This window comes from Streptomyces sp. NPDC036764, assembly GCF_055609385.1.
On sequence record NZ_JBVJPT010000010.1, the window covers coordinates 254,456 to 312,126 of the forward strand.

The 57,671-nt window shown below is 73.1% G+C and carries 30 protein-coding genes (2 of these 30 running past the window's edge); 19 read left to right on the top strand and 11 right to left on the bottom strand.

Annotated features, from left to right (window positions below):
* The 3 genes from ACZ69Q_RS31145 to ACZ69Q_RS31155 all read right to left on the bottom strand — a co-directional run.
* Positions 1-503, bottom strand: partial view of a thioester reductase domain-containing protein gene (locus ACZ69Q_RS31145; protein ID WP_471048082.1) — the 5' end (the start) only. 1,855 nt of this gene lie to the left of the window's left edge; the window shows 503 of its 2,358 coding nt (coding positions 1-503); it begins with the start codon at positions 501-503; the stop codon falls past the left edge of the window.
* Positions 504-564: 61 nt separating this feature from the next.
* A complete protein-coding gene (locus ACZ69Q_RS31150; protein ID WP_471048085.1) occupies positions 565-14,211 on the bottom strand; it encodes an SDR family NAD(P)-dependent oxidoreductase in 13,647 nt (4,548 codons plus the stop codon).
* A 138-nt stretch (positions 14,212-14,349) separates the two neighbouring features.
* On the bottom strand, positions 14,350-16,104 hold the full coding sequence (locus ACZ69Q_RS31155; protein ID WP_471048087.1) for a fatty acyl-AMP ligase: 1,755 nt from the start codon (positions 16,102-16,104) through the stop codon (positions 14,350-14,352).
* Positions 16,105-16,616: 512 nt separating this feature from the next.
* On the opposite strand from ACZ69Q_RS31155, the gene ACZ69Q_RS31160 reads away from it, so the two are divergent.
* From ACZ69Q_RS31160 to ACZ69Q_RS31185, 6 genes are read left to right on the top strand one after another with little or no spacing between them, the layout of a single operon-like run.
* Entirely contained in the window at positions 16,617-18,410 is a 1,794-nt protein-coding gene (locus ACZ69Q_RS31160; RefSeq protein ID WP_471048090.1) for an ATP-binding protein, read from the top strand.
* Complete coding sequence (locus ACZ69Q_RS31165; protein WP_471048093.1) at positions 18,407-18,829, top strand: roadblock/LC7 domain-containing protein; 423 nt, start codon at positions 18,407-18,409, stop codon at positions 18,827-18,829. The genes ACZ69Q_RS31160 and ACZ69Q_RS31165 overlap by 4 nt, the downstream gene beginning before the upstream one ends.
* Entirely contained in the window at positions 18,826-19,188 is a 363-nt protein-coding gene (locus ACZ69Q_RS31170; RefSeq protein WP_393506226.1) for a DUF742 domain-containing protein, read from the top strand. The genes ACZ69Q_RS31165 and ACZ69Q_RS31170 overlap by 4 nt, the downstream gene beginning before the upstream one ends.
* A complete protein-coding gene (locus tag ACZ69Q_RS31175) occupies positions 19,160-19,798 on the top strand; it encodes a GTP-binding protein (RefSeq protein ID WP_471048097.1) in 639 nt (212 codons plus the stop codon). Before ACZ69Q_RS31170 ends, ACZ69Q_RS31175 begins: the two co-directional genes overlap by 29 nt.
* A 5-nt stretch (positions 19,799-19,803) precedes the next feature.
* Positions 19,804-21,042, top strand: a complete 1,239-nt coding sequence (locus ACZ69Q_RS31180) for a cytochrome P450 family protein (protein WP_471048100.1) — start codon at positions 19,804-19,806, stop codon at positions 21,040-21,042.
* Entirely contained in the window at positions 21,039-22,271 is a 1,233-nt protein-coding gene (locus ACZ69Q_RS31185) for a cytochrome P450 family protein (protein ID WP_471048102.1), read from the top strand. The genes ACZ69Q_RS31180 and ACZ69Q_RS31185 overlap by 4 nt, the downstream gene beginning before the upstream one ends.
* 144 nt (positions 22,272-22,415) lie before the next feature.
* On the opposite strand, the gene ACZ69Q_RS31190 is transcribed toward ACZ69Q_RS31185, so the two are convergent.
* Positions 22,416-23,948, bottom strand: coding sequence for a helix-turn-helix domain-containing protein (locus ACZ69Q_RS31190; protein WP_471048105.1), 1,533 nt, complete (start codon positions 23,946-23,948; stop codon positions 22,416-22,418).
* Between the two features lie 218 nt (positions 23,949-24,166).
* Between ACZ69Q_RS31190 and ACZ69Q_RS31195 the strand changes: the two genes are divergently transcribed.
* From ACZ69Q_RS31195 to ACZ69Q_RS31210, 4 genes are all read left to right on the top strand, one after another.
* On the top strand, positions 24,167-24,787 hold the full coding sequence (locus tag ACZ69Q_RS31195) for an L-threonylcarbamoyladenylate synthase (protein ID WP_471048108.1): 621 nt from the start codon (positions 24,167-24,169) through the stop codon (positions 24,785-24,787).
* 122 nt (positions 24,788-24,909) lie between these two features.
* Positions 24,910-25,665: a dienelactone hydrolase family protein gene (locus ACZ69Q_RS31200; protein WP_471048111.1), complete on the top strand. Its 756-nt coding sequence runs from the start codon at positions 24,910-24,912 to the stop codon at positions 25,663-25,665.
* Positions 25,666-25,766: 101 nt separating this feature from the next.
* The gene (locus ACZ69Q_RS31205) at positions 25,767-26,330 is read left to right on the top strand and encodes a carboxymuconolactone decarboxylase family protein (protein WP_471048113.1); all 564 of its coding nucleotides are present in this window, start codon (positions 25,767-25,769) and stop codon (positions 26,328-26,330) included.
* Positions 26,327-27,187 carry an RNA polymerase sigma-70 factor gene (locus ACZ69Q_RS31210; protein WP_471048116.1) on the top strand — a complete coding sequence of 287 codons (861 nt, stop codon included), beginning with the start codon at positions 26,327-26,329 and terminating at the stop codon, positions 27,185-27,187. Before ACZ69Q_RS31205 ends, ACZ69Q_RS31210 begins: the two co-directional genes overlap by 4 nt.
* A 91-nt stretch (positions 27,188-27,278) precedes the next feature.
* On the opposite strand, the gene ACZ69Q_RS31215 is transcribed toward ACZ69Q_RS31210, so the two are convergent.
* Entirely contained in the window at positions 27,279-28,166 is an 888-nt protein-coding gene (locus ACZ69Q_RS31215; protein ID WP_471048118.1) for an SDR family NAD(P)-dependent oxidoreductase, read from the bottom strand.
* Between the two features lie 71 nt (positions 28,167-28,237).
* Here ACZ69Q_RS31215 and ACZ69Q_RS31220 point away from each other — a divergent pair, with 71 nt between their 5' ends.
* The 3 genes from ACZ69Q_RS31220 to ACZ69Q_RS31230 all read left to right on the top strand — a co-directional run bounded on the left by ACZ69Q_RS31220 (position 28,238) and on the right by ACZ69Q_RS31230 (position 31,293).
* Positions 28,238-29,170: a LysR family transcriptional regulator gene (locus ACZ69Q_RS31220; protein ID WP_471048121.1), complete on the top strand. Its 933-nt coding sequence runs from the start codon at positions 28,238-28,240 to the stop codon at positions 29,168-29,170.
* A gap of 99 nt (positions 29,171-29,269) precedes the next feature.
* Positions 29,270-30,070, top strand: coding sequence for a DUF899 domain-containing protein (locus ACZ69Q_RS31225; protein ID WP_471048124.1), 801 nt, complete (start codon positions 29,270-29,272; stop codon positions 30,068-30,070).
* A 2-nt stretch (positions 30,071-30,072) separates the two neighbouring features.
* Positions 30,073-31,293 carry an MFS transporter gene (locus tag ACZ69Q_RS31230; protein ID WP_471048127.1) on the top strand — a complete coding sequence of 407 codons (1,221 nt, stop codon included), beginning with the start codon at positions 30,073-30,075 and terminating at the stop codon, positions 31,291-31,293.
* An 11-nt stretch (positions 31,294-31,304) separates the two neighbouring features.
* Here the strand turns inward: ACZ69Q_RS31230 and ACZ69Q_RS31235 are convergent, their stop codons facing one another.
* Positions 31,305-32,306, bottom strand: a complete 1,002-nt coding sequence (locus ACZ69Q_RS31235; protein ID WP_471048129.1) for an alpha/beta fold hydrolase — start codon at positions 32,304-32,306, stop codon at positions 31,305-31,307.
* Between the two features lie 130 nt (positions 32,307-32,436).
* A complete protein-coding gene (locus tag ACZ69Q_RS31240) occupies positions 32,437-33,348 on the bottom strand; it encodes an arginase family protein (protein WP_471048131.1) in 912 nt (303 codons plus the stop codon).
* Between the two features lie 237 nt (positions 33,349-33,585).
* Between ACZ69Q_RS31240 and ACZ69Q_RS31245 the strand changes: the two genes are divergently transcribed.
* The 3 genes from ACZ69Q_RS31245 to ACZ69Q_RS31255 all read left to right on the top strand — a co-directional run bounded on the left by ACZ69Q_RS31245 (position 33,586) and on the right by ACZ69Q_RS31255 (position 37,192).
* Complete coding sequence (locus ACZ69Q_RS31245; protein WP_471048133.1) at positions 33,586-34,455, top strand: MHYT domain-containing protein; 870 nt, start codon at positions 33,586-33,588, stop codon at positions 34,453-34,455.
* Between the two features lie 102 nt (positions 34,456-34,557).
* Positions 34,558-36,060, top strand: coding sequence for a metallophosphoesterase family protein (locus tag ACZ69Q_RS31250; protein ID WP_471048135.1), 1,503 nt, complete (start codon positions 34,558-34,560; stop codon positions 36,058-36,060).
* 88 nt (positions 36,061-36,148) lie between these two features.
* Positions 36,149-37,192, top strand: coding sequence for an LLM class flavin-dependent oxidoreductase (locus tag ACZ69Q_RS31255; protein ID WP_471048138.1), 1,044 nt, complete (start codon positions 36,149-36,151; stop codon positions 37,190-37,192).
* Here the strand turns inward: ACZ69Q_RS31255 and ACZ69Q_RS31260 are convergent.
* Positions 37,134-49,280, bottom strand: a complete 12,147-nt coding sequence (locus ACZ69Q_RS31260; RefSeq protein WP_471048141.1) for an amino acid adenylation domain-containing protein — start codon at positions 49,278-49,280, stop codon at positions 37,134-37,136. The genes ACZ69Q_RS31255 and ACZ69Q_RS31260 overlap by 59 nt on opposite strands.
* A 277-nt stretch (positions 49,281-49,557) precedes the next feature.
* Between ACZ69Q_RS31260 and ACZ69Q_RS31265 the strand changes: the two genes are divergently transcribed.
* Positions 49,558-51,834 (top strand): polyprenyl synthetase family protein, encoded by a 2,277-nt coding sequence (locus ACZ69Q_RS31265; RefSeq protein WP_471048142.1) that lies wholly within the window; start codon positions 49,558-49,560, stop codon positions 51,832-51,834.
* Here the strand turns inward: ACZ69Q_RS31265 and ACZ69Q_RS31270 are convergent.
* Positions 51,831-54,128: an AfsR/SARP family transcriptional regulator gene (locus ACZ69Q_RS31270; protein WP_471048145.1), complete on the bottom strand. Its 2,298-nt coding sequence runs from the start codon at positions 54,126-54,128 to the stop codon at positions 51,831-51,833. The genes ACZ69Q_RS31265 and ACZ69Q_RS31270 overlap by 4 nt on opposite strands.
* Before the next feature lie 174 nt (positions 54,129-54,302).
* Here ACZ69Q_RS31270 and ACZ69Q_RS31275 point away from each other — a divergent pair, with 174 nt between their 5' ends.
* Together ACZ69Q_RS31275 and ACZ69Q_RS31280 are read left to right on the top strand one after the other, a co-directional pair.
* On the top strand, positions 54,303-54,596 hold the full coding sequence (locus ACZ69Q_RS31275; RefSeq protein ID WP_471048146.1) for a hypothetical protein: 294 nt from the start codon (positions 54,303-54,305) through the stop codon (positions 54,594-54,596).
* 132 nt (positions 54,597-54,728) lie between these two features.
* A complete protein-coding gene (locus ACZ69Q_RS31280; RefSeq protein ID WP_471048149.1) occupies positions 54,729-55,607 on the top strand; it encodes an alpha/beta fold hydrolase in 879 nt (292 codons plus the stop codon).
* Between the two features lie 60 nt (positions 55,608-55,667).
* Here ACZ69Q_RS31280 and ACZ69Q_RS31285 read toward each other — a convergent pair whose 3' ends face one another.
* Positions 55,668-56,642, bottom strand: coding sequence for a TauD/TfdA dioxygenase family protein (locus ACZ69Q_RS31285; RefSeq protein WP_471048152.1), 975 nt, complete (start codon positions 56,640-56,642; stop codon positions 55,668-55,670).
* A 128-nt stretch (positions 56,643-56,770) separates the two neighbouring features.
* Positions 56,771-57,671, bottom strand: the 3' portion of a protein-coding gene (locus ACZ69Q_RS31290; protein ID WP_471048155.1) for a glycoside hydrolase family 32 protein. The gene runs 650 nt beyond the window's last position; only the last 901 of its 1,551 coding nucleotides appear in the window; the start codon falls outside the window, past its right edge — the gene reads right to left on this strand; its stop codon occupies positions 56,771-56,773.

Sequence of the window (57,671 nt, forward strand, 5' to 3'; positions counted from 1 at the left end):
TGCGCGGGTCGAACCACGGCCGGCGGCGCGGCGCGAACAGGCGCTTCCGGTACGGCGGTTGCGGTTGCCGTAGCGGACAGCCCGTGCTTGGCGAGGGCGATCGGCCTGGCATCGGCGAACACCTCGTCCAGATCGACCGTCACGCCGAGCTCGTCCTCCAGCGCGGAGACCAGCTCCACCGCGCTCACGGAGGTGCCGCCGGCGTCGAAGAAGTCGGCGTCGGGCGCCAGTTGTCCGGCGGGCACGTGACGGCCCGCGACGGCGGCTATCGCGGCGGCGAGTTCGTCGAGGTCACGCGGCTGGGACGGGGGCGGCGCGCTCGGGGCGGCGGCCCGGTGGGGCGTGGGTGGAGCTGTGTCCTGCGACGGTACCGACGCCTCAGCAGTACCCGTGACCCTCGCCAACAGGTCCGACACCGTCAGGCCGACGCCGCCCCGTTCGATCGCCTCCGCGATCGCCCGCTGGTCGGCGGTCGCCGACGCGTTCTCGTTCACCTCACGCATGAGAGCCCTTCACCGTTTCGCCTTGCCCTTTCCTCGCCGCTGTCCGCAGGTACCCGGAGCGTCATTGCCGACGCCAGGAGCGGAACGTCCTCAGGTGCTCCGGCGTGACCACCGTCTCCAGGTGGTCGTCGTCCTGATCGCCGCCGCCCAGTGCCGACAGCACTCGGCGGGCCGGGGTGTTGCGCGGCGTTCGTTCCGCTGTCAGCCGGATCTTGGTGCAGTGCAGCTCCTCGGCCCGGTCGGCGAGCCATTGCAGCAGGCGTTCCTCGACGCCCCGGCCGAGTGCGCGGCAGCTCATCAGCCAGGCCAGGACGTCGAGCAGGTCACCCTCGCGGCGCACGGCGAGGAGCCCGATCTGCCCGTAGTCGCCGAACCGGTCGCGGGCCGACGCCGTCCAGACCTCGCCGTGTTCGCGCCAGCGGGCCACGTCGCCGCCGTCGGCGGAGCGGGCACGCAGGGTGAACTGGTTGGTGCGGCGCACGAGTTGCTCGGCGCGCTGCACGTCGGTGTCGGACAGGGCCCGGACGTCGACCTGCAGTTCCAGCTCTGCCAGGAACTCCTCGAAACCGGCCTGCTCCCGGACGGCGTCCCGCTCCCGTTCCTGTGCGTAGAACCGCGCCCGCAGCGCGTCCTCGGCCGTCGCCGCTGCGGGGACCAGCGGCCACAACCGGTCGAGGAACTCGGGCAGTTCGCCGGTGGGCGGGCAGGTCACCGACAGCACCTGCGGCAGCGCGGCGCGCATCTTGGCGATCTCGGCCGGGTTGTCGTCGAGGAACAGGAAGCTGTCCAGGCCGAGGTTGAGTGTCCGTGCCGCCTCGGCAAGGCGGGTCGGCTTCGGTCCCCAGGCCGCCGAGAGCACGCTGAAGTGCTCCGCCTTGAGGGTGCTGTCCGGGCGGTCCAGTACGGCGCGGACGGTGTCCTCGTCGTTGTTGCTGACCAGCACCAGCAGTGCGCCCGCCGCGCGCCATTGGAGCAGCCGGCGTGCCAGCAGCGTTCGCGGGCCGGTCAGGTCCACGGCCTCGGGGCCGGTCTCGCCGGCCACACCGCCCCACAGGGTCTCGTCGCCGTCGACGGCGATCACCTTCGGCGCGGGGCGTCGTACGGCCCGGACGACCTCGGCGAGGCGCAGGGCGACGGCGGCCTGGAACTGGGGGGTGAACGGGAGGTGGGCCAGGTGTTCGGTGCGCTCGTCGAACGGTTCCTCGACGCGGTGGCGTCGGGTGAAGTCGTCGGGGCCGAGGACGGCGATGCCCGGCACGTCGCTCAGTTCGGCGGCGACCTCCCGTTCCCACCGGCTGAGCCGCTCCTCGGTCCGAGCCGCCGGCAGGACGCCGACGATCAGCGGCTTGCGGGTCTGCTCGGCGACCGCGCGCAGGGCGGCCGGGTAGGCGGTGCGCAGTTCGGCCAGCAACCGGTCGTCGAGCGGACCGAAGCGTTGCAGGTCTGTCGCCCGCAGCAGAACGACACCCGCACTCGTGGCCGGGTCGGCGAACACACCGGACGGGTCGCGCAGGGCGGGCAGGACGTGGTGGTACGGGGCCTCCACCACGCTCGTGACACTTCCGTCGCCCGCCGATGCGTCGATCGCCGTCTCGCACATCAGGGGCAGGTTGCCGAGGGCGAAGGTGGCGGCGAGGGCGAGCGAGGAGCTCTCAGCGGCGGGAGGCGTCGCGCGTACCGGGCCCGACGGGTCCTCGGCCGTCTCCGCGAGCAGACGCAGCAGTTCCTCGCCAAGCTCGATGGCCGTAGGTCCGTCCAGGATGTCGAGGTTGTGGTCGAGGCGGATCCGGCCCGCGTCCGGGGTCATGGTGATCATCAGGTCGAGATCGGAGTAGCCCGTCCCGGCCGGCAGCACCTCGAGCGCGGTGAGCCCGCGGGCCGCGCGGACGTAGTTGAAGTACACCTCCACCAGCGGCGCGTTCGGCCGGAACAGGCCCCCTCGGGCCAGCACCGGCAGCACGTCGGAGAACATCGCACCCTTGGTCAGCACCCTCTCCAGACGCCCGTCGGTGCGGCGCAGCACCTCCTCGACGCGCTCCTCGGCGTTCGCCTCGGCGGGGAAGGGCACGGGCACGCCGTAGAAGCCCAGCGCGTCGTAGGCGTCGGCGTGGATGCGGGTGTCCACGGGCACGGCGAGGACGAAGCGTTCACGCTCGCGCCTTCTGGCCAGCAGGACGGTCAGGGCGCCCAGGCAGAACGCGGCGGGCGTCACGGCCAGGCGGCTCGCGGCGGCCGATATCCGCTCCATGAGCCCGTCGGGGATCGGCACGGTGACGCTGCCGGCGCGGTAGGAGCGGCTCTGCGGGCGCGGTCCGCTCAGGGTCAGGTCGAGGCGTGCGCTGTCCTTGAACGCCGCGCGCCAATCCGCCGCGTCGATGCTCGCGTCGGCCTGCTCGTCGGTCCGCTGGGCCTCGATCAGCAGGCGGACGTCGCGGTTGGTGACGGTGTCGCCGAGCGTGTCACCCGACAGTTCGGCGTCGATCTCGCCGGCCACCAGCAGCAGCGACTGGAGATCGCTGACGGCGTGGTGGGCGCCGTAGACCAGGATCTGCCCGCGTTCGCCGCCGTCCAGCAGCTCGAATCGCCACAGGGGCGGGGCGGCGAGGTCGAACGCCGGCTCCAGGAGCTCGCGCAGCCGGTCGGCGGCGTCGAGGGCGGTGCCGTCCGCGACGACCGTCCATCGCAGCGGCGGCTCGGTCAGGGCGCGGTCCACCCGTATCTGCCGTCCGCCCTCGGCGGCGGGGACGATGGCGGTGCGCAGGGCCGCGTGCCGTGCTGTCAGGCGGGTGAGGATGCCGGTGAGCGTCTCGCGGGTGGCCGGCGTGGTCAGGCGTACCGCCAGACCGACCGCGTGGGCCGCGTCGGGCATGCCGGGCTGGGCGCTGCGCAGCAGTCGTACGACATCGCGCGTGGCGGGGTACGTCTCGGTCTCCGGGACCTCGGTGTCGCGCTCCGTGTCGTCCACCGCCGCCGCCTCCCGCTCGGGCAGTGCCGTGCCCAGTGTCTGGGCGAGTCCGCGGATGTCCGCGGCCGAGAAGACGGTGGCGGCGGGGAGTTCGACGCCGAGTTCGCGGGCGAAGGCGTTGCGCAGACGCACCAGCATGAGGGAGTCGAGGCCGAGTTCCTTCAGGGCGGTGGTCGCCGACACCTGGACCGAGCCGCCGGAGACCTCGCCGACCCTGGCGCGCACGTACGCCTCCAGGCGTGCGGTGCGCTCGGTGTCGGTCGTCGCCGCGAACACCTTCTGGACCAGGTCGTCCGAGCCGGGCGTGCCGGTCGGGACGGTGACCAGATCGGCCAGGATCGGGCGGGTGCGGGCGGCGTCGGGATCGAGCGCCAGCATCTCCCGGTCCAGGGCCAGCGGCGCGAGCTGGCGGCGGCCCGTGGTGAGCACCCGCTCGAACAGCTCGCCGCCGTCCTGCGCGGAGAACGCGACCAGGCCGGAGCGCGCGGTCTCCGCCTCGCGAGTGCCGGACTCGGACACCATGCCGACGCCCGACCAGGCACCCCAGTCCAGGCTCAGCGCCCGCCGGTCCGTGCGGGACAGGTGGTGGGCCCAGGCGTCGAGGAAGGCGTTGGCGGCCGAGTACGGGCTCTGTCCGGCCGAGCCGAGCAGCCCGGCCGCCGACGCGAACAGGACGAAATCCGCCGCGTCCGGGGTCAGTTCGGTGAGCAGGGCGGTGCCCAGGACCTTGGGAGCGAGGACGCGCAGGACGCGCTCGTCGGTCAGGTTGGCGATGGTGGCGTCGTCCAGGACACCGGCCGCGTGCACGACCCCGGCGATGGGCCCGAGTTCATGGCGTACGGCGTCCAGGGCCGCCGTCAGAGCGGCGCGGTCGGCGACGTCCGCGCGGGCCATGTGCACGGTCACGCCCCGCTCTTCGAGCTGCCGGATCCAGGCCGGCGCGTCGGCGCCGGGCGCACCGCGGCTCATCAGGGCCAGCCGCCTGGCGCCCCGGCGGACCAGCCGCTCGGCGACGACCCTCCCGAGACCGCCCAGACCACCGGTGATCAGGTACACGCCGTCCGGGGAGGTCGTGCCGTGTCCGGCGTCGTCGGCGCGGGTGCGGGTCAGCCGGGGTACCAGGCGCTCGGCCCCGCGCAGCGCCACGAGCCGTTCGTCGTCCGCGTGCCGGAGCTCGGTCCACAGGGCGTCGGCGCCCTCGGTCGACGGGAGGTCGACGAGGGTGGTCCTCAGCTCCGGGTATTCCTGCGCCACCGTGAGGCCGAAGCCCCAGCCGAGCGCCTGCTGAGGGTGCGTCACCTGCGTGCTGTCACCGGCCGCCTGGCTGCCGCGCACGACGACGAAGAGGCGGGGTGCCGCGCCCTGCGTGCGGTCGGCGAGCGTGCGCACCAGGTGCAGGGTGCTCAGGCAGCAGAGGCGGGCCGCTTCCTCGGCCGTGCGGTCGTCCTCGACGGCGGGCGCGTCCAGAGCCGTCATCTGCACGACTCGCGCGGGCGGTTCGCTCGCGAAGGACTCGTCGAGCAGGCGGGCCAGGTGCCCCGGGTCGGCCGGGTCGAGGACGTAGCGCCCGGGGCCCTCGACGGCGAAGGACTCGCCGCGGCGGGCGATCACGTACGGCACCGAGGTGCCCAGCCGCTCGACCAGGTCGGCCGCCGCGCCGGACTCGTCGGCGAGAATCAGCCAACTCCCCTGCGTGGGCGGCTCGTTGGCGAGGGGACGGGACTGCCAGCGGGTCTCGAAGAGCGCCCCGTCCAGCGGGGAGAGCGCGGCCAGCCGGAACTCCTGCGCCTCCAGGATCAGTTGATCGTTGTCGTCGTACAGGCGAAGGTCCACTGTCGCGCCGTCGCCCGACACGGATCGCAGCTCGCACGCCACCCACACGGGGGTGGTGCGCAGCCCGCTGTGGCGGAGGCGGCCGACTCCGGCGGGCACGAACGCCCTTCCCTGGGGCGCGTCGCCGGGCAGCGCGGCCGTGTGGAAGGCGGCGTCGAGGACGGCCGGGTGGAGCAGATGACCGGCGGCGGGCCTCTCGGCGAGCCGGGCGAGGCCGGCGGACCGGGTGCGGTGGCCCGACTCCAGGCCGCGGAAGGCGGGGCCGTACTCGATGCCGAGGGATGCGAGCGCGCCGTAGACGGACGGCAGGTCGACCTGCTCGGTGCAGCGTTCCCGCAGCGCGGACAGCGGCTCGGCCGGCTCGGCGGTGGCGGCGGGGCTGATCGCGATGCGTCCGGTGACGTGACGTTCCCAGGTCTTGGACCGTTCGCCGGCGACCGGTGCCGAGGCGATGGTGAAGTCCCGTACGCCGTCGACGGCGGGGCGCAGGACCAGTTGGAGCCGCGTCGGCCGGGTCTCGTCCAGGCGCAGCGGCTGGAGGAACCGGACGTCGGCGAGCCGTACGTCGTCGCCGTCCTGTACCGCGGACGCGGCCTCCAGCGCCATGCCGAGGAAGGCCGCGCCGGGCAGCCACACCTCGCCGGTCACGCGGTGGTCGGTCAGATAGGCGAAGCGGCTGTCGCGCAGGTCCACCTCGCTCTGGAAGAGGTGGCGGTCGGCTTCGTCGCTGGCCTCGACGTGCGTGCCCAACAGCGGGGAGGCACCGGTCGCCGTGGCCGGGGCGGGGGCGAGCCAGTGCCGTTCGCGGGCGAAGGCGTAGGTCGGCAGGTCGACGCGGCGTCCCGCCGGGAACAGCGTCGGCCAGTCGGGGGTGTGGCCGGCCGTGTACAACTCGCCCAGCCTGCCGAGCAGTACGTCCCTGCCGCCACGCTGGCGGCGCAGCGACCCGACGCTCACCGCGTCGATCCCGGCTTCGGCCGCCACCGCCTCGATGGACGAGCCCAGCGAGGGGTGCGGGCTGAGCTCGACGAAGTAGCGGTAGCCGTCGTCCAGCATGCGGCGGACGGTGTCCGCGAAGCGCACTGGTTCACTGAGGTTGGCGTACCAGTACGCGGGGTCCAGACGGTCGCCCGGCACCGGTTCGGCCAGCACCGTCGAGTACAGCGGGGTCGGGGTCGGCGTGCCGTGGACGGCGGAGAGGTGGTCGAGGAGTTCGTCGCGCAGGGGGGCCATCAGCGGGGTGTGCGAGGCGAACGGCGTCGACAGCGAGCGGGCTTCGATGCCCTGCTCGTCGAGGCTGCGGCGCAGCTCGGCCAGGGCGTCGGAGTCGCCCGAAACCGCTGTGGAGTGCGGGCTGTTGACGGCGGCGACGAACAGTCGGCCGGCGTACGGGGAGAGGAGTTCCGCCACCCGGGGGTGCGGCAGGTCCAGGGACAGCATGCCGCCCTTGCCCGCGACGGGTACGACCGCCTGGGCACGGCCGGTCACCACGGCGACGGCGTCGTCCAGGGTGAGCGCGCCGGCGGTGTACGCGGCGGCGATCTCGCCCAGGCTGTGCCCGGTCACGGCGTCCGGGGTGACGCCGAGGGAGCGCCACGCGGCGGTCAGCGCCGCGTTAACGGCGAACAGGGTCGGCTGCAGGTACTCGGTGCGCTCCAGCGGGGAGAACTCCTCCGGCGCCCGCAGCGCGTTGAGCACCGACCAGCCGACCTGCCGCTGTACGGTTTCGTCGATCCGCGTCAGCTCCTCGTCGAACGCCTCCGACTCCCCCATCAGGTCGAGCCCCATGCCGGGCCACTGGCCACCGTGTCCGGCGTAGACGAAGGCGACCTTGCCCGTCTGCTCCTCCCTTAGCGTCGGCAGCGGGATCCGTCCGGCCGCCAACTCACCCAGCACGGACCGCAGTTCGTCCCGGTCCTCGGCCACGACCGCCGCCCGCCGTTCGAGGTGACTGCGGTGGCGGGCCAGCGTGTAGGCGACGTCCGGTGCTTCGGCGGCAGGGTCGCCGGCGAGGGCGTGCGCCAGTGCGGCGGCCTGCCCGCGCAGGCCGGTCTCGCTGCGGCCGGACAGGACGAACAGGTGCTTTCCGGAAGGCAGTTCAGTGCCCGGCGATCCGGCCGCGGGTTCGGCTTCCTCCACGATCACATGCGCGTTGGTGCCGCTGATCCCGAACGCGCTCACGCCCGCACGCCGGATCCGCTCCGCCGACGCGGGCCAGGCGATCTGCTCCCGCAGCAGATGCAGTCCGCTGTCCGCCCAGTCGACGTGCCGGCTGGGCGTCTCGGCGTGCAGGGTGCGCGGCAGGGCCTGGTGGCGCAGGGACTGCACGACCTTGATGAGACCGACCACGCCCGAGGCGGCCTGGGTGTGACCCACGTTGGACTTCAGTGAGCCGAGGTACAGCGGGCGTCCCTCGGTGCGCGAGCCGCCGAAGACCTCGGTGAGGGCGTTCGCCTCGATCGGGTCGCCCAGGGTCGTGCCCGTGCCGTGCGCCTCGACGAAGTCGATGTCGTCGGGCCGCAGCCCCGACTGCTCCAGGGCGCGTCGGATCACCTGCTCCTGCGCGGGCCCGTTCGGCGCGGACAGGCCCTGGCTGCGGCCGTCCTGGTTGACGGCGGTGCCGCGCACCACGGCCAGGATCCGGTCGCCGTCGCGCCGCGCGTCGCTCAGTCGCTTCAGTACGACCATCCCGGCGCCCTCGGCCCAGATGGCCCCGTCGGCGGCGTCGGAGAAGGAACGGCAGCGCCCGGTCGGGGACAGGCCCCGCAACCGGCTGAACTCGACGAAGGTCTGCGGCGTGACCATCAGCGTGACACCGCCGGCGAGCGCCAGATCACACTCGCCCGCGCGCAGCGCCTGCGCCGCCAGATGGACGGCGACCAGCGACGACGAGCAAGCGGTGTCCACCGTGAGCGCGGGCCCGTTCAGGCCGAGCGTGTAGGCGAGCCGGCCCGAGGCCACGCTGAGGGCGGACCCGGTGCCGACGTACCCGTCGAGCTGGTCGAGCCGGGAGCCGGACAGGTAGTCACTGCCGAACATTCCGACGTACACGCCGGTGCTGCTGCCCGCCAGGTCGGCCGGCACGATGCCGGCGCGCTCCAGGGACTCCCAGGCCGTCTCCAGCAGCAGGCGCTGCTGCGGGTCCATGGCCGCGGCTTCCTTCGGGGTGATGCCGAAGAAGCCGGCGTCGAAGGACTCGATGTCGTCCAGGAAGCCGCCCTCGCGGGCGTAGGACTTGCCGAGTGCGTCCGGGTCCGGGTCGTACAGCGATTCGACGTCCCACCGCGCCGCGGGGAAGGGCCCGACCGCGTCCCGGCCCTCCGCGACCAGTCGCCACAGGCCCTCCGGGTCGTGGACGCCGCCGGGCAGACGGCAGGCCATGGCGACGAGGGCCACCGGCTCGTCCGAGGACGTCGTGGTCGTCGGCGCGGCCTTGCGGCTCGTACGCCCCGCTGTCGCCAGGGCGTTGCCCAGCAGGTGTTCGGCCAGGCGGGCCGGCGTGGGGTGGTCGAAGAGCAGCGTGGCGGGGAGCTTGGTGCCGATGCGGGTGCTGATGCGGTTGCGCAGGTCGACGGCCGTGACCGAGTCCATGCCGAGGTCGCGCAGCGGCTGGTCGGGGCGGACGGACTCCGCGGAGCGCAGACCGAGCGCGTGGGCCGCCTCCTCGCGGACCAGCGCGAGGACGCGCGTGGCACGTTCGGGTTCCGGCAGCCCGGCCAGCCGGTCGGCCAGGGTGCGGCTGCCGGGCCGGGCGGGGTGGGCCGCGGGGAGCAGGGAGCGCCACAGTGCGCCGGAGGGCGCGGCGGCCCGCAGCCGGGGCAGGTCCAGCGCCCAGGCGACCAGGTGGGCGGCGTCGCGGCGCAGGCACAGCGCGGTCAGGTCCCGGCCCTGGTCGGGGGTGAGCGCCCGGTGTCCGAGGCGGGCCATCCGCGCCAGGTCGGCATGTTCGGCGGCGAGCCCCTCTCCCGCCCAGGCGCCGAAGGAGACCGAGACCGCGGGCAGGCCGAGGGCGCGGCGGCGGTGGGCCAACTGGTCCAGGAAGAGGTTGGCGGCGGCGTAGTTGGCCTGGCCCGCGTTGCCGACGACGCCCGCCGCGGAGGAGACCAGCAGGAAGAGGTCGAGCGGGCGGTCGGCGGTGAGCCGGTGCAGGTGGGCGGCGCCGTCGACCTTGGGGCGCAGCACCCGTGCGAGGCGCTCGGGATGCAGCTCGGCGACCACGCCGTCGTCGAGGATCCCCGCGCAGTGCACGACACCGCGCAGCGGTGCCTCGTCGCCGATGCGGTCCAGTAGGTCGGCCAGGGCCGCCGCGTCGGCCACGTCGCACGCGGTGACCTCGATCTCGGCGCCGAATGCCGCGAGTTCGGCGGTGGCTTCGGCCGCTCGGGGGTCGTCGCCGCCTTGACGGGACGTCAGCAGGAGGCGAGGGACACCGTGCTCGGCGAGCATACGGGCGATGTGACGGCCGACCGCGCCGAGGCCGCCGGTGATGAGGACGGTTCCGTCGGTGGGGATGCGTGCGGGGCTCTCGGGAGGCACGGGACGGGCGCGTACCAGGCGGGGGGCGAGCAACTGCCCCTCGCGCAGCGCGAGTTCCGGCTCGTCATGTGCCGCGGCGGAGAGGAGCGGGGGTTCGTCACCGTCGAGGTCGAGCAGGGTCAGCCCGAGCTCCGGGTGCTCCGTACGGGCGCTGCGGGCCAGTCCCCACAGCACCGACTGAGCAAACCCGGGGACGCTGTCGCCATCGGCGGCTGCGACCGCTCCGCGGGTCACCCAGAGGGTGCGCGCGGGGGCCTCGTCCGGTGGGAGGGCGATCAGCGCCTGCAGTTCGGCGAGGGCCTGCGCCGCCAACTCGTGTGCTTCGGCGGCGGGTTCGGAGCCCACGGAAGGCCAGAATCGTACGACTGTGTCGGCTCCGATGTCGCCGACTTGGACACCCGACGCGCGCAGGCCGGCCGCGGCCGCCGCCGCGTCCTCCCCCTCGCCGGCGACGGCCCACACCTCGCCGGGCGGTATACCGGCAGGCTCATCCGCGACGGCCGTCCACGCCACCTCGTACAGATGGCGCCCGTTCTCCGACCCGCTGTTCAGGTCGGCCGGGTCGACGGCCCGCAGGCGTACGCCCTCCAGGCGGCCGGCCAGGAAGCCGTCGGCGTCCCAAAGAGTGACGTCCAGGGTGAGGTCCGTGGCGTCGTTTCCGGAGCTGTCCGTCCGGCGTATGGAGGCCGTCAGGTCCGTCGCGCCACCGGGCGGCAGGACACAGCGGGCCACGGCGACCGGCAGCAACACGCGCCGGTCGGACCCGTCGAAGGCGGCGGCCGCCTGGAGGGCGGCGTCGAGGAGCGCCGGGTGCACCGGGTAGGGGTCGGCGGCGTCACGGGCGACGGACGGCAGCGCGAGGCGGGCCAGCAGGGTTCCGGCGGCGGTCGCGGTGGCCTGTCGTACGCCCTGGAAGGCGGGCCCGTAGCCGAGGCCGAGCTCGCTGAGACGCTCGTAGGTGTCGTCGTGCCACGCCGGTTCGGCCGTTTCGGGCCAGGTCGGCGGCTGGTCGTCCGGCGTGTCGGCCGGGTCGGCCGCGGAGGCGGTGGCGTGCAGGGTCCAGTCCGTGGCGTCCTGGCCGCGTGGACGGCTGTGGACCGTGATCTCCGGTGCGGTCCCGGCGGTGACCACCTCGACGGACACCTCGACCGTGCCGGTGGCGGGCAGTGTGAGGGGGGCCAGGAGGAGCAGGCCGGTGATGTCGGCGGCGATGTCGGGGCGGGCCACGGCGAGCGCGGCGCGGCACAGCTCCATCAGGGTGGTGCCGGAGACGACGGTCCGGCCGAAGACGGTGTGGTCGGGCAGCCAGTCGGCGGTGGCCGGGGACCACTCGTTGCGGAAGGTCCAGCGGGTCTCGTCCGCCGACTGGAGCTGGATACCGAGCAACGGATGCGCGGCGCGGTCGAAGAGGCCGGGTGCGGCGGCGGAGGCCGCGGGCTCGATCCAGTGACGCTGCTCGTCCCAGGCGTAGGTCGGCAGGTCGGCCCAGGTGGCGGGCGGGACCGTGCGGCGCCAGTCGATCCGCCGCCCGTGGACGTGGAGTTCGGCGGCGGCGCGGTCCAGGCAGGCGGGGCCGTCCTCGTCCCGGCGCAGCGATCCGACCGCGATCAGATCCTCGTCGACGGTGCGCAGGGCGGTGAGCAGCGACGGGTGCGGGGCGAGTTCGACGAAGCAGCGGTAGCCGTCGGCGACCATGCGCTCGACGGTCGGCGCGAACCGTACGGGTTCGCGCAGGTTGGTGTACCAGTAGTCGGCTTCGAGTTCCTCGGTGACCGGTTCGCCCGTGACGGTGGAGTACCAGGCGACCGACGTGGGGTAGGTGGTGACGCCCTCGAGTTCGTCCAGGATCGTGGTGCGGACGGTCTCGACCTGGGTGCTGTGGGAGGCGTAGTCGACGTCGAGGCGGCGGACGAAGACCTGCTGTCGGTCGAGGTCGGTGAGCAGGGCTTCCACCGCGTCGACGGCACCGGCGATCACGGTCGAGCGGCCGCTGTTGACGGCTGCCACGCTGATCCTGCCGTCGTGGGCGGCGAGTTGTGCCTCGACGTCGGTGTGCGGCAGGGCGACGACGGCCATGGTGCCGGTGCCGGACAGCTCCGTCAGGGCCTGGCTGCGCAGGGCGACCACCGCGGCGGCGTCGTTGAGGCTGAGCGCCCCGGCGACGCACGCGGCGGCGACCTCGCCCTGACTGTGCCCGACGACGGCGTCCGGGCGGATGCCGCGAGCCCGCCACACGGCGGCCAGCGACACCATCACGGCGAACAGCACCGGCTGGACGACGTCGACGCGGTCCAGGGCCGGTGCGCCCGCGTCGCCCCGCAGCACGGACGTCACCGACCATTCGGTGAACGGGCGCAGGGCGGCGTCGCAGCGGTCGAGTTCGTCGGCGAACACCGGGTCGCGGTCGAGCAGATCGCGTGCCATGCCGGGCCACTGGGATCCCTGGCCGGGGAAGACGAACGCCACCTTGCCGGTGGGGGCGACCTGTTGGGGCCCGGCGGTCCGGTCGGGATCGGGCCGGTCCTCGGCGAGTGCGTGCAGCGCGCTGAGCAGTTCGTCGCGGTCACCCGCCTGGACGACGGCCCGCTGCTCGAAGTGGGTGCGGTGGTGGGCGAGGGTCGCGGCCACGGCCGGGAGCGGCAGCTCCGGCTGCCGTTCGAGGGTTCGGAGCAGGCGGTCGGCCTGGGACCGCAGGGCGGGCAGGGTGCGGGCCGACAGCGGAAAGAGGGTCGTGCCGGGGAGGGCCGCGGGCGGGCGGGGCTCGTCCTCGGGGGCCTCCTCCAGCACCACGTGTGCGTTGGTGCCGCTGATCCCGAAGGCGCTGACGCCGGCGCGGCGCACCCGTTCCGGGTCCCGTGGCCAGGCATGGGCGTCGCCCAGTACGCGCAGGCCGCCGTGCGCCCAGTCGATGTGCTCGGTCGGGGTGCCGGCGTGCAGGGACGCGGGTATCCGCTCGTGCTGGAGCGCCAGTACGGTCTTGATGACGCCGGCGATGCCCGCGGCGGCCTGGGTGTGGCCGATGTTGGACTTGAGGGAGCCGACGCCGAGCGGGCGGTCGGCGGGACGGCCGGGGCCGAAGACTGCGGACAGGGCGCGGCCCTCGATGGGGTCGCCCAGCGGGGTGCCGGTGCCGTGTGCCTCGATGTGGTCGAGGTCGTGCGGCTGGAGCCCGGCCGCGTCGAGGGCGGCGCGCAGCACGCGTTCCTGTGCGGGGCCGTTGGGGGCGCTCAGGCCCTGGCTGCGGCCGTCCTGGTTGATCGCCGAGCCCTTGACGACCGCGAGCACCCGGTCGCCGTCGCGGCGTGCGTCCGCCAGCCGCTTCAGCAGCACCATGCCGCAGCCCTCGGCCCACACCACGCCGTCGGCGTCCGCCGAGAAGGGGCTGCATCGCCCCGACGGCGACAGCCCGCGCAGCCTGCTGAACTCGACGTGCCCGCGCGGCGTCACCAGCAGCGTCGCACCGCCGGCCAGCGCGAGGTCGCACTCCCCGCCCGCGAGGGCGCGCGCCGCCAGATGCAGGGCGACGAGGGAGGACGAGCAGGCGGTGTCGACGGTGACCGCAGGGCCCTGGAGGCCGAGCGTGTAGGCGAGCCGGCCGGATGCCACGCTGGACGCGGAGCCGGTGCCGACGTGCCCGTCGAGCTGGTCCAGGGCGGCCGAGGCGAGGTAGCCGCTGTCGTACAGGCCGATGTAGACGCCCGTGGAGCTGCCGTTGAGCGTCTCCGGGACGATGCCGGCCCGCTCGATCGCCTCCCAGCCGGTCGTCAGGAGCAGCCGCTGCTGGGGGTCCACGGCGGCGGCCTCGCGCGGCGAGATCCCGAAGAAGGCCGCGTCGAAACGGTCGATGCCGGAGAGGTAGCCGCCGCGCAGGGAGTACGCCTTGCCGGTCGCCTCGGGGTCGGGATCGTGGAGCCCTTGCGTGTCCCAACGGCCCGCCGGCACCTCGGTGACGGCGTCCTCGCCCGCGGCCAGCAGCCGCCACAACCCCTCGGGGTCGTCGGCGCCGCCGGGGAGACGGCAGGCCATCGAGATGATGGCGATGTCGTCGTCGGGCTGCCTGGGCGCCCCGCCCGGCGGAGCGGGCGCGGGGGCGGGCGGATCGGCGAACACTGCCTCCGCGAGTGCCGCGATGGTGGGGTGGTTGAACACCAGGGACGGGTCCAGGGTCCGGCCGGTCGACGCGGACAGCTCGGCCGCCAGGGTCACCAACTGCCGTGATCCCAGTCCGAATTCGGCGATCGGCCGGTCCGGGTCGACGGCCGGCAGATCCAGCCCGGCCGCCTCGGCGACGGCCGACTCCAGCCAGGCCCGCACGCCCTCCGGAGTGGTCAGGGAAGGCTCGGGGGACTGCTTCGGGGACTCGTGCGCAGGCATCTAGACAGGTGTCCTCGTGGATTCGGGCGAAGAGCGGGGCGGCTGCCGTACGACCCATGGGGCTCGTGTGAAGGTACGGCCGCTGCGCCCGTCGTACGGCGGACGCGCCGGGCGTGCGACGAGCGGACGGGCGCGGTGTCAGCTCAGGGGACCGGGCACGGTGATCACGGCGAGCGTGCCCTCCAGGTACGCCGACCGGGAGGCGCGGCGCTGGATCTTGCCGCTGGACGTCTTGGGGATGGTGCCCGGCTGGACCAGGACGACATCGCGCACGGACAGGCCGTGGGCCTCGCCGATGCCGCTGCGGACGACGTCGATGATCTTCTCCGCCTCGGAGGCCGTGTCCGGGGCGATCTCGGCGATCACGACGGCCTGTTCGCCGCCTGCTCCCACACCAGCCCCGTCGCCCCCGTCGCCCCCTTCGACAGAGAACGCGGCGGTGCAGCCGGGGCGCAGGGCGGGGTGGGCCATCTCGGCGGTCAGTTCCAGGTCCTGCGGGTAGTGGTTGCGACCGTCGATGACGATGAGGTCCTTCAGACGGCCGGTGACGAACAGCTCGCCGTCGCGCATGAATCCGAGGTCGCCGGTGCGCATGAAGCGGCCGTCGTGGCCGGCCAGGGTGGCGCGGAAGGTCTCGCGGGTGGCGAGGGCGTTGCGCCAATAGCCCTTGGCGACGCTCGCGCTGCGCACCCAGATCTCGCCGGTCCGCCCCTCGGGCAGCTCCTCGTGCCGTTCGGGGTCGGCGATGGCGACGGTGACATCGGGTCCCGGCCGGCCGCAACTGACGGCCGCGGCGTCGGACTGACCGGCGTGCGGGCCGGTTTCGGGGGCCTGGAGCAGGGTGGGCGCGGTGTGGGCCGTGCTGCCGGTGACCATCAGGGTGGCCTCGGCGAGGCCGTAACAGGGGTAGAGGGACTCACGGCGGAAGCCGGCCGGGGCGAACGTGTCGGCGAAGCGCCGCAGGGTTGCGGCACGGACGGGTTCGGCGCCGTTGAAGGCGACCTTCCAGCTACCGAGGTCGAGTTCGTCGAGGAGTGCGGGGGTCGCGTGCTTGAGGCAGAGCTCGTACGCGAAGTTGGGGCCGCCGCTGGTGTGCGGGCGGTAGTGGCTGATCGCGGTCAGCCATCGCTCGGGCCGCTGGAGGAAGTGCAGCGGCGAGAAGAGGGTGGCGGTGACACCGAGGTACACGGTGTTGAGGACCGGGCCTATGAGGCCCATGTCGTGGTACACCGGCAGCCAGCTCACGAACATCTCGTGGCCGTGCTCCGCGATGGTCTCCGGTGTGTGGCCCATGCGCTCGGTGATGACCCGCTCGTTGTCGAGAAGGTTTCCGTGCGTGACCATCACACCGCGCGGGGCGGAGGTGGAGCCGGAGGTGTACTGGAGGAACGCGACGGAGTCGGCGGTGAGTTCGGGCTCGCGCCACGAGCCGGCGATCTCGTCGGGGATGTCCTCGGTGGCCACGCAGGTGATGTCGGCCAGCTCGGGCAGGTGTTCCGCGAGGCCGGCCAGGGCGGTGATGACCTCGCGCCCGCCGAGGATCACCTTGGCGTCTGCGTCGGCGATGAGCCGCTTCATCCGGGTCAGGGCGCGGTGGTTCTGCGCTCGGCCCTGCGGCGGGACGCCCGGAACGGCGACGACCCCGGCCGCGAGGCAGCCGAGGTAGCCGCAGATGAAGTCCAGGCCGGGCGGGTACAGCAGCATGGCGCGGGTGCCTGCCAGGCCGCGCTCCTGGAGCCAGGCGGCGACGGCCCGGGACCGCTCGACGAGACGGCCGTAGGAGATCTCCTGGATCTCGCCGTCATGGTCGCCGGTCGCGAGGTAGCGGTAGGCGGTTCGGTCGGGGTGGTGGGCGGCGTGCTGGGACAGCAGATCGACCAGGGATCGAACCATGTTGCGAGTCTCACCTGTCTGCATCGAGGGCGACGAACTGGAGTTCGAGGGCCAGGCACTGGAAGGGTGCGGACGCCTCGGTCGATCGGCCCCCTTGCCAACCCCGTCTCGACAGCCCGCCCAGGGGTCACGGCACCGATGCGCCGACCCCCCGGCATTCCCCCCGTCCGGCTTGCTACCGGTGAGTAGCACCATAGCAACTCACCGAGTTCGACAGGCCGAACACATGTAAACCCTACGTGTCCAAAGCGTGTTGACGCAGCGGGGGTCCCCGCACGGCCCGCCCCGAGCCCCCGTGAGCAGGCGAATCGGCGTCAACTCGGGCCTGTCGTACGGCAATTCAGACAGTCCGCGCAGAAGTGAGCAGAGTCCCTTCACTTTCGAAGCGAAGTATCCGTCGACCGTGCGAGATCAGTCGATGACGGTGTGTACTGTGCTGCGAGCGGCCCGCCCGGCGGCCCTCGGAACCAGCCCTGCCCAACTGCCCCGAACCGACCACTGGAACGCATTCGATGATCGAACTACCGGACCTGGCGACCGGCGGTCTCGCCGTCGGCATGCTGTCCGCACTCGCCTTGGGCGGCGGGCTGCTGCGCGCACAGCGACAACAGGCGCGTCAGCGTGCCGAGATCGACGCGCTGCGCCGCCAGCTCGACGGCGTGGTCGCGGCGTTCACGGCCGAGGTCGAGCACCTGGCGGCCCGGCGTGTCCCGGCCGCCGCCCAACAGGTCACCCATCTCCACGTCCCCGTGCCGGGCCCGCTGCATCCGCAGACCGCGGGGTCACCACTGGGCCCGGCGCTGGAGCACGTACTGAACGGGCTGCGGGTGGAACTGCTCGCGCAGCGCACGCGGATCGACGCCGCGGCCCAGGCCGGAATGCGCGGGGCGACCCGCGAGATCCAGGCGGCCCTGTACCGGCTCCAGGACGCGCTTCGCGGGCTTCAGCAGAAGTACGACGACCCGGAGTTGACCCAGACCCTGTTCCAACTCGACCACGAGAACGAGCAGTCGCTGCGGCGGGCGCAGGTCGCGGCCGTGGTGTGCGGGGCCTGGGTCGGGCTCGCCCGCGAGGAGTCGCATCTGGTGGACGCGGTGACCGGCGGCCAGGCCCGGCTCGCGGGCTACCACCGGATCCGGATCCACAACCACCTCGCCGCGGGCACCGGACTCGTGTCGCACGCGGTGGAGCCGGTCGCGATCATCGTCGCCGAGCTCCTCGACAACGCCCTGCGGCACTCCGCGCCGGACACCGACATCGTGGTCAACCTGGAGCACGTCCATCACGGGGTCTGCGTCACGGTGGACGACGCGGGCCTCGGCATGACCCAGGACGAACGCGCCCGCGCGCAGCGGCTGGTGGCGGGCTCCGAGCCGATCCTCCTCACCGAGCTGGGCGATCCACCGCGCATGGGGCTCGCCGCGATCGGGCAGCTCACGCGGCAGTTCGACCTGAGTGTCGACCTCTCCTCGCCGTCGCCGTACGGCGGGGTGCGGGCCGTACTGCGGGTCGACAGCCATCTGCTCAGCGATATCGACCCCGGCGAACACCCGCCCGCGGCCAGCGCCCCGCGCTCCACGCGCCCGACGACCCGGGACGAGGCGACCGGGACCGGCGAGGACCGGGACGCGGTGACCGGGACCGGCAAGTCCCGAGGCGCGGCGAGCGGGACCGGCGAGGTCCGGGGCGAGGCGAGCGGGACCGGCAAGTCCCATGGCGAGGCGAGCGGGACCGGCAAGTCCCGAGACGAGGCGTCTCGAGAGCCGGAGCACAAGCCTTCCCGTGACGCGCGGCCAGGGGCACAGGCGTCAGCCGCCTCCCCCGCCGAGGCGACCCGTGCCTCCCGACCCGAGCCGGCCACCGCCTTCCCCACCGAACCGTCCACAGCCACGGGCACGGGCACGGCCGCCCAACCGTCCGCCGACGCATCCGGCACCACACACGGATACGGGACCGAGCACGACCACGCCACCGACACCGTCTCCGGGCATCACGGTCCACGGGACACCGGCGGTCTCCCGCAGCGCCGGCGCCGCCGGACACGCATGACCCCGGCGTCCGATGACGCGCCGGCCCCGAGACCCGCCGAGCGCCGCCCCGAGCAGGCCGCCGCCGCGCTGGGTGCGCTTCAGGCCGGCACCGCCGCGGCGCGGAAGGCGGCCGGTGAGCCCACCGGTGACGACGCCTCCACCGCCGTACCGGAGACCGCGCGAGCGGACCCCCGGCGTGACGAAGCCGTCGCGCACCACACCGACCAGTCCAACCACGACCACGAACACGACCACGAAGGGGGAACGGCTCGATGACCAGCCGCGACGCGGGAGACACGGCCTGGGTGCTCGAACCGATCCTGGAGGTGCCGCACGTGGTGGCCGCCGTGCTGCTCACGCGGGACGGCCTGGTGACCGGGTACACCGACGCGCTCAGCCGGCCGTCGGCCGATCGGGTGGCCGCGATCACCAGCACGGTGCAGGGCGCGTGCCGTACGGCGGCCGCCGCGTTCGCCGACCGGGAGCGCGCCGAGGTACGGCAGGTCGTGATCGAGTCCGACCACGGCTATGTGCTGATCGTGCCGACGGACCACGGCTCCTGTGTCGCCGCGTACGGGGACGGAGAGGTGCGCCTGGACATGCTCGCCCACCGGGTGCACTCGCAGGTGGCGCGACTGGGTGAGAAGGCGATGGCCGCCGCGCCCCGAGGTGCCGACGGCGGCGCGTCGGCATGACCGGCCGCCGTGGCGGCCGCCCCCTGGTTCCCGCGTATCTGTCGACCGGCGGCGTGGCCCGGCCCAGCCGCCCCCATCTGGAGCGGCTGTCGGTGCTCACCAGCACCCGTACGGCCGCGCCCGCCGGTCTGCCCGCAGCGCAACTCGCCCTGCTGGACGCCCTGGACGACGGTTCGCTCACGGTGGTTGAGGCGGCGGCGCTGCTGCGGCTGCCCGTGTCCGCCGTACGCGTTCTCGCGGGCGAGCTCATCGACCGGGAGCTGGCGTCGTCACGCGCCCCGATCCCGCCCGCCGAGCGCTTCGACCCCGACCTGCTGAAGAGAGTGGCCGATGGCCTTCGCGCCCTCAAGCACACCTAGCCGCACCGGCGATGACCCCCGTGACTCGGGGGACATCCACCTGCCCGACACCGCCCGCGACCTGGTCAAGATCCTCGTCGCCGGCCCGTTCGGCGTGGGCAAGACGACCCTGATCGGTTCCGTCTCCGAGATCCGGCCGCTGCACACCGAGGAGCCGATCAGCGAGGCGTCCGCGCCGCTGGACGACCTGGCCGGGGTGCGGGACAAGGCGACGACCACGGTCGCCGTCGACTTCGGCCGGATCAGCCTGCCGGGCGGGGTCGTGCTGTATCTGTTCGGCACGCCCGGCCAGGAGCGGTTCCGGGCGCTGTGGGACGACATCGCCTACGGCGCGCTGGGGGCGCTCGTCCTGGTCGACAGCCGCCGCATCGACGCGTCCTTCGACGTGCTGGGGCTGGTGGAGGAGTCGGGGCTGCCGTACGCGGTCGCCTTCAACGCCTTCCCGGACGCGCCCCGGCACCACACCGAGGAACAGTTGCGCGCCGCCCTGGACCTGGCCGCGGGCACACCGATGGTGACGTGCGACGCGCGCGACGCCGACTCGTCCGTCGACGCGCTGCTCGCACTGGTCCAGCACCTGATCGACCGTCACGCTCCTGAGGACCGGTGACCCGGATGACCACCCACTCCCCCGACCGGCAGACCTTCTCCCGCTCGGCACCCGTGCGGCTGTGGGAGGACGGCTTCGCGCTGGATCCGTATCCCTACTACGACGCCCTGCGCACCCAGGGCCCGGTCGGCTGGGCCGAGTTGGCGCCGGGCGTCCCGGCGTACGTCGTCACCGACCGGCGGGCGGCGCTGGATCTGCTGCGCGACACGGAGACGTTCTCGCACGACCCGCGGCCGTGGGAGGCCACGGTCGCCGACGACTCGCCGGTCCTCGGCATGATGCGCTGGCGGCCCAACACCCTGTTCGCCGACGGGGCGGCCCATGTCCGCTACCGCACCTCGCTGATCGACACGTTCGACCGGATCGAGCCGCACGATCTGCGGGCCCGGGTGCACCGGGCGGTGCGGGTGCTGGCCGGCCGGTTCGGGCCGAAGGGCGAGGCCGACCTGGTGACCGAGTTCGCCCGGCCGTTGATGGCGCTGGTGTTCAACAGCCTCTTCGGGCTGCCCGACAGCCACAGCGACCGGCTCAACGCCGCGCTGGGCAAGATGATGGAGGGCGGCGCCGAAGCGGCCGAGGGCGAGGCGGAGTTCGGCGGTTACGTACTGGAGCTGATCGCGGCCAAGTCCGAGGAGCGGGGTGACGACCTGCCGAGCCGGCTCCTTGACCACCCCGCCGGGCTCACCCCGGAGGAGGTCACCTGGCAGGTGTTCCTCACCCTGGGCGCCGGGCACGAGCCGACGGCCAACCTGGTGTCGAACGCGCTGTCCCGCATCCTCGGCAATCCGCAGTACTACTCCACCCTGACCAGCGGGGCCCGCCCGGTGACGGACGCGGTGGTGGAGGTGCTGCACCACGAGACCCCGCTGGCCAACTACGGCATCCACTACGCGCGCGGCCCGGTGTCCTTCCACGGCACCTGGATCAGGGCCGCGGTACCTGTCGTCGTCTCCTACGGGGCGCTCGCGCACTTCGCCGAGCGGGAGGTCACCAGTGGCCGCCATCCCCGGGACGCGTCGCACCTGTCGTGGTCCGCGGGCCCGCACGCGTGCCCGGTGCGGCAGCACACGCTCCTCATCGCCACCGAGGCGATCGAGCGGCTCACCCAGTGGCTGCCCGATCTGGAGCCGGTGCTGCCCCGGGAGCGCCTGACCTGGCGGCCCGGCCCGTTCCATCGCTCGCTGACCTCGCTGCCCGTCCGGTTCAGCCCCCGCTCCCCCGACCAGCCAGGAGTCCCCTCGTGACCGTGTCCGACCGCACCGACCGCTTCGCCCTCGACCCGTTCGGCGCCGACATCCCAGGCGAGAGCGCCCGGTTGCGCGCCCTGGGCCCGATCGTGCCCGTGGACCTGCCGGGCGGCATCCCCGCATGGGCGCCCACGGGCTACGACACGCTGAAGGAACTCATCCTCGATCCCCGGGTCAGCAAGGATCCGCGGCGGCACTGGCGGCTGTGGCCGGAGATCGGCGAGCGCCCCTCCTGGGGCTGGATCCTTGGCTGGGTCGGCGTGGTCAACATGCTCTCGACGTACGGCACCGACCACACGCGGCTGCGCAGGCTGGTGGCGCCGAGCTTCACTCAGCGGCGCACTGAGGTGATGCGTCCGCGCGTGGAGGCGATCACCGCGGAGCTGCTCGACACCCTCGACAAGGGGGACGCGGAGGTCGATCTCAAGGCCGGGTTCGCCCATCCCCTGCCGATGCGGATGATCTGCGAACTGTTCGGTGTCCCCGAGGAGTTGCAGGACGCGACCGGGACCCTGATCGCGGCGATCATGGACACCTCCGACCCGAGTCCGGAGCACGCCGCGTTCGTGCAGGAGCAGATCGGCACGGTACTGCCCGCGCTCATCGCCCACCGCCGCGAGCACCCCGGGGACGATCTGACGACCGAGCTGATCCGGGTGCGCGACGAGGACGGCGACCGGCTCAGCGACGAGGAGCTGTTGTACACGCTGCTGCTGGTGATCGGCGCCGGGTTCGAGACGACGGTCAATCTCATCGGCAACGCGGTCGTCGCCCTGCTGGCCCATCCCGAGCAGCTCGCCGGCGTACGGTCCGGAGAGATCGGCTGGGACGCGGTGATCGACGAGACGCTGCGGGTCCACCCGTCGATCGCGTCGCTGCCGCTGCGGTTCGCCGTCAGCGACATCGAGGTCGGGGACGTGACCATCGCGGCCGGGGACGCCATCATCACGACGTACGCCGCCGCGGGGGTGGATCCCGCGCACTACGGCCCGGACGCGGACTCCTTCGACGCCTCACGCGGGGCCGATGACCATCTGGCGTTCGGGATCGGTGTGCACCGGTGCATCGGGGCGCCGCTGGCCCGCGTCGAGGCCCTGACGGCGCTGCCCGCCCTCTTCGACCGTTTCCCCGACCTGCAGTTGGCCGTGCGCGAGGAGGAACTGCGTCAGGTGCCCTCGTTCATCGCGTTCGGCTGGCAGGAGATCCCGGTGCTGCTGCGCGGATGACCGTTCCCCTGCACGGATGACCGGTTCGGGCGCGGGGACGCGACCGGTCCCCCGTTCCGGTCGTGTCCCCGCGGAGAGTCGAACTTACTTCTGCGACGGAGGCATTGGGTATCGCGTCGGTGCCCACTGCGGGCCCCGCGGCACTCACCCGTGCACAAGTGAGTCCGGAAGGCCCGTTTTCGCCCCGTGGCGGGCGGGCTGATCCGAGTCGTCCAGCGCGAGATGGGCCAGGACGACCTCGTACAGGTCGCTGCCGCCGGCCAGGAGCTGGCGTTCGAGGACGGGTTCCGCACTGCGGACGTGCTCACGGACGGTCTGGGCGTGGACGCCGAGGGTCTGCGCCGTCCGTTCGGCGTTCGCGCCCTCGGCGATCCAGGTCCGCAGGGTGCGGCGCAGGTCCCGGGTGTCCTGGTCGAGGTGGGCGAGGAGATCCTGCGCCCAGGTGCGCATGGCGGGGCCCGACAGCAGGTCCCACAGCGCGACGGGGGCCTTGTCCGAGCCGCCGGCGTCGACCGGTGTGTCCGCCAGGCTCACCTGGATGTTGAGCGCGAGATGGACGACGGCCCGGGACGTGAGGTTGCCGAAGTCCGTGCGCAGCAGGGCTTCCACGCGTTCCATGCGGGCGCGGACGGTGTTGCGGCTGACGCCGAGGACCTTGGCCGCGTTCACGGCGGTGAACTCAAGGCCCAGCCGAGTGGTGGCGAGCAGTTCGGCGCGGGTGTGGTGGGGCAGCGTGTCGAGCGGGCGCAGCAGCCGGTCGGTCCACTCGCGCAGGGCCACCGGGTCGATGAGACGCTCGGGGTGGGTGCGTTCGGCGTAGACCGCCGCCTTGTCCGGGCGGAAGTGGGCGACGGCGAGCGCGCTGACGGCCTGCCCGTACGCGGTGGCGGTGCGGGCCAGGCTCTGCCGGGCGCTGCCCCCGATGAAGGTGCGCGGTCGCCCGCCGATCAGCGACCGGAGCTCCCGGGCCTCCGACTCCCCCGGCGTCACGACGATCACATGCTCGTCCACCGCCGGGCAGAGCACGACGAGGGCGCGCTCGCCCGTCACGTCGATGCACTCCTCGGCGACCAGGTCGCGCTCCTCGACGGTGCCCTCGACGACGTGGACGCAGGCGGTGTCGGTGTCGAGCAGGCCGGGCCAGAGTCCCGCGGCGACACGGCGCGCCGAGACGGTGTCCTCCACCATCAGCAGTTGCAGGATCGCCAGCCGCAGATCGGACGTGGCCCGTTCGAGCCGGAGGCGGGCGGCGGCCGTCTCGTCCGCCTTGAGCAGGAGTTCGATGACCTGGACGGTGTGCGTGACGATGTCGGAGGTGCGCCGGTCGAAGGGGGTCTCGCGCGACACGGCGAGAACGCCCGCCGCCGGGGGGTTCGGGTACGTCACTCTGACCAGTCGCAGATGACGGCCCTGCCCCTCCCAGGCGGCGGAGGCGATCCGGCCGGCGGCGACGGCCGCGACGAGGTCGTCGTCCAGCGACGGCATGGTCCCGGCGAGAAGCCTGCCGGTGTCGTCCTGGAGCGAGGCGGCACCCTGCACGGTGTCGGCGAGCCAGGCGACGACCCGCCGGACGTCCCGCCCGTTGGGCCGCAGATGCTCCAGCAACTCCTCGGCCCACGCCGATCCGTCGGCGCTCCCCGTCCCCGCCCGACGGTTCCCGTCCTCTCTGCCAGCCACTCGGCCCTCACCTCGCCCTGCACTTCATCCACCACGGACCGGTCGGGGACGTTACCTCACGCATCCGCGGGTACGGAGTGGCCGGACGTCGACCCGAACGGCCGGACGTTGCCGAATTCCGCATTACAGCGAATTCCCCGCCGCAACGGCCGCATGCCGTGGACGTGACTGCCGCGGCCTGCGCGGCTGCGGGGGCGCGCAGGGCATAGGCTCGGTGAATGGCGAAGTACTTCGACGTGCACCCCGACAACCCCCAGCCGCGCACCATCGCCCAGGTCGCGGACAACATCCGATCAGGTGCGCTCATCGCGTATCCGACGGACTCCTGCTATGCGCTGGGCTGCCGACTGGGCAGCCGTGACGGCATCGACCGGATCCGTGCCATTCGCCGACTGGACGACCGGCACCACTTCACCCTCGTCTGCCAGGACTTCGCGCAGCTCGGCCAGTTCGTGCGGATCGACAACGACGTGTTCCGCGCCATCAAGGCGTCTACGCCCGGCAGCTACACCTTCATCCTGCCCGCGACGAGGGAGGTGCCGCGCATGCTCCAGCATCCGAAGAAGAAGACGGTGGGTGTGCGCATCCCCGACCACGTCGTGACGCAGGCGCTGCTCAGCGAGCTCGGGGAGCCGCTGCTGTCCAGCACTCTGCTGCTGCCGGACGAGGACGAGCCGATGACGCAGGGCTGGGAGATCAAGGACCGGCTCGACCATGTGCTGGACGCGGTCGTCGACTCCGGTGACTGCGGCACCGAGCCGACGACGGTGATCGACTTCTCCGGCGGCGAGGCCGAGATCGTGCGCGAGGGAGCGGGTGACACCTCCCGGTTCGAGTAAAGCCGTCCCCAAGCGGGAGGGGGTGCCGCGGGCCGTTGGATGGTGCATGAAACCATGTGCGCGGCCCGGCTCCACCGGGTCGGCGACCCGTTCGCCGTGAACTGCGCAGAGAGGCAACCCCCATGACCTCCGTACAGGGAACCGCCGTCGACATCCCCACCGAGGACGGCATCGCCGACGCCTATCTGGCCCACCCCGCCGACGGCGAGCCCCGACCCGCCGTCCTGCTCTACATGGACGCCTTCGGTCTGCGGCCGAGGCTGGAGGAGATGGCGGACCGGCTCGCCGAGGCCGGGTACACGGTGCTGGTGCCCAACGTGTTCTACCGGGCCGGGCGCGCTCCGCTCTTCGACCTGCCCGAGTTCATCGATCCGGAGGCGCGGCCGGAGATCTTCCAGAGCATCATGCCGGTCATGCAGCAGCTCACGCCCGAGGCGGCGATGCGGGACGCCGGCGCCTATCTGCGCTGGCTGGCCGACTGCCCGGTGGCGGCCGACGGCCCGGTCGCGCTGACCGGCTACTGCATGGGCGCGCGGCTGTCCCTGCTCACCGCCGGCACCTATCCGGACCGGGTGGCCGCGGCGGCGGGCTTCCACGGCGGACGGCTGGCGACCGAGGCGCCCGACAGTCCGCACCTGGTGGCCGAACACATCACCGCCGAGCTGTACTTCGGGCACGCCGACCAGGACCCGTCCCTGCCCGTCGAGCAGATCGAGCGCCTGGAGAACACGCTCACGCAGGCCGGTGTACGGCACCGCTGCGAGGTCTACCCGGGCGCCGGGCACGGATACACGCAGTCCGACACCTCCGCCTACAACCATGAGGCGGACGAGCGGCACTGGGCGGCACTTCTGGACCTGCTGAAGCGGACGTTCTGAGACCGTCCGCGGCCCACCGAACGGCGTGGGCGGAGCGCCTGTCACGTTCGCGGTCCCGCCGGTGTCTTCATGGCGAACCGACGGACCACAAGGAGGACACCATGGCGCTTCGCCTCCCGAAGGCAGAGCTTCCTCTCGAACTCAGGGAGAACATGATCAAACTGTTCGGGGCCGTGCCCGAGAACGTCGAGGTGGTGTGGCACAGCCCCGAAGTCGGCCGGGACAGCCTGGAGTTCGGCGGCAGGGTGGGCGCGTGGGAGGCGGCGGACGCGGGTCTGAAGTCGTTCGCGCACATGGCCGTCGCGACACAGGTCGGGTGCAGTTGGTGCCTCGACGTCGGCTACTTCCAGGCGCAGAACCAGAACCTGGACCTGGCCAAGGCGAGCCAGGTGCCACGCTGGCGGGACTCGGCGGTGTTCTCGCCGCTGGAGCGGGACGTGCTGGAGTACGCCGAGGCCATGACGAACACGCCGCCGACCGTCACGGACGAGCTGTACGCGGGTCTGCTGGAGCGGCTGGGAGCCGCGGCGATGGTCGAACTCACCACGTACATCGCCTACGTCAACCTGGCGACCAGGGCCAACGTGGCGAACGGGGTCCGGTCGCAGGGATTCTCCGACGCCTGCGAGATCCCGCTCGCGGCCCCTGCCACGTCCGCGTCATGAGTGACGATCCCTTCGTCGTCCACCGCAGACTGCTGTTCACGGTCGCCTACGAGATGCTCGGCTCGGCCGCCGACGCGGAGGACGTCCTTCAGGAGTCCTGGCTGCGGTGGGCCGAGGTCGACCACGCACAGGTGCGTGACCCGCGTGCCTATCTCGTCCGGGCCGTCACCCGGCAGGCGCTCAACCGCCTGCGTTCGCTGGCGCGCATGCGCGAGGACTACGTCGGCGAGTGGCTGCCGGAACCACTGCTGACGAGCCCCGATGTCGCCGAGGACGTCGAACTCGCGGAGAGTGTGTCGATCGCGATGCTGACGGTGCTGGAGACCCTGGCTCCCGTGGAGCGGGCGGTGTTCGTGCTCCGCGAGGTCTTCGACCTGCCGTACGGCGAGATCGCCGAGGCCGTCGGCAAGTCCGCGCCCACGGTCCGGCAGATCGCCCGGCGGGCCCGCGAGCACGTGGCGGCTCGGCGGCCCCGGATGCGGGTGAGCCGCTCGGAGCAGCAGGCCGTGGTGGAGAGGTTCCTGGCGGCGCTGCGCAACGGGCGGCTCCAGGACCTGATGGAGGTCATGGCGCCGGACGTCGTCCTCGTCACCGACGGCGGTGGGCTGGCGGCCGCCGCTCTGGCCCCGGTCCACGGTGCCGAGGTCGTGGCGACGCTGCTCACGCGCGCCGACCGGGCCGCGTTCGAGACGACGGCCGTATGGCTCAACGGAGCGCCGGCGGCCCGGGTCGAGACCGACGGTCAGTTGGCCGCGGTGAGCGTGGTGGTGGAGGACGGCCGGATCACCCGCATCTACGCGACGGCCAACCCGCGGAAGCTGACGCGGCTGGACGAGTTGGTCGACCTCGCACGGTGATCCACCCCATAGCGCCTTCCTGAGGGAGCCGGACGGTACGCACCGGCCGGCACCCTCATGTGCGGCACCAAGGGCGTTGCCGATGTTCGTTTCAGGGCGTGAGCAACCGGTCCTGCTCCACCGGGGGTGTGCCGTCGTGCCAGTCCAGGGCCTTGCCGAAGCGGACCAACTCGCCGTACAGGGACGGGTCGACATGCTCGGCGAAGATCAGGTCGAGCACCGGGCGCGCGGCGTCGGACGGGGACCGCGCGTGGCTGTAGTCGCTGAACCAGGGGCGTGAGGTCGCGGTGTCGACCATGCCGGGGCAGACGGCGGCGATCAGGGTGTCGGTGGCCAGGTCGTGGTCGCGGCGCTCGGCGGCGACCGCGCGGACGGCGGCGACCTGGGCGACCTTCGAGGGCACGTTCAGCCAGATCGGCCAGCCCGCCTCGGTGGCCGTGCGTTGGTGGACGGCGCTGCGCCAGGACTCGACGGCGTACTCGACCTGGCCGAGGCTCGCGCCGTCGAACAGATGGTGCAGCCGCTGGTCGAGGTGACCGAGGGTGCCCAGAGTGCTGGCCACGACGAGCAGCCGGCCGCCCGGGCGCAGTACCGGGCCGAAGGAGCGCAGGACGGCGTGCGTGGCGGTGTTGGAGACGTCGATGAACTCGTCGGCGCGTTCCGCCTGCGACTCCTCGGGCAGCAGGCGGGCGACCGCGTTGGAGACGACGACGTCGACTCCGCCGTGGCGGGCCCGGAGGTCCTCGGCGAGGCGGGCGATGGCGTCGGTGTCGGTGACGTCCAGGACCCGGCCCTCGACGCGGGCGCGCGTGCCGGGCAGCCGGGTGACCTCGTGGACGGCTTCGGTCACGCGCTGCGGGCTGCGACCGGTGAGCAGTACCAGGTCGTCCTGGTGCATGCGGGCCGCGAGTCCTTCGACGAGGGCGCGGCCGAGTCCCTGGTTGGCGCCGGTGACGAGGGCGATGCGGGAAGCGTTCATGCCTGCCACGCTAGGAACGCCGCGTCCATGAGTCCAACGAGAGTTGAGCACGTGTGGTATGCGTGAACGTCATGGACTTCACCGATGTGTCGCTGACCGCGCTGCGTGTGTTCCGGGCGGTGGCCGAGCAGGGGACTTTCACGGCGGCCGCCGGGACACTGGGGTACACCCAGTCGGCGGTGTCCCGGCAGATCGCCGCGATCGAGCGGGTCGCGGGCGCGGAGTTGCTGGAGCGGCGACGCGACGGGGTGCGGCTCACGGCGGCCGGCCGGGTCGTCATGCGCCGGGCGACGGTCGTGCTCGACGAGATCGAGTCGACCGCGCGGGAGCTGTCGGGGCTGCCCGATCAGGCCGGGACCGTGCGACTGGGCTGGTTCCCCAGTGCCGGCGCCGTGCTGGTGCCCAGGGCGCTGGCAGCCCTGCGCCGCACGCACCCCGGTCTGGAGGTCGTCGGCCGCGAGGGCGGCACTCCGGCGCTGGTGCGCGCGCTGCGGTCCGCCACCCTCGATCTGGCGCTGCTCGGGTCGGCGCCGCCGTTCCGGGCCCCGGACACGGAGTCACCCCCGCTCGTGCTGCGGACGCTCAGCGAACGTCCCCTGCGGCTGGCGGTGCCCGCCGCGCACCCGCTCGCGCGCGGTGACTTCGTCGATGTGGCCGACCTGCGCGGGCAGCGCTGGATCGCCGGTTCCGCCTCCGGTGAAGACGGTTCGATGGGGGTGTGGCCGGGCCTGGACGAGCGGCCGGAGATCGCCCACACGGCCCGTGACTGGCTGGCCAAGCTCCATCTCGTGGCCGCCGGCTGCGGGCTGACGACCGTGCCCGCCGTCCTCGCCTCCGCGGCGCCGCCCGGTGTCCGCGTCCTCCCTGTCCGCGGCGGCCCCCAGGAGCAGCGGCGCCTCGTCCTGGCCCGCCTGCCCCAGCCGCCGACCGAGCCGGTCACCCGGGTGGCGGCCGCCCTGCGCGCCGCCGCACTCGACGCGGACTCCCCCGCCGAGCCCTCCTGAGAGGCGGGGCGAACACGTGCGGCGCCGATGGGGCGGGCGCAAGCTGGAACGGTGCCCGCACCGCCCGCCGGCACGACCAGAGCTGTGGGGAGACTCCGTATGACCTCGATGGCGAACCTGCCCGACGTGGTGTCACGCGAGGAGTGGCTCGCCGCCCGCAAGGAGCTGTTGGCCCAGGAGAAGGAGCTCACGCGCGCACGCGACCGGGTCAACGCCGAGCGGCGGCGCCTGCCGATGGTCCGCGTCGACAAGCCGTACGTCTTCGAGGGGCCGAACGGGCGGGTCGGTCTGCTCGACCTGTTCGAGGGGCGACCCCAGCTCGTCATGCATCACTTCATGTGGACGTACGACATCGACGCCGACGGCACCGAGCACCCCCGTGACACGGGCTGCTCTAGCTGCTCCTCGGCGGCCGACCAGATCCCGGCCGGGCTGCGGCAACTGAACGTCCGCAACACCGCCCTGGCGGCGGTGACCCGGGCGCCGTACGCGAAGCTCGCGGCGTACCGGGAGCGGATGGGGTGGTCGTTCCCCTGGTACTCCTCGGCGGGCAGCGACTTCAACTACGACTTCCACGCCACCGTCGACGAACGGGTCGCACCGGTCCAGGTGTTCCATCGCACCGAGGCCGAACTGGCCGAGGCGGGGCAGCCGTGGTCGGCCGGGATGCGCGGCGACTATCCGGGGATCAGCGCGTTCCTGCGCGTCGGGGACGAGGTCTTCCACACCTATTCCACGTTCGGCCGTGGCATCGAGGAGTTCCACAACTGCTACCCGTACCTCGATCTCACCGCGCTCGGCCGTCAGGAGGCATGGGAGGAGCCGAGGGGCCGTGCGCAGCCGTTGGGTCTGCAGGTCGGCGGGCCCGGCATGCGGCTGCCCGACGAGTACGACGTCTGACGATGCCGGTCCAGGACGGCACCCGGGCAACGGACCTCGGTGCACGACGGGCGTGGCGGGCGTGTCTGCTGGGCGGGGCGGTGTTCGCGGTGGGCATGGCCGGGACCACGCTGCCGACTCCCCTCTACGGCCACTACCAGGACAAGTTCGGGTTCTCCGAGCTGACGGTGACCATCGTGTACGCGGTGTACGCCTTCGCGGTCATCGCCGTACTGCTGCTCGCGGGCAACGCCTCGGACGTGGTGGGCCGGCGTCCGGTGATCCTCGCGGCCCTGGGCTGCGCGGCCGTGAGTGCCGTCTGCTTCCTGTCGGCCACCGCGCTGGGCTGGCTGTACGTGGGGCGGCTGCTGTCGGGCCTGTCGGCCGGTCTGCTCACCGGGGCCGCCACGGCGTACGTCATGGAACTGGCCCCTCGCGACGGCGCCGCCCGCGCCACGCTGGTCGCGACGGCCGCCAACATGGGCGGGCTGGGCTGCGGTCCGCTGCTGGCCGGCGTGCTGGCGCAGTACGCTCCCTGGCCGCTGTATCTGCCGTTCGCCGTGCACCTCGCCCTGGTGGCCTGCTCGGCGGCGGTCGTGCTGCGTCTGGCGGAGACCGTCCGGGAGCGGCGCTCGGTCGGTACCGTACGGCCGCAGAAGCCGAGTCTGCCGCCGCAGGTGCGGCCGGTGTTCGGCCCGGCGGCGACCGCCTCGTTCGTGGGGTTCGCGCTGTTCGGTGTGTTCACATCGGTCAGTCCCGCCTTCCTCGCGGAGTCCCTCGACGAGCGCAACCACGCCGTGAGCGGGCTCGTCGTGGCGATGGCCTTCTTCGCCTCGACCGCCGGGCAACTGGCCGTGGGCCGGGTGGGCGTGAGCCGGTCGTTGCCGCTGGGCTGCGCGCTGCTGCTCGTCGGGCTGGCGTTGCTCGCGGGAGCGCTGTGGTGGGACCTACTGGCGCTGGTGGTGGCGAGCGCGGTCGTCGGCGGGGTCGGTCAGGGGCTGGCGTTCCGGGCGGCTCTGTCGGCGGTGGCCGAGGCCTCCCCGGCGGACCGGCGCGCGGCCGTCATCTCGACGCTGTTCGTCGTGGCGTACGGCGGCATCTCCCTGCCGGTCATCGGCGTGGGAGTGCTGACCGGCCCGATGGGTCTGGAGGGCGCGGGTCTGGTGTTCATCGCCTGCATGACGGTCCTGGTCACGTCGGCCGCCGCCTATCTGGTGCGGCGGCCGGTGGCGGCGGGGACGTGAGCGTTCGGCGGCTAGGCGATCCCCTGCAGGGAGTCGAGCCATTCGGTCAGGAGTCGGTTGGTCTCCTGCGGGCGTTCCTGCTGGATCCAGTGGCCGCAGCCGTCGAGGACGTGCGAGGAGCTCAGGCCGGGCAGGGTGGTCGGGTAGGCCGCGATCGCGTCGGCGAGCCAGGTGGTCGAGGGGTCCAGCGCACCGCCCAGGAACAGTGAGGGCTGGGTGATGGGGGCGCCGGTGTGGTCGGCGAGATCCGCCCAGTCCCGGTCCATGTTCCGGTAGCGGTTCAGCGCCCCGGTCAGGCCGGTGCGTTCGAACTCCCCGGCGTAGACGTCCAGGTCCGACTCGTCGAGCCAGTCCGGGAGACGGCCGGCGGGGAACCGGTCGCGCAGTGTGCCGCCCGACGTGACGAAGTGCGGGTCGGGGGCGCCGGGCCCCGGCATGGTGTCGGCGGACAGGGCGGCGTAGAAACCGGCCAGCCAGCCGCGGACGTCGGGCTCGATCTCGGCCTCGGCGCGGCCGGGCTCCTGGAAGTAGGAGACGTAGAACTCCTCCGGGCCGCCGCCCATCCCCGCGAAGACCTCGCTCGGCTTCGGGCCGCCGGGCGGGGTGTAGGGCACGCTCAGCAGGCCGACCGCGTGGAACACGTCGGGGCGCAGCAGCGCGGAGGTGGCGGCGATGGTCGCGCCCCAGTCATGCCCGACGATGGCCGCGGAGCGCTCGCCGAGGGCGTCCACGACGGCGACGTTGTCCTCGACCAGTTCCAGCAGCCGGTACGAGTCCGCGGCCTCGGGCCTGGAGGACCGGCCGTAGCCGCGTACGTCGACGGCGACCGCGCGGTATCCGGCCGCCGCGAGCGCCGGCAGTTGCCGGCGCCAGGAGTACCAGCACTCCGGGAAGCCGTGCACGAGAAGGACCAGCGGTCCTGTCCCCTGTTCCGCGAGATGGATCCTGCCCGCGGGAGCGGGGACGAGGCGGTGCGTGACGTCCGTCGACGTCGCGTGGGCGGGGTGCGGCATGTTTCCTCCCGGACGGCGCGTGAGCGGCGGGTCTGGCGGTGGCCATCCTGCTTCGGCCGGGAGAGGCGTCGCGATCCTTGTTGCCGGTTCGGCAAATTCGTAGGGGTCGTCCAGCTCTCGTACGCCCCGTTCACGGACCGCGCCGCGTGTCCTCCGCGTCGGCGCGCGCCGACAGTGCCCTGCGCAGGCATTCGGCGAGACGGGCGGCGATCGTGCCGTCCGGGTCGAGGCGGGGGTTGAAGATCGTGACGTCCAGTCCCATGGCGCCGGGGTCGGCCAGTGCCGTGCTCAGCACGCTCTCCAGTTCCTGCCAACTCAGGCCGCCCGGCTGCCGGTAGTCGACGGCGGGCATGACCGCGTCATCCAGAACGTCGACGTCGAGGTGCACCCAGAACCCGGTGCTCGCGCCCGCGGTGAGCAGGTCCACGGCCCGGCGCGCCGCGGAGGCCACGCCGGCCGCGCGCACCCCGTCCAGGTCGAGGGCGTGCAGCTTGGGCGGGAGCGGCTGCATACCGGCCTCGGCGGACTCGTCCGTGTCGCGGAAGCCGAAGGCCACCACGTCCTCGTCGCGCAGCAGGGGCCCGCGCCCCTCCAGGTCGGCGAGCGGGCCGGGTCCGCGCCCCGTGGCGAGGGCGAGTTCCATCGAGGCCGCCTCGCCGTTGGGTTCCGCCGAAGGCTGGTAGAAGTCGGTGTGCCCGTCGAGGAACAGCAGTCCGGGGCGTCCGCGACGGTGCAGGGCGAGGAGGTTGCCGAGCAGGACGGTGCAGTCCCCGCCGAGGACGACCGGGAAACGGCCGCCGTCGAGGACGTCGCCGACGGCGTCCGCCAGCCGGACGGAGAACTCCGCGATGCCGTGCGGGTTGAGGACTCCGGTGTCGGCGTCGCGCGTCGGGTCGTAGGGCGGTGGCTCGATACGTCCGGCCCGTACCGCCGGCAGGCCGGCGAGCAGTCCCGCCTCCAGCAGGGCCGCCGGCAGGCGCTGGACCCCGGACGGCCGCAGGCCCAGCACGGACGGCGCCTCGATGATCGCGAGCTCCTCCATGTCGGGCCCTTCCCGCCGATCTCTGCCGCCGGAGGTGCTGGTTCCGGCCCTCACTCCATCTGTGCCATATCCGCGGGACCGACACCACTCGTGGCCGGATCCCGCCCTTATGTGACCGGAGTCGATCCATGTTGATACAGAGTTCAACGGCTACCGACGGTAAAGGCTTGCTTCGCGCTCCGTTGCCCCGTACACCTTGCTCCACAACTAGCCGTGACTCTGGGGGGAGTTGGCTTTATGGAAGGCACGGTTGACGGGTTCCGCTACGGTGCGGTGACCCCGGTGGCCGCCTATGTGATGGCCTGTCTGGGAGGAGCGCTGGGACTGCGCTGCATCGTGCGGTCCCTGCTGGGGGGACAGGCGTGGAAGCCGGGCTGGCTGGCGCTCGGCGCGGCGTCCATCGGCTCCGGCATCTGGACGATGCACTTCATCGCCATGATCGGCTTCCAGGTCGAGGAGACCCGGATCCGCTACGAGACGGGGCTCACCGTCCTCAGTCTCGTGGTGGCGATCGTCGTGGTCGGTATCGGCGTGTTCATCGTCGGCTACCTGGGCGCCGGCCGGGGGGCGCTGGGCAGCGCGGGCGTCGTCACGGGGCTCGGGGTGGCGGCCATGCACTATCTGGGGATGGCGGCGCTGCGCCTGGACGGCGACCTCGAGTACGACGCGATCACCGTCGCCCTGTCGGTCCTGATCGCGATCATCGCGGCGACCGCGGCGCTGTGGGCGGCCGTGACGATCCGCGGATTCCTCACCAGCCTCGGGGCCAGCCTCGTCATGGGTGTGGCGGTGTCCGGGATGCACTACACCGGCATGGCGGCCGTCAGTGTCCATCTGCACGGCACGACCGGCGCCTCGTGGGCCGGTGACTCGCCCACCTCGCTGCTGCTTCCCATGCTGCTGGGACCGACCGTCTTCCTCGTCCTGGCCGGAGTGGTCGTGATGTTCGACCCGCTCCTGGTCCTCGGCGAGGGCAACCTCTCGGGCGCGGACCGGCGCACCGCGACGGCCGGCGGACCGCCGCAACGGCCCCGCCACGACCCGGCGCCGAAGGCTCCCGCCGGCACGGCGCGACCCAGGCGGGAGACATACGCCCGCAGGCGGTGACCGGGCGGTGCGGGGCGTGAGGACGCCGCGCCCCCGCACCAGGACTCGCCGCTCCCCCGCACCCCCTCTCGGCGTTCTCTAGATCATTGTTACGGTGCACCGGTGTCTGACTCCTCTCGCGATACCGTCGAAGGCGCCGGCTGGGGCGCAACCGAACTCGGCACGTACAAGCGGCTGATGCCGGCCGAGGTCGAGAAGATCTCCTGGCTGGACCCCCGGATGCTGTGGGCCGCCCGCAACGGTGTGCTGGCGTCCTGGTTCGGGGATCCCACGGGACGCACCCGCAGCCGCTGGGTGGCGCAGCGCTCTGCCGCCGGCGCGCCCGCCGACAAGGTGATCCGGCGCGACGATCCCGACCGGTTCTCGTTCCTCGTCATCGGTGACACCGGCGAGGGCGACGACCCTCAATACTCCGTCGTGCCGGGCTTTTTGAAAGCCGGTCAGGACACCAGGTTCGCGGTCCTCGCCAGCGACGTGATCTACCCGGTCGGCAGCGCGGACGACTACGGCACCAAGTTCTTCCGGCCCTACCAGGACTACCAGGCGCCCATCTACGCGATACCGGGCAACCACGACTGGTACGAGGACCTCGGCGCGTTCATGCGCGTCTTCTGCGACGACGCCCCGCCCCTCGCCCCGGAACCCGCGCCGCGCGTGCTCAGCCGGGCCTGGCTGCGGCAGTTGCTGTGGCACCGGCCGCGCAAGGGTGACGGCCAACGACTGGACGCGGCACGTCAGTTGCGGTCGGCGGCCGCACAACAGGCCGTGCAGCCGGGGCCGTACTGGGCGATCGACGCCGGCCCGGTGCGGATCATCGGCATCGACACCGGACTGCTCGGCACCCTGGACGCCGAACAGGGCGCGTGGCTGCGCGAGGTGTCGCGGGGGCCCCGGCCCAAGATCCTCATCACGGGCTCGCCGCTGTACGTGGACGGCGAGCATCATCCCTGCGCCATCGAGGGCGGCGGTACCGTCGACGACATCGTCCGCGACCCGGCGCACCGCTATGTCGCGGCGATAGGCGGCGACATCCACAACTACCAGCGCTATCCCGTCCGGGTGGACGACCGCACGATCCAGTACGTGGTCTCGGGCGGCGGCGGCGCGTTCATGCACGCCACGCACACCATCCCGCGGGTCTCCATCGGCAACGTCACCGAGAGCGAGTTCCGCTGCTATCCGCTGCGCGGCGACTCCCTGGCGTTCTACAGCAAGCTGTACGGCCGCCGCCTGCGCCTGCGCCGCTTCTTCACCCTCACCGAGGCCGAGGCGTCGGCCGTGGTGGCCGAGCGCCTCGAGATCCCGCTGACCCGCTACCAGCAGAAGACCGCCCGCGTCACCTGGCGCGTCAGGCTGGTCGCCGGTCTGCTCGGCGCCGGCCGGCGCCCCGACCGCACCGCGCGCTTCCGCCTCCCGGTGCGCAAGATCTACACGTCGTTGTTCTCCCCGAGCTCGGCGACGTACAGCCCGCCGTTCTTCAAGCAGTTCCTCCGACTGGACGTCAGCCCGGAGGCCGTGCGGCTGCGCTGCCACGCCGCCACCGGCAGCCGCGCGCAGGAGTTGGACCCGCCGGTCGAGGACGACGTGACGATCCCGCTGGTCTGACCTGGAGATACGGGAACAGCGTCGGTCGCGGGCGCGTTGGCAGTGCCGTACGGCTTGATCAACACTGTCGACGAACGACGGAGGGCCCGTGCCATCCACCTCACGCCCCTTGCGCAAGCTGGGCTTCCTCACCATCGGTCTCTTCGACGAGGCGGATCCGCGCCGGGGCCACGAGTCCACGCTGGAGATCATCGAGCTGGGCGAGCGGCTCGGCTTCGACAGCGCGTGGGTCCGCCACCGTCATCTCCAGTACGGCATCTCCTCCCCCGTCGCCGTCCTGGCGGCGGCCTCGCAGCGCACCAGCCGCATCGAGCTCGGCACCGCGGTCATCCCGCTCGGCTGGGAGAATCCGCTCCGGCTGGCGGAGGACCTGGCAACGGTCGACCTGCTCTCCGATGGCCGCCTCAACCCGGGCGTGAGCGTGGGCCCGCCGATGCACTACGACCGGGTCAAGGAGGCCCTGTACCCGGACACGGCCGACGTCGAGGACTTTGGATACGAGCGGGTGCGGCGGCTGCTGGACTTCGTGCGGGGCGAGCCGGCCACGGACTTCAGCGGGGCCGAGGGCTTCGAGGTGTTCTCCGAGCGGGTGCAGCCGCACTCGCCCGGTCTCGGCAGCCGTATGTGGTACGGCGGCGGCAGCCTGCGTTCGGCGCGGTGGGCCGGTGAGCACGGGATGAACTTCCTGACCAGCAGCGTCGTCAAGGCCGAGGGCCCCGAGGACGCGGCGGCCGGGTCACCGGACTTCGCGCAGATCCAGCTCTCCCACATCCGCGCCTTCCGCGCCCACCACCCCGACGGCGACGACGCCCGTGTCTCCCAGGGCCTCGTCGTCATCCCCACCGACTCCGCGACGCCGGCACAGCGCGCGAAGTACGAGGAGTTCGTCGCGAAGCGCACCCCGCGCACCACGGCACCGCAGGGTCCGGCGCGGCTGCTGTTCGCACCGGACATCGTCGGCACCTCGGCGGACATCGCCGAACGCCTCCACGCCCACGCCGCGTTCCGCGAGGTCGACGAGGTGGCGTTCGCGCTGCCGTTCACCTTCGAGCACGAGGACTACGTGCAGATCCTCACCGACCTCGCGACCCGGTTGGGTCCGGCGCTGGGCCGGCAACTCCCGACGGCCTGAGCGGTGGCGCGACGACGCGGTCGAGCAGATGCAGCGGGGCGGGGCGGATCCCGGCCGCCTCGGCCGCGTCCCAGTGCGCGAGGGCGCGGGGCGGATCGACAAGGCCGTGGATCAGGGGCAGTTCGCCCGGAGGACCGCCGGGTGCGCCGAGGTGGGCGACGAGCAGTGACTCCAGTCGGCACGAGGCCAGGGTGCCCGGGATCCCCGGCCGCAGGGCGAAGCCCGCGCTCGCCACGGCGGGCAGGTCCTCGGCGAGCCTGGTCCGTGTGGCACCGAGGGACAGCAGGCCCCCGCCGACGACCAGGACGTCCTGGTCCCGGTCCATCCGGTCCAGGGCGCTCGCGGTGTCGAAGCAGTGCGGGAAGGAGTCGTCGACCACGATCGTGCCGGGGCGCAGTCGAGCGACGTCCAGGAGGCGTGTCGCGCCGCTGACGGCGGTGACGATCACGTCGGCCCCGTAGACGACCGCCGGAAGTGACTGCCCCGACTCGACGACCTCGACCGGCATCCCCGGATGCTCCGACGACACCTCCGCCGCCAGCCGCTGGAGTCTGTCGGCGCTGCCGGGCAGGTCGCACAGCAGCAGCCGCGCCGGCGGGCAGGGCGACGTCGCCAGGAGCAGCCGCAGCGAGGAGACACCGATCGAACCGCACCCGACGACGGCGAGGCAGGCCCCGTCGAGGCGGCGTCCGGTCGCCGCGAGCGCCGCACCGACGGTCTTCACGACGGCGACGGTGGTGGACGCGTGTCCGGTGGTGATCGCCGCGGTGGTGGTGCTCTCCCGCAGGACGTCGTAGCCGTAACCCGTGAAGGACGGGATCATGCCGGCGAGCGAGACGCAGCGGGCGCCCAGCGAGGCGGCGTGCTCGACGGCACGGGCGGTCCGGGCCGCCAGATCGCCGGTCGGCGCCAGTTCGTCGGCGAAGAGCGGGAGTGCGACGAAGCCGGAGTTGCCCAGTGGGGTCCCGGTCTCCTCCAGCAGACGGGCACGACCGTCCGGGAAGAGAAGCGCCCGGATCTGCTCACGGTCCAGGCCGGGAGTGTCGTAGGGGAGTCCGGCCAGGGCGGCGAGTTGGTGGGGAGCGGGCAGATACCCGACGAGCGCGGCGTCGAGCCGCGGACGCCGCCGGCCGCCGGGGCCGCGCACGGCATCCCGCAACTGCCTCCGCATTCCCTCGGCGAACCCGGTCACCTCACGGGAGGTGAGGGCGTCCACCGAAGCCCGCACGGTCACGCGCAGACCCTCGCCGTCCCCCACGGGGCGCACGGCCAGGAACACATCGGTGCCCAGCGGCGGCGGGGCGAGGGAGGTGTCGGACTCGTCGGCGTGCAGGGACAGGCTGCCGCCCTCCTCGGCGCCCAGGGAGGTGAAGTCGAGGAAGGTGAAGAAGAACTGGGCGTGGCACGGCAGTCCCGCCGCTGTGCGCACATCGCTGGGCCCTTCGGCCCGTGCCAGATCCGCCTCGGCGGCCAGTCGCCGCAAGTCGTCGTCGAAGGCGCGGGTGCCTTCGCCCCCGGGCTGGGCAGGGCGCAGCGCCACCGCCTCCGCGAACGGCCCGAAGATCCGGTGCGCGTCCGCCGTGGAGTCCTCGCGTCCGGTGACGGCGAGGCCGAGCATCAGGTCGCGCTGCCCGGTGAGTTCCGCCAGGGCGCGGTAGTACGCGGTGAGCAGCGGTGCGTACAGGGTGCGGTGCGCTGCTCGGGCGAGTCGGCGCAGTGCGGTCGTAGTGGCCGGGTCCAGGGTGAAGCCCGCGGTGTGGAACGCCGGTTGGGTCTGATTCTCTCCGGTGGTCGGCCGTCGCAACGCGGGCGGCGTGTACGGCGCGCGGAGTCGGGCGCGGTACTCGTCGGCCTCGGGGCCCTGCGGGCGCTCTCGTACGGCGGACCGGGTGACGTGGTCGCGGAAGGTGCTGTGGATCGGCGGCAGGCCGTGCGGCAGGCCGCTCAGGAGGCGGTCGTAGGCGGTGAGCAGTTCCCTGGTGAGCAGGGCGGCGCTGTACCCGTCGCCGATGAGGTGGTGGGCGTGGACGAGCAGCACGTGCTCGGTCGGCGCCAAGGTGAACAGCCGCAGCCGGAGCAGCGGCCACGCCCAGGGCTCCAGTCGGCGCCGCGCCTCCTCGGCGATGCGCTGCTCCAGCAGGCCGGGGTGGGCGAGCGTCTCCGTCTCCACGGGCAGCCGCAGCGAGTCCGGCAGTTGCTGCTGTACGGCCGGCCTGGCGCCTGCGGGGAAGACGGTGCGCAGCATCGGATGGCGGGCCATCAGCACGTCGACCGCACGCTGGAGGACGTCATGGCGCAGCGGCCCGCTCAGCCGGAACCTGGCGAGCCAGCCGGAGTCGGACTCGGGGGTGAGGGAGTCGGCGAGCAGGAAGCCCCGCTGGGACGGGGTGAGGGGGTAGGGGTCCGACGGCTGCGGTGCCGGGGCGGGTGGTGCGGTGGCCTCGGGGACGGGGGCCGGATCCGGGGTGGTGGTGTCGAGGGCCGTTGCGAGGGCGGTCAGGGTGCGGTGGGTGTAGACGGTCGTCGGTCGTGGGACCGCGGGGAGTTCCTCGCGCAGGCGGGCGAAGAGTTCCAGCACCAGGATGGAGTCGCCGCCGAGTTCGAAGAAGTCGTCCTCGCGGGAGACCTCGGACACGTCCAGCAGCCTCGACCAGATGCGCGCCACGATGTGCTCGGTCGGGGTGGCCGGCGCGGTGGTGCGTGCGGTGGTCGGCGCGGTGGTGGACGCGGTTGTCGCGGGCTGATCGCCGTCTCCTGCGCGGCCGTCGCCCGCCAGACGGTTGCGGTCGATCTTTCCGGTGCCGGTCAGGGGCATCGCCGGGAGGGTACGGACGCGTCCGGGCAGCATGTACGGCGGCAGTACCCCCGCAAGGAATTCCCGCATCGCGCGGGTGTCCGGCTCGGCCGCGCCGGGCCTGGATTCGATGTACGCCACCAGCCGTCCGGCCACGAGCAGTACGGCGGCACGGGCGACGTCCGGGTGGGTGAGCAGCGCTGCCTCGACCTCGCCGAGTTCTACTCGGTGGCCGCGGACCTTGACCTGGCCGTCCAGGCGGCCGAGGAACTCCAGTACGCCGTCCGGGGTCTGCCGTACCCGGTCGCCGCTGCGGTACCAGCGGCGGCCGTCCCGCTCGACGAAGGCCGCCTCGGTGAGCTGCGGGTCGCCGAGGTAGCCCGGTGTCAGTCCGGTTCCCGCGATGAGCAGTTCACCGGCTTCACCGGGAGCGCAGGGACGGCCGTCCTCGGCTACGACGGCCAGCTCGGTACCGGCCACGGGGCGGCCAATCGGCAACTGCCGTACGTCGTCCGACGGACGGGTGTCGATGATGTGGCAGGTGGCGTTGATGGTGGACTCGGTGGGTCCGTACAGGTTGGAGATCCTGTGCTCCGCTCCCCCGCGCGGGTCGACCAGGTCGAACCAGCGGCGTACGTGTGCGGCGGGCAGTGCCTCGCCGCCGACGTGCACCCAGCGCAGTGCCGACAGGTCGGGGGGCGTGCCGTCCCGCCGGGCCCGCGTCTCGGCGGCGGTCAGCAGCCGTTCCCACAGCGTGGGCACCGAACTCCACACCGTGATGCGGTCGTCGACGAGCCGGTCGAGGAGTGCCTCGGGGTCACGGAGCAGGTCCCGGGAGAGGGTGTGGACGGTGGCGCCGACCAGCAGCGGCGCCAGCAACTGGCGTACGGAGGCGTCGAAGCAGACGGACGCGGTCTGCACGAGGTGGTCGCCGGGGCCGTAGCCGAAGGTGCTCAGTGACCAGTCGAGGTAGTTGAGCATGGACCGGTGGGTGATGGGGACCGCCTTGGGGCGACCGGTGGAACCCGAGGTGAAGATGACGTAGGCGATGGCGTCCGGGTCGGGAGGTGGCGGTGCGCTCACGGATGGTGAGGCCGGGGGTGGTGAGGCCGGGGGCCGGTCGTCGGCGGTGATGGCGGTGGCGCCGTCCAGCATCGCGACGGTTTCGCGTGTCGCGGCGTGGCAGACGACCGCGGTGACGCCGGTGCGGCTCACCTGGTCCTGGAGCCGGGCCACGGGATGGGTCGCGTCCAGGGGCACCCAGCCGGCGCCCGCCCGGAGGATGCCCACCACGCCCGCGACGGTGTCCGCGCCGGGTTCGGTGAGCAGGCCGACGAGATCGCCGGGGCGGACGCCGTCGGCTCGCAGCCGGGCCGCGAGGGCGGCGGAGGCGGTGTCGAGTTCGGCGTAGGTGAGTGTGCCCTGGCCGGTGTTCACCGCGGTCGCCGCCGGATTCGCCCGGAATTGGGCGCACAGACGGTCGACGATGCCCTCGCCGGTGCCGTGCCCGTGCGCGGGGGCACGTTGCCCGGCGGCGGCTCGCAGTTCCCGTACGTACTCCCCCGCGAGGCGTTCGACGGTCTCGCGGCGGAAGAGCTGCGCGGGGTGGTTCCAGGAGAAGTGCAGGGCTTCGTCCGACTCCCAGCACAGCAGGCCCAGCCTGGTCGCGGCGGAGGCGGTGGCCGCCGCGGTCGGCGTCACGGTGACCGGCCAGTCGCGGCCGTGGCTCACGGGGAACCGGGCGAAACTGAACCCGGCCGGGGCGACCGTGCGGGGAGCGGGGCCGGTGGCGGGCAGCAGCGCGGCGATGTCGGGGCTGGCGAGGGTCGCGTGGGACTCCGCCTCGTGCCAGATGTGCCGCAGCCGCCGGGCCAGCGCGGTCACGGGCTCGTCGGGATCGACGGCGGCGAAGACCGGCAGGGTGTCGGCGAGCGGGCCGACGAGACGGTCGATGCCGGGCAGCGGCGCCTCACGGCGGGCACGGGCCACGTTCACGGCGATGCTTCGCCGTCCGCCCCAACGGGCCAGGCAGCGGCCGTACACGGCGAGCAGCAGGTGGAAGAGGGAGACTTCGTGCCGGGCCGCCACCTCGCGCAGCGCGGCGGTGAGCGACGCGTCGACGGTCGACTGGTGGTGGGTCAGCGGCGGCGCCGGGACGGCTTGCGGATCGCCGTCGTACGGCAGGGCCGGGGCCGTGTTCGCCGTCGTGTGCTCGGCGATGCGGGCGCGCCAGTACTGCTGGTCCCGGGTGAAGGCCGACGACTCGCGGTGGGCGGTGAGGTGGGTGGCGTAGTCGGCGAACTCGGTGCGCGGGGCTGGGAGTTCGAGGGGACGGCGGCCTTGGGCGAGCGTCGTGTAGAGCGACCAGAGCTCCTCGCACAGGATCTTCAGGCTGTAGCCGTCCGCCGCGCTGTGGTGGATCACGAGCAGCAGGTGGGAGAGGTGCGCGTCACGGCCGTCGCGGATCAGCAGGGCGCGGGCCGGGTCTTCGGTGGTCAGGTCGAAGGGGCGGTTGTACAGCCGTTGTTCGAGGTCCGGCAGAGATTGCGGGTCGGTGTCGGCGGCCGGCTCCCGCACCTCGTACCAGCGGGGAGGGTGGTCGGTGGGCTCGGCGGGGGCGGTGTACTGGCGCGGTGGCGTGCCGTGTGAGGTGATGCGCAGGCGCAGCATCGGGTGGCGCGCGGCGAGGTGGGACAGGGCTTGACCGAGAAGGGTGGGGTCGAGGGGGCCGCGGATGGTCTGGCGTATGTAGCCGTAGGCGGTGACGCCTTCGTAGAGGGCCTCGGTGGTGAGGAAGGCGCGTTGGAGGGGGGTGAGGGGGCGCGGGGTGTCCGCCTCCTGGGCGCGGTGCGTGGGGGGCGACGTGGTCGGGGCCGGCCCTGGCTTCTGGGTGCCGAGGTGGGTGGTCAGTTCGCCGACCGTCCGGTGCTCGAACAGCAGCGTCGCGGGCAGGGGCAGCCCGAGCTCCGCCTCCAGTCGGCGTGCCAGGTCGACGGCGGTGAGGGAGTCCAGGCCGAGGCTGAGGAACTGCTCGTCGTCACCGATGTCCTCCGGCGCGCGGCGCAGCGCGTCCGCCAGCAGGCTGCGTATCAGGTCGGCTGTGCGGTCGGGGGTGACGGCTCCGGCGCCCGCGTCTCCGAGGGCGGCAGAGGTCGCGGTGGTCGGGCGGTGCGCGGCAGTGACGCCTGGGCTCACTGTGTGCGGTTGGGCGGCGACGGCGCCGAGTTCACGGCGCGGCGCCCGCTGCGTGGGCACGGGCAGCCGGTCGCCGGCCTTGTCCCACGGGGTGCCGTATGCGGGCGCGCCGGAATGCGGTTGCGGCTGTGCGGGTCCCGCAGGGGGCGTCACCAACAGGTGCGCCGCATCAGCGGCCACGGCCGTCCACAGTGCCGTGATCGCGGCCCGCGTGGTCATGGGGCTCAGGCCACGGGCGCGCAAGCGTGCCTCAACAGGTGATCCGGCTGCCAGTCCCGCGTCGGCGACCGGCCCGAATCCGATCGACTGCCAGGGCCGACCCGCCGCGCGCTCGGCGGCGGCGAAGGCGTCGAGGAAGGCGTTGGCGGCCGCATAGTCGCCGAGGGCCCCCGCGTGACCGGGCCGGACCGAGGAGACGGAGGAGAAAGCGACGCATACGGCGGGCCTCTGGCCGTGCCGGCGCAGCCCCTCGGCGAGCAGGACCGTGCCGCGCACCTTCGCGGCGAGCACCTGCTCGATCTCGGCATCGGACTTGGAGCGGAGCCTGCCGGGCCGGACCGTCCCGGCGGCGTGGAAGACGCCGTCCAGCGGGGGCAGTGCCGCGAACAGCGCGTCGACGGCGGCTTCGTCGGACACATCGGCCGCGTGGTACCAGGCCGTCCCGGCGCCTCGGGCACGCAGATCAGCGAGCAGGTCGTCCGGTGCGGTCTCGGAGCGTCCGGTCAGGATCAGCTCACCCGCGCCTCGGTCCGCGAGGTCCCGTGCCAGTGCGGAGCCGAGCCCTCCGGCTCCCCCGGTGATCAAGTAGGTGCCGTCCGGCGGCAGTTCGCCGAACGCCGTGGAGCCGTCCGTCACCGCGGCGGCCGTACGGCTGAGCCTGCGCCCCGAGCGCCACGCGACCGAGGCCTCCGCTCCCGGCCCGTAGGCCGAGTACAGCTCCCGTTCCAGGGCGTCGACCCGGGCGGCAAGTCCGTCACCGGAGGTCAGGTCGACGGCGCGGGCGGCGAGCCCCTGGTGTTCCTCCGCAAGTGCCGGCGTGAAGCCGTGCAGGAGCGCTTGCGCCGGGTTCGCCCGTTCCGCCGGCACGCCGGTGGCGTACGCGTCCTCGGTGACCACCAGCAGGCGGGAACAGTCGGCGGTGAGCAGGTCGAGGACATGGCGCAGTGACGTGACGGCGGTCTTGGTCGTGGCGTCCGTCGAGTCCAGGGCCGCCGGGCTGCCGTCTCGGGTGGTCGCCTCTTCGCCCAGCCACACCAAGGTGTCGGCCGGCATCGCGAGTTGCCCGTGCGCCGAGTCGTCCCCCAATACGGTCAGGCCACGGCCGACCAACCGCTCGGCCAAAGCTCGCCCGAGCGCTCGTTCGCCGCCCAGCAGCCGTACCACGCGCGGGCCTTCGGCCGGCGTGAGCGGAGCGTCCCGCCAGTCGAGACGCCGCACCAACGGCTCCGCGCCCGGCTTGCGCGGCCAGTGACGGGTGCGCTGGAAGGGGTACGTCGGCACCGGCACCCGCGATGGCGTGGCGGCCAAGGCCGTCCGGTCCAGAGCCCCGCCCCGTGCCCACAGCCGCCCGGCCGCCTCCAGCAGCGCCCGCGCGTCGCCCCCGGCCACCTCCGCGTCCACGGCACGCCCTGCCGCCGAAGTGACTCCCGTCGACAGCACCGCCACGTCCGTCGCGTCCCGCTCACCGACGACGGCACGGACCGCCCCACCCAGGGTGTTCCCCGGCCCGAGTTCGAGGAAGGTGTCGTAGCCCTCGTCCAGCAGCCTCTCCACAACCGGCCCGAATCGCACGGGCCGGACGGCGTGTTCCAGCCAGTAGGCGGGAGTGAGGCCGGGCCTCCACTGCCCGGTGACCGTGCTCAGCATGGGTACGGCTGCCGGGCGGACCGTCAGTGCCTTCGCGGCGTCCCGCAGCGGATCGAGGACCGGTTCGAGCTGGGGCGAGTGGAAGGCATGCGAGACACGCAGTCTGCGCGCGGCCACGCCGCGTGCGGTCAGCTCGGCGAGGACGCGCTCGACAGCCTCCTCACTACCGGAGATCACCACCTGCCCGGGCCCGTTGACGGCGGCGATGCTCACCATGTCGAGGAACTCGGCGACGGTGGCCTCGTCGCCCCGCACCGCCGCCATGGCTCCCGGGCGGGCCAGTTCAGCGACCAACCGTCCACGTTCCGCGGCGAACCCGACCGCCTCGGCAAGGGTCAACGACCCGGCGACACAGGCCGCCGCGATCTCACCCACGCTGTGCCCGGCGACCGCGTCCGCCCGCACGCCCCACTGCGCCAACTGCCGGGCCAGGCCCACCCCGAACGCGACGAGCAGCGGCTGCGCGACCTCCGTACCGGCCAGCTCCCGCGGATCCATCCGGGGATCGAGGCACCAGTCGGCGAGCGAGCGCCCGAGCACGGGCCCGGTGAGCGACGACGCCTCGTCGATGACCTGCCGGAACACCGGCGCCGACCGGTACAGGGCGCGGCCCTGGCCGGGTCGCTGTGCGCCCTGGCCGGGCAGCAGGAACACCGTCCGTGGACGGGAGCCGGCGACCGTGAGGTCAGCCGCGTGGAGGCGGTCGGCGAGGTCGCCGTCGGCCACCACGGCGAGACGGTGACGGCCGTCGTCGCGGGCGGTGTTGACGGTGACGCAGACCTCCGCCTCCCGCAGATCCGGATGCCCGTCCACATGCGCGGCCAGGTCGGCGGCGGCCGCGCGCAGGGCGTCGGCGCTGCGGGCCGACAGCGTGAGCAGGTGGGGGCCTTCGGTCTCGGGCCGGGCGACGGTGGTACGAGCCGGTGCCTCCTCCAGGACGGCGTGGGCGTTGGTGCCGCCGAAGCCGAAGGCGTTGACGCCCGCGACCAGAGGGCCGGGCGCTACCCATTCCCGCTGCTCGGTGGCGAGTTGGAAGCCAGGGGCGACGCGCTCCAGGTAGGACGCGGTCGCGGTGACGTTCGGGGTGGGCGGTAGCTGTCGGTGCTGGAGCGCCAGGACCGTCTTGACCAGGCCCGGCATGCCCGCGGCGTTGAGCAGGTGCCCGATGTTGGCCTTGACCGAGCCGAGCAGGCGCGGCTGCCCGTCCGTGCGGGGCGGGAAGGCGTGGCCGAGCGACTGGGCCTCTACGGGGTCGCCGACCGGAGTGCCGGTTCCGTGCGCCTCGACGTACGTCACGGCGTCCGGGTCGACACCGCACTCGTCGTACGCCCGGGTGATGACCTCTCGCTGGGTGCGCGGGTTGGGGGCGAGCAGGCTGAGCGAGCGGCCGTCGTTGTTGACCGCCGTGCCCCGGACCAGCGCGAGGACCGGATCGCCCGCCCGCCGTGCGTCGTCCAGGCGGGCGAGGACGAGGGCCGCGCCGCCCTCGCCGGGCACGATCCCGTCGGCGATGGCGTCGAAGGGCCGGCTGCCGCCGGTCGGGGACAGTGCGCCCGCGCGGGCGAGCAGACGGTGGCCCGTCGGGGTGAGGGCGAGGTGGACACCGCCGACCACGGCGACATCGCATTCCCCGCTCTGGAGACTGCGTCGCGCCAGGTGCAGTGCCACGAGCGCGGAGGAGCAGGCGGTGTCCACGGCCAGGGCGGGGCCGCCGAGGTCGAGTGCCTGGGAGAGGCGGGCGGCGATCAGGTTGGGCAGGTTGCCGGTGAGGGCGCCGGGATGGGCGCTCAGATCACCGTCGGCGGCCGAGGCGAGGATCTCGCGGTACCCGCTGTCTCCTACGGCGGCGAAGACGCCGACCTTACGGCCGCGCCGGCGCGCTCCCGCGTATCCGGCGCGTTCCAGCGCCTCGTGGGCCAGCTCCAGGAAGATCCGTGCCTGCGGGTCGGTGGCGCGGGCCTCCTCGTCGTCCATCCCGAAGAAGCCGGCGTCGAAGTCCGCGGGTTCGTCGAGGAAGGAGCCGTGGAAGCCGGGGCTGGTGTCCTGGCCGTTGCTCCAGCGGCCGTCGGGCACCTTCGTCACGGTGTCGCGGCCGGAGACCAGCAACTCCCAGAAGGCTTGGGGTGTTTCCGCGCCGGGGAAGCGGCAGGCCATGCCGAGTACGGCCAACGGCCCGTTCCCGGCGCCCTCGTTCGACGGCATGACGCGTCTCGCCGTGCGTGCGGCATCGCCTGATGCATCGTCAAGGCCGGTGAGCCGGGCGAGTACATGGTCGGCCAGCCCGGCCACCGTGTCGTGGTCACGCAGCGCGCGGGGCTCCACCGTGACGGCGAAGGAGTCCTCGATCGCCGCGAGCACCGCCATCGCCTTGAGCGAGGAGCCGCCGAGGGCGAAGAAGCGGGCGTCCCGGTCGATGTCCGCCGGGGGGAGGTCGAGTGCCTGTGCCCAGATCCCCCGGACCGTTTCCTCGACGTCGCGCCGCGAGCGCGGCTCGCCGGACTGCCGTTGCGGCCCGGCCGCCTGCGGTGCACACGCTTCCTTCCGCGCGATCGCACCCTCGGCCCGCACCATCGCCAACCGCTCCTCGACCGGCGCATACGCACCCGCCTCGAACCGGTCGCGCAGCAGCGCTCGCCGCAGCTTGCCGCTCGTCGTGCGGGCAAACGCGCCCGGCGGCAGGGGCAGCACCCGTACGTCGTCGTGGCCCAGCGTCTCGCGGACGCGCGCCGCCGCCGCGTCCAGCACCGGAAGTGCCGTGGCCAGTGCGGGCCGTGCCCATTGCACGAACACCACGACCCGGTCGCCCCCGGTGTCCGGATCGGGGGACCCGATCGCCGCGACCGTCCCTTCCGGCAGTCCCGGCGTGGCGGCGGCGGTCTCCTCGAGGTCGGGTGCGTGGAAGGTGCGGCCGCCCGCGAACACGACGTCCTTGTGCCGGCCGGTGACGCACAGTCGGCCCTCGTTCAGGAATCCGAGGTCGCCGGTGCGCAGCCAGCCTTCGGCGAACGCGGCCGCGCTCGCCTCGGTCGTGCGGTGGTAGCCGCGTGCCACCTGCGGACCGCGGACCTCGACGTGACCGACCCGCCGGTCGCCGAGCAAGCCGCCCGCACCGTCCGTGACACGGACCTCGCAGTCCGGCACGGGACGGCCCACGTCCATGAACTCGACGGCGTCCGGGCCGGGCTGCGCGAGGACGGCCCGCCCTCGGCTGAGCGCCTTGCGGTCCAGCCGCAGGGGCGCGGCGACCTCCCCCAGCGGGGGCACGGTCACGGCCAGCGTGGCCTCGGCCAGGCCGTACACCGGCAGCATGGCCGTGGCGTCCAGCCCCGCGGCCCCGGCCCTGTCGGTGAACTCCCGCCACACGCGCGGTGCGATCGGCTCGGCGCCCACCAGCATCAGGCGTACGGAGCTCAGGTCCAGCCCGGCCCAGACGCCGTCCGGCACCCGCCGCACCGCGAGCGCCAGCGCGAAGTTCGCCGCCGACAGCAGGGTCGCCCGGTGCCGCGCCACGCTCTCCAGCCACAGGGCCGGGCGTTTGGCGAAGGTCAGCGGTTCGAGCCGTATCTGCTTCAGGCCCGCCGCCATGGGGACGAGGTGAGTACCTATCAGGCCCATGTCGTGGAAGTACGGCATCCAGGTGGCCACGACGTCGTCGGAGGTGATCGCCATGCTGGTGCGGATCTGGCGGAGGTTGGCGAGGACCGCCTCGTGGGTGAGCTCGACGCCCTTGGGGGCGCCGGTGCTGCCGGAGGAGAACTGGAGAAACGCGAGGTCGTGCGGCGCCCGGGCGGGCAGCTCGCGCGGCGGGCGGCCCTCGCGCAACTCGCCGAGGCGCAGCGCGCGCACCGGTCCCGGGAACTCGGCCAGCAGGTCCTCGGTGCTGCCGTCCACAAGCACGGCGGGCCTGCCGAGGAACTCCCACACCGGTCCCGCGCGCCGGGGTTCCGGGGCCAGCGGCACGGGCACGAGCCCCGCGGCGAGCGCTCCCCAGAACATCGGCTGGAAGTCCTCGCCGAGGCCCGCGAGGAGGGGGACGGGGGTCCCGGGTTCCAGTCCCGCCGCGAGCAGGCCGCCCGCCACACGCAGTGCGTCGTCGCGGAGCCCGGCGAAGGTCACGGTGTGTTCGCCGCCGTCTCCGCGGACGTGGACGACGACCTGACCGGGCATGTCCTCGGCAGCGTGCAGCAGGATGTCGAGAACTGTGACGGCGGTACGGGGCCCGGGAGTCGGCATGCGCTTCCTTCCTCGTCGCACGGGGCGAGGGCCCACGGGCGCGCCCTGCCGGCGTCGGGAACCCGGCAGGAGCGTTGTCGATCATTCACCTGTACGACGAAGAGTTTCATGTGCCGGTTCACCGGCGAAACGATCGATCTCCACGTCAGGAGGTTTCCGCCTCCATCCATTTCGAAGGCACGGTATTGCTCCTGACCGGTGCCCTGGTTCATCCGATGAGGCGAGAATCCATGTAATGGTCACCAGGTAGCACGTATCGGGCTTCTAGGGTGCGGGGGTGATCACGCCCGCGCCTTCCGCCCCGAAGCAGCCGCCTGCCTCCGCACCGCACTCACCTCCTGGCACGCTGCCCTTCGGCGGTGCGCACCCGTCGGCCGGCGCGGAGAGCTGGTATCTGACCGGACATCTGCGTGACGAGGACGGGGCGGACCACACCTGGGCGGTCGGCGTGCTGCGTCACCGCGACGCGGGCGACCCGGCCGCCGAGCCCGGCTACCGGCTGTACGTATTGCACCGCGGTCCGCACGGCATGTCCTACCGCACCTGGATCACACCGGCGGCGCTGCGAGCGCTCCACCGCTCGATCGACTCCGACGAGCCGCTGGACCCGCGGGTCCGCAGGGCGTTGTCCGAGGCTCTGGCGCAGGGCCCGCTGCTTCCCGACCGGCTGCTTCGGGAGCGGGTGACCGAGTCGGGGGACGGACTGGACCTTCGCGTGGGGGACCTGGCGAGTCTGCGCCGGGAGGACGACGGGAGCTTCCGGCTGGCCTTTCGGGAGGAGGCGCAATTCGAACTGCTCCTGACGCCGGTGAAACCGGCTGCGGCGGAGACCGAACCCGAGGGCGCGTCCGCCGGGGAAGGTGACGCGGCCGAGTACGCCTCGCTGTTCCTGCCCCGGCTGGATGTGCAGGGCACCATGAGTACCGGCGAGGGAGCATCTCAGCAGGTGGTGGGCCAGGCCTGGTTCCAGCACGGCCGGCAGACGGGCCACGACTCCGGCCCGCAGACGCCGGCCCCGGCGGGGCACACCTGGACATGGACGGGCCTTCACCTCGACAACGGCTGGGAAATCAGCGCGACCGCGCACCTTCCCGAATCCTCGGACGCCGCCTCGGCGGTGCCGGCCCGCGCGACCGCCGTCGACCCGGACGGTGCCGTCAGCCATCACGAGATGTCCTTCGAACCCCTGCGTCACTGGACCTCGCTGGCCACGCTCAACACGTACCCGACCGCGGTACGGCTGAGCATCCCGGCCCTCGACCTGCAGTTGGACGTCACCGCTCCCCAAGCCCCGCACGAGGTCCGCACGTTCATCGTCGGCCGGGCCTTCTGGGAGAGCCCGGCGACCGCGCGCGGAACCATGAACGGCCTGCCCGCCAGGGGCACGGCCGTGCTGCGGACCATCCCGAACCACACCATCGACGACATCGAGGGCTATATGCGCCGGGGGCACGGCATCGCCCGTGCCGAGGCCGCCGCCGTCTATCCGGACACCGCGGCGGACACCGCGGGCGTCGGCCTGCTCGCCGGCACGCACGACGGAACGCGGCTCGACGCCACCGCCCACACCCGGCTCCACCAGGCCCTGGCCGCGCCGGTCCTGCACCTGCTGAACATGCCCGGACGCTCCTGGCGCGCGTATGTCGCGGGCAGCGTGCTGTGTCTGCTGGACACCGACCCCGAGCCCTACCGCCCGCTCACCGCCGCCACCGAGATCCTCCATACCTCGGCCCTGGTCATCGACGACATCCAGGACGGCTCGACCACCCGGCGCGGACTGCCCAGCGTCCACGAGGTGTTCGGCACCGCCACCGCGATCACCGCCGGCACGCTCGGCTACTACACCTTCGACCCGCTGCTCCAGCGCGTTCCCCAGGCCGACCCGGCCACCATGCTGCGGGTCTACCAGCTCTATCTGCGGGCCATGCGGGCGGCGCACGCCGGGCAGGCCCTCGACCTCGCCGGGCACCACTCCGCCTTCGACGAGGCCGTCGAGACCGGCGACCCCACGGCACTGCTGGAGCAGATCCGCACCACCCACCGCCTCAAGACCGGCATGCTCGTGCGCAGCACCGCCGAGGTCGCCGCCATTCTCGCGGGCGCCGACGAGGCCCAACTCGCCGCGATCTGCGACTACTTCGAGAACGTCGGGCTCGCGTACCAGATCAGCGACGACGTCGCCGACCTGTACGGCATGGCCTCGCCCGCGGCGTACCGGCAGGGCGTCGTCGTCCGTACGCCCGCCCTGGATCTGATCAACGGGACCGTCACCTACCCGGTGGCCCACGCCGTCGGACTCCTCGACACGCACGACCGCCGCCGACTGCAACGAGCGCTCCAGGTCCGCTCGGAAGCCGATGTCGCGGACGCCGCCGAGCTGTTGATGTCCTGCGGGGCCCTCACGGTATGCCTGGGGGAAGCCCAGGGCATGATCGACCGCACCTGGGAGGTTCTCGATCCGCTGCTTCCCCACACGCCTCACAAGGCGATGGCGCGTGCCCTCGGCTGGTACGCGGCCCAGCGGGGGCCCGAGAACGACCACGTGCCGGCCTAGCCGGAACACCGCTCCAGCCATCCCGCGACCGGTCCCAGGGTGAGCAGTCCGCTGCCCGCGCCCGCCAGTTCGTTCGCCGCTGGGGTGAGGGCGGCGTGCGCGCGGGCCATGGTCCGCCGGTCGCCGAGCGCCACCGCAGCCTGCGCGGTGAGGCACCACAGGGCCTCCTGGAGGAGGTCGCGCGGTGGCTCGGGCGTGACATGCAGGGCGTCGGCTGCCTCGGTGCGGCGGCCCCGGTCGAGCAGGAGCAGGGGGTACGCCCAGGGGGCGTAGGGGCCCCAGTCCGTGTGTGCGTCGAAGTCGAGCGGCTGGGCGTGCCGCAGGCGCAGGCACAGCAGTGCGAGCGGGAGCAGGCCGTGGGCCAGGCCCGGCATGCCCGCGCCGTTCAGCAGGGCGGCGGCGTCCCGGTAGGCGGCCTCCACCTCGGTCGCCGGTGCCCGGCCGGTGGCGTCCAGTCTCAGGGCGGCGTACCAGCGGGTGAACACGCCCACGAGCGGCCGTTCGTGCCGTGCGGCCAGGGCGTCGGCGGCGACCGCGTGACGGTCGGCCGTGGTGAAGTCCCCGAGGGCGCTGCGGGCCTGGAGGCGGACAAGGTGACCGAGGGTCTCGAAGGTGGACAGGCCGTGGCGGGCGGAGAGCGCCACCAGTTCGGCGCCGATCCCGTCACGGCGGGGCGCCAGCCCGGTGCGGTCGAAGCACTGTATGAAGGCCGCGTTGAGGGCGAACGCCAGCAGGGCCGGATCGTCCAGCCGGCGCGCGATCTCCTCGGCCTGTCGGGCTGCCTGCGGACCACGGGCGAGCCGGGTGCCGCGCGACTCCAGGGCGATCGTGGCGAGCAACCGGGCCCTGTCCGCCTCGTGGGCGACGGGGGCGGCGGGTCGTCCCCGCGAGATAGAAGGCTCGGCAGAGGACAGGGCGGTGAGGGCTGTGAGCGTGCGCTCGGCCGCGGCGACGACGTGTGCCGCCTGTTCCGGGTCGTCGAGGCGGGTCCAGATCGCCGGGACGTCGTAGGCGCCGATGACCCGGGCGGTCAGTTCGGGGTCGCCCAGTTCCTCGGCGGCGGCGACGGCCGCGACCCGGTGCTCGCGGGCGGCCAGCAGACCGCTGCCGCCGGTCACCGCGAGGCTGCGCAGCAGACCGGCCGTGGACTCCAGGCGGGCGCGGGCGTCGGGGGCGACGGTGCGGTCATAGGCGGCGGCGACCTGCTCCCAGACCCGGCCGGCGGGGTTGACCGGCGCGTGGGCGTCGCCGGCTTGGGCGATGTGGTCGGCCTGGGCGTTGTGGTCGGCTTGGGCGATGTCGTCGGCCTGAGCGATGTCGTCGGCCCGAGCAGGGAGGTCGCCGCCTTGGCCAAGGTGATCACCCCGCGCAAGATGGTCGGCCTGGGCAATGTGGTCGGCCCGAGCAACGTCGTCGGCCCGAGCAGAGAGGCCGCCGCCTTGCCCAAGGTGATCGCCCCGCGCAAAGTGGTCGGCCTGCGCAACATGCTCGCCTCGCGCAAGATGGTCGCCCCGCCCAAGATGGTCGGCCTGCCGAAGGATGTCCTGCTCCAGGGCGCGCAGGCCGGGCCCGGGATCGATGCCGAGTTGGTCCGCGAGCAGCGTCCGTGCGCCGCGCAGGACCTCCAGCGCGTCCGCCTGGCGGCCCGTGCGGTACAGGGCCAGGGCGAGCAGGCGCCAGGCGTTCTCACGCCAGGGGTGCTCGGCCGCGTGCGCCCGAAGGTCCGCGGCGGCCCGGTCGGCCTCCCCGAGGGACATCAGCGCTCCGGCTCGCAGTTCGACGGCGTGCAGCCGCAGCTCGGCCAGGCGGCGGCTGTCGGCCCTGACCCACGGCTGCTCGGCGAACTCCGCGTAGGCGGGGCCGCGCCACCAACCGAGCGCCTCGTCCAGTCGTACCGTCGCCTCCTTGGGCGACAGCTTGGCGGCGTCGGTGACCACCCGCTCGAACCGCCAGGCGTCGACCGCGTCCACGGGGATGCGCAGGGCGTAGCCCGGGCCCTCGGTGATCAGCAGTTGGGCCGGGGTGCGGCGCGGGCGGTCGGGTTCGAGGGCGCGGCGCAGCGCGGCGACGAAGGTGCGCAGGGCGCCCACGGGGTCGGCGGGCGGGTCCGTCCAGAGGTCGTCGACCAGCAGGGCGACGGGCACGACGCGGCCCCGGGCGACGATCAGCCGGGCCAGCACCGAACGGTGCCGCGGCCCCTTCAGGGCGATCGTGTTCCCGTCGGCGTCCCAGGCGGTCACCGGTCCGAGCACGCCGAGGCCGGGGCGAAAAGCTGCCGAGCTCACGTCTGCCATCGCCCTCCGCCGTCGCCACCGTCGCGCTCACAGGTCACCGACGGAACAGGTGATCCATGGAGGTTCCACGATATGCGCCGCGGCTCGCGGGGATCACGTCGGCCGCACGGTGAACTCCCGCACCTCGACTCGCGTCCTCCCCGGTGACCACGACATTCAAGGAGAGCACGGACCATGGCCGACAAGGACGTTGACCGGATCGACGAGCGGGACTACGCCTCGGAGCCCTGGTGGGCCGGCCTCGGGACGCGCGGGGCTGTGACGCTGATCGTCCTCGGGGTCCTCGCGGCGGCGTGGACCGTCGCCGCTCCGGCGTTGGGGCTCGGATCGCTGCCCCTCACCCCGGACAACCTGACGACCGGCGTCTACCAGGCCGCCAAGGTCGTCGCCGTCGGCGTGGTGATCCTGGTGGGCGCGGTGCTGACCCGTCGGCGCGCCCGGATGCCGGCCGAGCCGGAGCGGGACTGACGGCACCGGGCGGGGGCGCGGCCGGGAGCGGGCAGAAGCGCATGCGTGCCGCCCCGCTGCTCATTCGTTGCTCATCGGCGCCCGGGAGGATCGAGGTATCAGATCCCGCCATTCGCAAGGAGCGGAGCCGCCGTGCCCCCTGTCATCCCCGGTTTCGAACATCACCGCGTCCCCGTCGCCGACGGAGTGTCCCTGCACACGGCCGTGGGCGGCTTCGGCCCGCCCGTCGTCCTGCTGCACGGCTTTCCGCAGACCCATCTGATGTGGCGGCACGTGGCCCCCCATCTCGCTGCCGACCACACGGTGATCTGCCCGGACCTGCGCGGCTACGGCGCCAGCGACAAACCGGCGGAGACCGACGGCACCGTCTACGCCAAGCGGACCATGGCCGCGGACATCGTGGCCCTGGCCGGTGAACTCGGGCACGAGCGTTTCGCCCTGGCCGGGCACGACCGTGGCGCCCTGGTGGCCTTCCGGGCCGCGCTCGACCACCCGGAGGCGGTGACCCACCTGGCGTGTCTCGACGTCCTGCCGACCCTGGACATGTGGGAGGTCATGCACGGCGTCACCGCAGCCGTGGGCTTCCATCTCTATCTGATGGCCCAGCCGCCCGGCCTGCCCGAGCGCATGATCGGTGCCGCCCCGGACGACTTCTTCGGCCACTTCCTGGACATCTGGACGGCCGACCGGCGTGCCGTCCCGGACGACGTCCGCGCCGCCTACCTCGCGGCCTGCCGCGAGGCGGTGCCCTCGATCGTCGCGGACTACCGGGCCTCCGCCGGCGTCGACATCGAGCACGACCGGGCCGACCGGGACGCGGGCAACACGCTGCGGATGCCCGTCGGCGTGCTCCAGCAGGACTGGGGCGCGGCACTCGGTTTCGACGCCGCCGCGCTGTGGCGGGCCTGGGCGCCGGATCTGCGGCACGCCACCGTCACCTGCGGCCACTTCATGGCCGAAGAGGCACCGGACGACATCGCGAAGGCGCTGCGGGACCTGCTCGCCCGCTGAGGCCGCGCCCCGGAGCCCGTGGCTCGAAAGGCCGAGGCGCACTGCCTTGGCATACGCCGGCTACCAGCGCCCCACCTCCGTCCCGACGATCGCCTCCGACGGCTTGCCGTCCACTCCCACCGGTACGTCCCCGGTGAGCATGACGCGGTGCATGATCCGAGGGAAGTCGAGGTGGGCGTTGTCGCCGGGGGCCAGGTGGATGGTGGCCCGGTTGTCCCACAAGGCCACGCTGCCGGGCTCCCAGCGGAAGCGGACCGTGTACTCGGGGCGCACCGCCTGCTCCAGCAGCATCTCCAGGATCGCACTGCTCTCGGCGCGCGAGAGGCCGGCGATCTGCTCGACGTAGTAGCCGTTGACGTAGAGCACCCGCTCGCCCGTCTCGGGATGGACGCGCACCAGCGGATGCAGCGAGGCGACCTGATGGCCGAGCAGATGACGCACGTACGCGTCGTCGCCGGGCCGGGGCTGGTAGCCGACGCCGAGGCGGTGCTCGGCTCGGAGGCCGTCCACGAACTCCCGCACCGGGCCGGAGAGTCCGGCGTAGGCGGCCGTCAGGTTGGACCAGGTCGTGTCGCCGCCGTACGGGGGTACCGTCTCGGCGCGCAGGATCGTCGCGGCGGGCGGGTCGATGCGGGCACCGTGGTCGCAGTGCCAGCCGCGCAGCAGCGTGTGCCGGCGTCGCCGCAGCCACTCGTCGTGCTCCATGCCGAACCTCCCGCCCAGTTCCAGCCGGTCGGCGGTGGTCTCGATCTCGGGGTGGTCCGCCGGGGAGGCGCTCCCCCGCTTGCGCAGGACGACCGGCTGCCCGAACCGCCGCGCGAACGCCACATGCCCGGCGTGGTCCAGCTTCTGTCCCCGGAAGAACACGACCTTCCAGCGCAGCACCGCCGCCCGGATCGCGGCGATCACGGCGTCGTCCGGCTCACCGGCCAGGTCGACGCCCGTGATCTCGGCGCCGATGTGCCCGGCGACCGGATTCACCTCGATCCCGGCGCGCTGCTGCGCCCCGTCCGCGCTGGCCCTGTCCCTCGTCATCCGCACGCTCCGTCGGTCGCCCGGCCCGGCTCCGGTCCGAGCCGGTTCCAGGAAGATCGTGACAGCGTTCGGCGGACGTGGCGACAGGGCCTCGGCAGACCGGCACCCCGGCAGCACTCAGCGCCGCGTCACAGCGAGAACTCCCGTATCACCACGTTCCGGAAGACCGCCGTGCCGTCGATCGTGAACAGGGCGAGCCCCGTGTCGATCAGATACGGAAAGACCTCCGAGGAGTGCGTGTACCGGCCGTCGTCCACGAACATCTCGACCGATGTGCGATCGACCAGGATGCGCAGTTTCACACTGCGGGCGGCCGGGTCGAAGGGGCTGTGGCTCTCCTGCCACCGGCCGGACGCATCCGGGTTCACGGTGGGGCGACGGTTGAGGAAGGCGTAGTCGCGGTAGATCCCGGCGTCGACGTGGCGGCTGCCGTCCGGCGACCGGCGAAGCTGGAGGCCGGCGCCGGTGAGCCGGTCCCAGGTGATCTCGCAGGTCAGCTCGAATGCGGTGCCCTGGTAGTCGAGCACTCGGGTGCCGGAGACCTCCAGGTCCCCCAGGTGCACCGTGCGGGAGACGTGGTCGTCCAGTGCGGCGATCGGCCGGGAGGCCAGGTAGTACCTTCCGGAGGAGGAGCGTTTCATGGTGATCTGCCGGACGATCGAATCGGTGCCGTTGAAGCCGTCGCAGTCGATGGTGGGCGTGGTGTTCGCGTAGTCCCAGTTGTTCAGCCAGCCCATGGCGTAGCGCACGGACGGGTCGACGGAGCCGTCCGCGCGGTGCCTTTCGAAGGTGACGGCCGCGTACCAGTCCCAGCCGTGGTCGAGCCACTGCGGGTCGTCGGCGTCGGCGGTGAAGGCGGTGCCGTCGAAGGAGCCCGTCCAGTAGGCGTACGTGTTCGGCAGCCCGGCCCCCTTGCCGTTCGCGCTCACGCCGAGCACCCACTTCACGGTGCCGTCGTCGGCGGTGATGCGGAACAGGTCCGGGCACTCCAGGACGCCGATGCCGCCCTTGATGAAGCCGCTGACGTAC

Coding starts and splice junctions, on each gene's coding strand:
- ACZ69Q_RS31150 (WP_471048085.1), bottom strand. CDS start 14,211: ATGCCTGCGCACGAGTCCCCGAAGCAGTCCCCCGAGCCTTCCCTGACC.
- ACZ69Q_RS31155 (WP_471048087.1), bottom strand. CDS start 16,104: ATGGTTCGATCCCTGGTCGATCTGCTGTCCCAGCACGCCGCCCACCAC.
- ACZ69Q_RS31160 (WP_471048090.1), top strand. CDS start 16,617: ATGATCGAACTACCGGACCTGGCGACCGGCGGTCTCGCCGTCGGCATG.
- ACZ69Q_RS31165 (WP_471048093.1), top strand. CDS start 18,407: ATGACCAGCCGCGACGCGGGAGACACGGCCTGGGTGCTCGAACCGATC.
- ACZ69Q_RS31170 (WP_393506226.1), top strand. CDS start 18,826: ATGACCGGCCGCCGTGGCGGCCGCCCCCTGGTTCCCGCGTATCTGTCG.
- ACZ69Q_RS31175 (WP_471048097.1), top strand. CDS start 19,160: ATGGCCTTCGCGCCCTCAAGCACACCTAGCCGCACCGGCGATGACCCC.
- ACZ69Q_RS31180 (WP_471048100.1), top strand. CDS start 19,804: ATGACCACCCACTCCCCCGACCGGCAGACCTTCTCCCGCTCGGCACCC.
- ACZ69Q_RS31195 (WP_471048108.1), top strand. CDS start 24,167: ATGGCGAAGTACTTCGACGTGCACCCCGACAACCCCCAGCCGCGCACC.
- ACZ69Q_RS31200 (WP_471048111.1), top strand. CDS start 24,910: ATGACCTCCGTACAGGGAACCGCCGTCGACATCCCCACCGAGGACGGC.
- ACZ69Q_RS31205 (WP_471048113.1), top strand. CDS start 25,767: ATGGCGCTTCGCCTCCCGAAGGCAGAGCTTCCTCTCGAACTCAGGGAG.
- ACZ69Q_RS31210 (WP_471048116.1), top strand. CDS start 26,327: ATGAGTGACGATCCCTTCGTCGTCCACCGCAGACTGCTGTTCACGGTC.
- ACZ69Q_RS31215 (WP_471048118.1), bottom strand. CDS start 28,166: ATGAACGCTTCCCGCATCGCCCTCGTCACCGGCGCCAACCAGGGACTC.
- ACZ69Q_RS31220 (WP_471048121.1), top strand. CDS start 28,238: ATGGACTTCACCGATGTGTCGCTGACCGCGCTGCGTGTGTTCCGGGCG.
- ACZ69Q_RS31225 (WP_471048124.1), top strand. CDS start 29,270: ATGACCTCGATGGCGAACCTGCCCGACGTGGTGTCACGCGAGGAGTGG.
- ACZ69Q_RS31230 (WP_471048127.1), top strand. CDS start 30,073: ATGCCGGTCCAGGACGGCACCCGGGCAACGGACCTCGGTGCACGACGG.
- ACZ69Q_RS31235 (WP_471048129.1), bottom strand. CDS start 32,306: ATGCCGCACCCCGCCCACGCGACGTCGACGGACGTCACGCACCGCCTC.
- ACZ69Q_RS31240 (WP_471048131.1), bottom strand. CDS start 33,348: ATGGAGGAGCTCGCGATCATCGAGGCGCCGTCCGTGCTGGGCCTGCGG.
- ACZ69Q_RS31245 (WP_471048133.1), top strand. CDS start 33,586: ATGGAAGGCACGGTTGACGGGTTCCGCTACGGTGCGGTGACCCCGGTG.
- ACZ69Q_RS31260 (WP_471048141.1), bottom strand. CDS start 49,280: ATGCCGACTCCCGGGCCCCGTACCGCCGTCACAGTTCTCGACATCCTG.
- ACZ69Q_RS31270 (WP_471048145.1), bottom strand. CDS start 54,128: ATGGCAGACGTGAGCTCGGCAGCTTTTCGCCCCGGCCTCGGCGTGCTC.
- ACZ69Q_RS31275 (WP_471048146.1), top strand. CDS start 54,303: ATGGCCGACAAGGACGTTGACCGGATCGACGAGCGGGACTACGCCTCG.
- ACZ69Q_RS31285 (WP_471048152.1), bottom strand. CDS start 56,642: ATGACGAGGGACAGGGCCAGCGCGGACGGGGCGCAGCAGCGCGCCGGG.